Genomic DNA, 57,671 nt, shown 5'->3' with positions numbered 1-57,671 from the left:
GTGACGCCACAACAGCACCGCCCCGACGGCAAGCAGCAGCGCCATGCCTCCCAGGATCAGAGCGTCTTGCATCAGCGCCTCCGGCTCCAGAATCCGCCGCCGCCACCGCCATCGTTATCCCCTTGCGGGTTGTCGTTGGCGCGCGCTTCGTTGCGCATTTTGGCCAGCTTGGGCGTGTGCGGATGAATGCCCAGCCAGTTCCAGCGGTCTTTCTCTTCGCCTTCAGGCGTGGTGAAGGTTTCGTGGCGGTAAAGTTCCTGCGTTGAGATGACGTTGTCGCCCATGCCCGTGACTTCGGTCACCGACAGCACGCGCCGCTTGCCGTTGGACAAGCGGCCAATCTGCACAATGAAGTCCAGCGCGCTGGCGATCTGCCGGCGCAAGCTGTCTTCGCTGCCCTGAAAGCCCGCAAAGCCCGCCAGCATTTCGATCCGGTACAGACATTCGCGCGGCGAATTCGCGTGGATGGTGGCCATGGAGCCTTCGTGGCCGGTGTTCATGGCTTGCAGCATGTCCATGACTTCCGCGCCGCGCACTTCGCCCACCACCACGCGGTCAGGCCGCATCCGCAAGCTGTTGCGGATCAGTTCGCGGATGCTGACTGCGCCACTGCCGTCGAACCCGCCCTGGCGTGATTCCAGCCGCACCACGTGCGGATGGTTGAGCGACAGTTCGGCGGTATCTTCCACCGTCACCACGCGTTCCGTTTCGGGGATGAAAAAGGCCAGCGCGTTCAGCAGCGACGTCTTGCCCGAGCTGGTGCCGCCTGACACCAGCACGTTGCAACGGTTCTTCACGGCTTCATGCAGCAAGCGGTAGATCTCTTCGTCGAACGTGCCCAGCGTCAGCAGATCAGCGGGCTTGAGCGGGTCTTGGCGAAACTTCCGGATCGACACCATCGGGCCATCAACGGCCAGCGGTTCAATCACCACATTCAAGCGGCCGCCATCGGGCAAGCGCGCATCCACCATGGGGCTGGATTCATCCAGCCGACGACCGATGGGCGCCAGGATGCGGCGCACGATGCGCAACACGTGCTGGTTATCGGTAAAGCGCAGCGTCTCGCGGGCCAGCACGCCGCGCCGCGACACAAACACGTTGTCGTAGCCGTTGATCAGGATGTCTTCCACCGCCGGATCGGCCAGCAGATCTTCCAGCGGCCCCAGGCCCGCCAGTTCCTTGGTCAGCGCTTCGGCAATCTGCCGCATTTCGCCTTCGTTGATGGGCACGCGGCGCAATCGGACAAAGCTGGCGACTTCGATATCAACGAATTCCTGTATCGCCGAACGCGCCCAGCGTCCGAACTCCGCCCCCAGTTCCTCGATACGGGACAGCAGGTGCTCGTACGCCGCCGTTTTCACTTCCTGGAAGCGGTTTGACGACGAGAACCCTTTGTCGCCATCGCCGCCGAACTCTATGGTCGCTGTCATGATCATGTCGGATTCCGCCGCCGTCCCTGAATCTTGCCGTTAACCAACGATCATGCGGCGGTGCACGCCGGGCAGCCAGGTGGCCAGCCAGCTTGCCCGCCCGCCGGGGGTGTTCTCTTCCGCGCTGAGCTTTTCCGCCAGCGTCTGCACGGCGCGCACGTACACATCGCGCTCGGCCTCTTCGTGCAGCAGATGGCCCTGGTTCGTGCACACCATCAGCGCCAGCGTGCGGTCGGGCAAGGTGCCAATCAGATCCAGCTGGAACCGGTCGGCAATCTGTTGCGCCGTCATGCCATAGCGTTCGTCGTAACGGTTGACGATCAAGCCCAGGCTGCGGCGGTCGACATGCAGTTGTTCAAGCTCTTGCAGCAAGCCGGCCAGCGACACCAGCGCACCCACACTCTGGTCGGTCACGATCCAGTTCTGTTGAGACGACCGCGCAAGACCCGCCACGAATTCCGGATTCGTGAAGCCGCCTGCATCGGCCACGACCACGCCGAAATGCTGGCGCATGCGTTCAAACACCAAGAGCGAATCGGATTGCGAGACATCCCGCATCTGGTTCAGGTCGCGCGGCAAGGCCAGCACGCTGAGTCCGTTGGGGGTGTGCGCCATGGCCGATCCCAACAAGGTGGAATCCAGGCGGCGCAAGTTGCGGGCGGCTTCGGCGAAATCGAAGTCGCTGCCGATATTCAGATACAGCTGGCAATCGCCAACGGGCCAGCCCAGGTCCATCAGCGCCACGCGGCTGGACAGGGGCAGCATCGCGCCCGCCTGCTCCGGCGGTTTGGCGGGCTTGGCGCCCGCCGCCGTGGCGCGCGCCGCATGCATGTGTTTGAGGCGGTCTTGAACCATGCCGGCCAGATGCACGGCCAGCGTGCTGGTGCCGACACCGGGCCGCGCGCCCAGCAACAGGACGCTGCGGCGCGAGCCGTCCATGCGCCCGCCGCCCGCCGGCACATCCAGCAAGCGCAACACCACTTCCTTGACTTCCTCGGGCGCCACGGAAGGGTCGACGAAATCGCTGACGCCTGCACGCAATGCCGCGATCGCGCCTTCGGGCTGACTCAAGAGGCCCACCGCCACACGCGGAACAGTCGGCGCAATGCGCGCCAGCAACCGCGCCAACTCCGCGGACTTGAACAGCTTGCCCGGTTCGTCTTCGCTCAGGGTGAAATCCAGAAACACCACCTGGGGGGCAATTTCGGTCAAGCGCCGCGCCAGCTCTTCCACGCCAGGAGTCTCCTGGGTCAACATGCCCATATCACCCAGGGCATGTCCAAGCTGCGCGGCAACACCATCGCCTTTAGAGCAAAACAGGAACCGCTTCCCATTTTGCAGGCCCACCCACTCGCTGGCATGTGTCTTCATATTGCTCACCGTGAGAATCCCGGCATTTGTTCGCCGCCGACGGGGCCCATCAAGTAATAGCCCCAGGCATTGAATGTGGAATCGGCACGCTCCTGGCGGCCCCCGGGTAGTGGCAGCGTCACCCCGCGCGCAATCGGGCGCACGAGACGCGGCGTCACCACAATGACCAGCTCGGTATCCTCCTGGGAGTAATCGACGCTGCGGAAAAACGCGCCGATGATGGGCAGGTCGCCCAGCATCGGAACCTTGTTGACCAACGCTTTGGTCTGGCGCGACACCAGGCCGCTGATGACGAAGCTTTCCCCATCGCCCAGTTCAACCGTCGTATCTGCCCGGCGCGTACGCAGCGCGGGGATCATCGTAGGGGCTTCGGAGCCGTTGGGAATGGAGATGCCGTTGTTGTAGTCCAGCTCGCTGGCCTCCGGCGCGACCTTGAGCGCAATGCGTTCCCGCGACAGCACCGTCGGCGTCACCGTCAGGCCGATACCGAAGGGCTTGAAGGTGATGGTGGTGGTGCCCAGGCCGCCGGCTTCCGGAATCGGCAGCTCGCCTCCGGCCAGGAAGCTCGCGCTTTGGCCCGTCAACGCCACCAGCGTCGGTTCCGCCAACACGCGCGCCATGCCGTTGGTTTGCAACAGGCGCAGACGCGCCGCAAAGTCGTTTGAGTCGTAGAACAGTGAAAAGCCCGAGGCGATGGCGTCGCCCCGTACGAACCCCAAGGCCCCCGCCAAGGTGCCGCTGGTGCTGGCCCAAGGCCCGTTGCGGGCGGCGAAGTTGATGCCCGCCTGCTTCAACACGGACCGCGACACTTCCACGACCTTGACCTCAACCTGCACGACACCGCCCGTGCCCGCGGTGGACACGTCGACGACATTCTTGTCGCCTACCGCCGCGGCAGCCGCCTTGGCGGACGCGAGCTGGCCCAGCGGCGTTTCGGCATGCCCCGACACCACCGCCCGGTCGCCCGCGATATCCACGTTGGCGCCGCTTTCCAGGCCACGGCTGGCCAAGGCCGCCTGCACGCTGCCCGCCACGCGCACGTTCCAAATCTGAGGCGCGGCGTTGTTGCCGGTCCAGATTTGCAGCTGAGTGCTGCCGGCCTTCTTGCCGTAGAGCAATATCGACCCCGCCCGCTTGCCTGACGCCGGCAAGACCTTCACGTCCGCCACTTCCGGGTCGCCGATGGCGATGCGGCTGGGCGCCCCGCCATCCAGCATGAGCGACTGCTGGCCGCGCACGGCCACCGCGATGTCACGGACAGGCGCATTCGCACCTGCCGCAGGCGTGGCGGTTTGCGCCAGACTGGCGACACCGTAGGTCATCGCCGCTGCGGCCGACAGGACGCATATCAAGGTGGTGCGCTGATATTTCTTCATTGTGCTGGATCTACTTGTTTTGAAAGGTCCAGCCGCGGGCGGCACCTGGCCACGCGCAGCCTCGGTCAATAACGCACGCGCTCGGATTTATCTCCCCGCACGATTTCAACGGTTCTGCCGCCACCCCCGCCGCTGGAACCCGCCACGCGGTTGGGCGTCGTGCGGGCGGCTGGCGTCGTGCCATCAAGCTGCACCAGGCTGTCGCCGGCGAACGCGCGGTTCGGGCCGGTCAGCAAGGCCTCGCGTTGCGCAGGCGTCAGGTCGGCGCGCGTGGACAACACCGCGCCACGTTTGGCGAACAGCGTCACGTCGGGAACGGCGTCATCGCCCACGGGGCGCAGCGCCAATTGCAGGCGGCCCGCGCGGCTGGCCAATATCAAGTCATTGATCTGATCCACCGGCACCGCCAGCACGGCGGTCTTGGCAGGCTGGCCCGGACCTTGTTGCAGCACGGATTTTTCTTCCGGCCCATCCACGGATTGCCGGCCATAGGCCAGCACGCGGACTTGCGACTGAAGCAGACGCGCCTGGCCGCCCGGTACTTCGGGGCTTTTCTCGACCATGAAGAACACGTCGACCAGATCGCCCGGCGCAATACGGTTGCCGCCGCCGATGACCTCATCAACCGCCACCGCCACCGCGCGTTCGCCCGGCTTGAGCTGCTTGGCTAGCCCTTGCGCCAACAGGCTGGGAACGATGGGATCGCCCACGGCGATATCCACCCGCGTGACGGCGCCTTCCAGCGGCGTCACGGAATCAAAGCTGTTGGACAAGGCGACTTGCCACTGCGCCACCATCAGCATTTTTGAGGAATCGATGCGGGTGCCGGCCGGTATCGCTTCCCTGGCCACCACGACCGGATGAAAGGTGACTGGCGGCGCGGCCGGTTCCTGCGCAGCCGCCACCGGCGCGGGCGGCGCCGGCGGCGCGCTGGAATGCGACGCCAAGCGCCACGCCAGGAAGGCCAGCAGGATGCCCGCCACCAACAAAACGCCCGCGATGATCTTGCTAAGACTGCTCATGGTGTCCCTTGCGATATCTGCACGATGGCTTTCGATGACAACCGGGTGGGCACCCAGTTCTTGTTCGTGCCGGGCAGCATGACGATGAACGTCTGCAGCGTCGCCAGCAACGGCCAGGACTGGGTGTTGTAAGTCATGGCGACCGTGGCGCAGTTGGCCGTCTGCCCGCCCGAACCGGCCCATGCGCAGGGCGCGCGCGTTGTCGCGCACGCCACTGCGGAACCGGTAGAGAACACGCTCATGGCGGCGACGCAGGCATCGCCCTGCACGTTGTTGCTGCCACTGATCTGCGCATACACGGCGGCGCGAGCGCCTTCCGTCGCAGCCGACGCCAGCTGCTGCTGCATCCAGAACAGCACGCCATAGCCGACCACGGCGCAGACGAACATCAGCAGCATGGTCAGGGTCAGCGAAAGTTCGAGGGCGGCGATGCCACGCTGCCGCATCAAGCGGGGTGACAACGCAAGAGACCGGCGGGGCGATGTCGGCAGCGGCATATCAGCCCCCTACGCCCAAGGTATTGCCCAGGTGCACGGTGGCGCGCGCGCTCAGCACACTGGAGGCGGGCACCAACACCGCCTGCAACAACGGAACATTGGGAATCAGCGGATTCGCGCCGTAGGCGTAAGACACCGTCACTTCAATTTGATCGGGGGCCAGCGTCTGGCCACTGCACGTGCCGCCCGCGCTGCTGCTCAAGGTGCCGCCGTTGCCGCACACCGCCACCTTGATTGGCGCGGACGACATCGATGAGACCCACTGCGCGATGTCCAGCGCGGTGTCGCGTCCGGCATTGGCACGTGCGGTGAGCGACGTGGTTCCGGCCTGCCATTGGAGCACCTTGCGAGCCCCATCCTGGGCGGCGAGCGTCAGTGAATTCTGCGCAAGAAACGCGAGCCCGAACGTCAGGATCCCGTAGAGCACCAGGAAGAACACCAGGAATACCAAACCGAATTCAAGGGCGTAAGCGCCACGCTGAACGCGGCGAGCCCCAGGTACATGCCGTAGGGAATCTTGCGCGTCCGGTCGGACAGCGCCCAGTATTGCGACACCAACACGTAAACCAGCGCGTGCAGCCCCGCCAGCAGGCTTGCTCCCACCAGCACCAGAATCAGGGGAGCCAGCCCCAGCAGCAGTCCCAGTATGGCGATCGCCTTGACGTCGCCCGCGCCCATCACGCGTCGGCCCCAAAGCGGCAAGAAGAGAAATGCGCTCAGAAAGCCTGCCAGTGTCATGGGCCACCCCGTCCAGCGAGGGGGATACAGCCATCCAGGCAACAGGGCGGCGGCAACCAGCCAAAGCAGCTGCGCCGCAAACCCAGCCACGATCAACGTGTTGGGTACTCGGCGATAGCGCAGATCGTTGTAGATCAGCGCCAGATTCCAGCTTGCGAACAGCAGCCACCACAGCACTTCCCCTGGATACAAGGCAGGACCTTCTGATCAATCAGTTTCAACGGCAAGCATGTCCATCCAGACGAACATGCCACTCAGTCAAGCTTTGCGACGGCAAATCAGGCACGTACCGCAGCGGCGTCAGCCGTTGCGGTACGCGTCCTGGGGGTTACGTTCTTGCCGCGTTCAGCTTGGCGCCGAGATCCGTGAACATGGAGCTGAGCGCGTCGCTAAATGTGCCCACGGCAGCAATCAGGGCCACAGCAACCAACCCAGCGATCAGCCCGTATTCCAGGGCGGTGATGCCATCTTCGTCGTTCCAGAACTGCGCAAGTTTCGCTTTCATGTCGAGCTCCTAGTCTCGATTGATAATTGAGCTGCGCCGCAACGCGGTACCAGCCCCCTAAGCCCGGGACTGCTTGCTGACGGGTGTATTCCCCACCCGCGGCAAACCGGGGTCCTGCTAACCCGGCCCCAATGTCGAACCCGGCAACTTGCCCGGCTCGGCCACCGGCGCCGATTCAATGAACGAGTCGATCCGTTGCGCCATGCGCGCGCGGAAACGGCGGGACGCCCGCTGTAATTGCCAACGCATGATCAGCAGCGTGACGGCGGACAGCACGAAAGCGATGTAAGGCAGCATGAGCCCGCCAATTTGCAGGCTGGAATAGTCACGCGGGGTGCTGCAGATAACGGTGCCGGCGGCCGCGCCGGTGTAATGCATGCCGCACACGGCCACCGCCATCAAAATGGCGGCTCCGGCGCGCTGAAACTCATTCTGCGTATTGAAAGCAAGCCACAGCGCGGCTGACGCCGCAACAACTGCGATAAGCACTGATAAAACAACGATCGGAAAATTCCAAAGCAGCACTGCCGGCATGCGCATGGCGCCCATGCCCAGATAATGCATGGCCGCAACGCCCAGGCCTGCGGCCGTGCCACCGATGACGCAACGGGAAAATGTGAAGCGATCGCGCCCGACAAACCAGAATGCCCAGCCAGAGAAGCCGGCTGCGACGAAAAAGCTGAGTACCGTCAGGCCCACTTGATAGCCCACTTCAAACGGCAGGTTCTGCGCCTGCATGCCGATGAAATGCATGCTCCAGATACCGACGCCGCCCATCGCGACGGCGCCGATGATGATGTAACCAATACGGATTTCGCCGTCCTGCGTTTCGGTTCGGATACCGGCGGCGGCAAGCAAAGCAACGTACGAGCCCAGCACCGCCGTCAGGAACGACAACGCGACCAGGCCGCTGTTGAAAGAAAGGGGAACGATGTCACCCGGGTTCATGAATGGCCCCGGCGAAATAATCTGCCATTGCAGTGCGCGGCCGCTGCGCCGTCGCAAGAAGTATTACGGTCTAGCTCGTCCATTTGGTGGACCCCCGGTAGTCCGAATAGCCGATAGTATTGATACGTTTATATAGTCTTATCTATTAACATTTAATACACATCAGGGTTTATACCAATCTTATTGAGACTGCGACAACAGACATGTAACGAATACAGCAAAAATAGTAGAAATCCTATTAAAAACCGCTAGTTAACCCTCACTTGTCTTATATGTTTCCATTGCCGCTAGTTTCGCAATGTTGTTATCCTGCCGTTTCCACTTGGTCACAATGAAATAAATTGTCATTATCCCTAGCCGCTGGCACCATACCGCCAGCGGCGCAGGTAAATTTTTTCTTCTAACGTTATGTCCCTTTATATATTCAATATCTAGAGAATATTGAATACACAAGGGATAGCGCCTGCGGAAACGAGAGAAACACAAGGCATGAGACGTACCGTACCGGCAAGTCCGCTTACCCTCGCCCTGATTTGCCTGCTTGGCTTTAGCGCTGCGGCGCAAGCGGATGGCCCACTTCGCGGCAATCCCGTTGATGCCCTGCCCCAGCTGGAACGGCCGCCGGGCGCGACGCAGCCGCCCCCCGTCGTACAAACGGCCACCCCCGAACAATTGGCGTTGCAGGCGCGTCTGGCGCAGCGCATCGTGCCGCTGAATTTCGACGTCAGCGGTGTGCACGCGATTCCGTTTGAAGAAGTCTCGGCAATACTCAGCCCGCTGTCAGGAAAAGAAATCAGCTTGGGCGAACTGGTGCAGCAGGTCGATAAGATTACCCAGCTGTATCGCGATAAGGGCTATCCCCTGTCCTTTGCCTTGGTGCAAAACCAGACGTTCGCCAATGGACTGGTCGTCGTGACAGTGGTCGAGGGGTATATCGGAACGGTTCGAATCGAAGGCGATATCGGCAACGCGCAAGACCGTTTGGAAACCCTTGCCGGTCCGCTGAAAGCAGACCGCCCTCTGAAACAAGCCACGCTCGAACGGCAGCTGAATCTGATGCGCACCGTGCCCGGCGTGAAATTCACCCCCGCGCTGGACTTGCCGCGCCGCGCCGATGGCGAAACTGAATTGGTGTTGACCGCAACCCGCCATCCCGTCAGCCTGACCGGCGGCATTGCGGACCTGGGCACGGGCATGCAGCCCATCGTCAATATGGCGGCCAACAGCCTGACGCCTTTGGGTGAACAGGTAAAACTGACGACGGCCATCCCTTTCAATAGCGACGACGTGAAATACGTCATGGGCGAAATTAGCGTGCCCATCGGCGCCGATGGCCTGGCAATCAAAGTCGACGGCTACCATTACGACGCCAAACCCAAGGATGACGCCGTCGAATTCCTGGGTTTTGAACGCCGCGTGAAAAACGACCGTATCGGTATTGGCGTCAGTTACCCGTTCTTGCTGAACAACACGCGATCGCTGACGGGCACGCTGGGCATGTACGCCGCCAACTCAAAAGACCGTTACGACTCGCACACCACCGACCTCTGGCTGCAACAAGACGCCCGCGTGCGCGCCGCCAATGCGGAGCTGCGCTATGTGCAGGTAGGGGAAGCCGCTTCCACGGACGTGACAGTCAGCGTTTCCCAAGGGTTCGATGCGGCCGGCGCAAAGAAAGATATCTCGACCAACTACGGGTACTCGGCAACCCCGATCCTGGACCTGGACTTCACCCGCTATAACCTGAGCGCCAAGCAGATCTTTGCGCTGCCGGGACAGTTTGGCCTGACATTGTCGGGCGCTGGCCAGTACTCCAGCAATATCTTGCCGTCGTCGGAGCAAGTGTCTTATGGCAGCTGGCGTTATGCCATGGGGTATCCGCAAGGCGACCAAAGTGGCGACAAAGGCATTGGCGTATCCGCTGAAATCAACCGCCGTTTTGCCACGGGCTGGGAATACGTCGCGGGGGTTCAGCCTTACGTGTTAGTGGACTATGCACGCACTTGGTACAACAACAAGGGCCTGCAAGCCTTGAACAATCGGCACTTGTCTTCCGTGGCGCTGGGCCTGCGTTTCACAGACGACAAATACTATCTATTCGATTTCAACGTGGCGAAGCCTGTGGGTTCGGCCACCGTGAACGATGGCCGCGACGTTCGATTCAACGCCAACTATTCACTCTTCTACGACGCATTTTGATCTGACGCCACGCTGAGCCGAATAACAAACGCCTGCTTAAGCAGGCGTTTTTTATTGATGCATCAATTAATAAAGGCCACGCCGCTTGCCGCGTTACGGCAGTTCCGCACCCCGTTTTCCACATCACGTTACGTAACGTGCGCCGTAACGTAACGGGCAATCCCCCGTCATTCGTAACATTCGCAGCGTTTTCGTGGTCGCAAAAATGGGAATTTCCCATGCCTAGTGCAAACCCTTTATCTTTGTCGTATCACATTGATATATAAGGATTTTTTTAAACCACAACTGTCAAATTCATTCCTGAAAACGCACTTCTGAAAAAAATTGGCACGGTTTATGCATGGAGAGACGTATCGGGCAGTTTCAGCGCCTGCTTATCCCACTAGGAGCTCGCCATGTATTCCAAAGTCGAAGCAAACCGTATTCAACGCGTTCTGACCTCCACCCTGTTGGCTGCAGCTCTGATGAGCGCATTGGCTGCCTGCGGCGGTGGCGGCAGCGGTAAGAAGTCAGCCAGCCTGCCCGGCATCGATATCCCGACCAATCCGGGCGGCAACAATCCGACCAACCCCGGTGGCACCGATCCCACCAATCCCACGAATCCTACCAACCCGACTAACCCCACGAACCCCACCAATCCCACGAACCCGGTATCCGCCGGCTTGTTGGAAACCACGCTGGGCAATACCGGTACCGCGTTGGACAACACCCTGCCCTTGAATCTGGGCACGACGCTGAGTGGTGTGGGTAAGGCGCTGGACCCCACTGTGGAACCCATCGCCAACACCGTCGTCGGCCTGACCCAGCAAGTGGGCGCCACGACCGGCCTGGGTCAGCCCGTGGATGGCGTGACGAAACAAGTGGGCGGCCTGGTCAGCGACCTGGGCGGCTCGGTGAAAAACTCGGGTCTGCCCGGCGGTTTGGACAGTGGCGTCGGCGGCTTGGTCGATGGCTTGGGCAAAACGGTATCGGGCGTGGGTGGCCTGCTGAATGCAGACCCGAACAATCCGGCGCCGCTGAAGAACGTCCTGGGTAACGCGACGAACGCCGTGGGCGCTCTGACCGCGGGCCTGTCGGGCGAAGGGGGTTTGCTGAACCCGATTATGCAGGTCGCGGGCGGCGTGACGGGCGGCCTCGTATCTGGCCCGTCGACCCCGTTGCTGGAGCCTGCCCTGGGCAATGCCGGCAAGACCGTAGACAACGTCTTGCCGCTGGGGCTGCAAACGACCCTGACGGGTGTGGGCGCCGCGCTTGACCCCACCGCCAGCCCGCTGGCCGGCAAAGTGGTCGGCCTGACGCAACAAGTGGGTGATACGACCAAATTGGGCGCGCCGGTCGCCGGCCTGCTCACGAGCTTGGGTGGCACCGTTGCCAACGCCGGCAGCACGCTGCCGGGCAACACTGCCGGCTTGAACGGGGTCTTGCAAGGCCTGGGCGGCGCAGTGGCCAGTGCCGGCGGCCTGCTCACCGCCACGCCGGGCAACACGAATCCGTTGGGCGCGACGCTGGCCAACGCCACGGGCGCGGTCGCCTCGCTGACGGGTGGACTGGGCTTGAACAACGTCACCGGTGGCGTCACCGGAGGCGGCACGGGCGGCTTGCTCAGCCCCATCACCGGCATTCTCGGTGGCGTGGGCGGTTTGGGCGGTGCGGGCGGCACCCCGGCGAACGGTGGCGTAGCCGGCCTGCTGGCGCCGGTGACGGGCCTGCTGAGCGGCGTGACCGGCGCCGTGGGCGGCGCGACGGGCGGCGCCACCGGGGGCACCGCTGGCGGCACGGCCAACGGCGGCTTGCTGGGCGGCCTGCTGGGCGGTGTGACAGGCGGTGCTGCGGGCGGCACGACAGGCGGCGCTTCGGGCGGTACGGCCAGTGGCGGCTTGCTGGGCGGGGTGGTCGGTGGCTTGGTCGGCGGTGTGTCCGTCGGGGCAACCACCGGGACGGGCGCCAGTGCTGGGGTGAGCGCAGGCGGCGCGGCGGGCGCCGGTGCCGGCGGTGCGGCGGGTGCGGGCGCTGCCAACAACGGCGGCTTGTTGGGCGGCGTGCTGGGCGGCGTCACCGGCACCACCACGAATGGAACCACCAACGGCGGACTGTTGGGTGGCTTGCTGGGCGGCCTCTCGGCCAAGAAGTAATCGACTGACCAACGCTTGGGAGTAACACCATGCTTCAAGAAAACCTCGTACACCATGAGCATGTGACCGTGATGCCAGAATCTCGCACGAGTGAACTGCGCCCGGGAATGCTTGACGACATCGCCTTGATGCTGGGCCGTCAATTCTCGGTTTACAACGCTGCATGCCAGTCCGCGTTGGCGGAAAAGCTGGGTATCCCCCTGGCCGACCTGAAAGCGCTGGAACTGGTGATGGAGTTCGATGCCCTGCCCACCGGGCAGCTTGCCCAACTGATGGGCATCAGCTCAGGCGGCGCCACGGCCTTGATCAACCGGCTGGAGGCGGCGGGTTATGTGCAACGCGGCCGCCACCCGCTGGATCGCCGGATGATCGTGATCCGGCCGGTTGAGGAACGGTGCCAGCACCTGTCGCAGGAACGCCAGTGGGTTGCCGATGCGGTCATGTTGATGGCGCGCCGCTACGACACCGCCGAGATGGAAACGGTTCATGCCTTCCTGGCGCAATGCGTGCGCACCTTGCGGCATGACACGCTGGTCTGGCTGGAGACGCGCAGCGCGCATCACGACGATCTCTGAGCCAGCCCCGCGCAAGTTTTACCCCAAAGCGTTTTACGCGCCCTGATCCCACCGGATCAGGGCGCGTTTTTCATGACCCAAACTGCAAGCGCGGCACCGCATCAAGCAAGCGCCGCGTGACCGCATGGCGCGGCGCGTGCAGCACCGTGTCCGCCGGGCCCAGGTCGACGATCTGCCCGCCATCCATGACCGCGATGCGGTCGGCCAGGTATTCCACCACGCCAAAGTTGTGGGTGATGAACAGGTAGGCAATGCCCAGTTCGTCTTGCAGCTCGCGCAGCAGATCCAGAATCTGCGCCTGGACGGAAACGTCGAGCGCGGACGTGGGTTCATCGCAAATCAGCACGCGCGGCTCAACCGCCAGCGCCCGCGCAATGGCGATGCGCTGGCGCTGTCCACCCGAAAACTCATGCGGATAGCGTGTCAGCGTATTGGCGGGCAAACCGACGCGTTCAATCAACTGCGCGGCATGCGCGGCGCGCGCTTTCTGGCTCATGCCGCGGCGTAGAGACTCCAGGCCTTCGTCAAGAATATCGCCCACGCGCATGCGGGGATCGAGCGAGGCATAGGGGTCCTGAAAGACGATCTGAATGTCTTGGCGCAGGTCGCGCAAGGTGCGGCGGTCAGCCGTCAGCACATCCTTGCCTTGCAGCATGGCCCGGCCCGAAATCCGCGCGCCATCGATCAAGCGCAGCAAGGCCTTGCCCGTGGTCGTCTTGCCGCAACCGGATTCACCCAGCAGCGCCAGGGTTTCACCGGCACGCAGCGAAAACGTGACGCCATCCACGGCCTTGACCCACGACACAATCCGCCGCAACGGACCTTTGCGTATGGGGTAATGCACTTTCAGATCTTGCACGTCCAGCACCACCTCGCCCGCCTCGCGCGGCTTCGTGCGACGGTGGTCGTCACGCGCAATGGCTTGACGCCCGTGTTCGGTGAGCGGCACGCCGCGCTTTTCGAAGGTGGGAATGGCTTCGAACAATTGGCGCGCGTAGGGGTGTTTGGGCGCGCGGAAAAATTCCTCGGCGCTGGCGCTTTCAACGATTTCGCCGCCGCGCATCAGCGCCACATGGTGCGCCACATTTTTCACCACGGCCAGGTCGTGCGTGATGAGCAGCACGGCCATGCCCATTTCCCGCTGGATGTCAGCCAGCAAATCCAGCACCTGCGCCTGCACGGTGACGTCCAGCGCGGTGGTGGGTTCGTCCGCGATCAGCAGCAAGGGCTCCGCCGCCAGCGCAATGGCGATCATGACGCGCTGCTTTTGTCCGCCCGAGAACTGGAACGGGTAATCATCCACGCGCCGCTCGGGCTCCGGAATGCCCACGCGCCGCAGCCAGTCGATGGCGCGTGTGCGTGCGGCGGCGCCGCGCAAAGGCGTGTGCGCCGTCAGCGTTTCGATGATCTGGTCGCCCACCCGCATAACCGGGTTCAAGCTGGTGGACGGCTCTTGGAAGATGATGCCGATGCGGCCGCCGCGCACGCCACGCATGGCGCTTTCGGGCAACCGGTTCAGGTCTTCGCCGTCCAGATCGATCTGCCCGCCGACAATGCGGCCGGCATCGGGCAGCAAGCGCAGCAGCGCCAGCGCGGTAATGCTTTTGCCGCAGCCGGATTCGCCGACCAGCGCAAAGGTCTCGCGCTGTGAAATAGCGAGTTCCAGGCGTTTGACGGCATGCGTCATGCCGCTTTCGCCGGCAATGTCCACTTCCAGGCCGCGGACTTCAAGCAACGGAGTCGGGGCGTTCATGGTGCGTCTCCGGACTTCGAGGCGCGCGGTTCGGCGCCAAGCGCCGGCGCCGAACGACGGCCGATCAGGCCGCCCCACCCGCCCAACCGCGCCATCCGGCTGGGCTTGTAGCGGCGGGTGCGCGGATCAAAGGCGTCGCGCACGGCGTCCGCGAACAGGTTGGCCGCCAGCACCAGCGCCAGCATGAAAATGAAAGCCGTCATCAGGCTCCACCAGATCATCGGGTCGCGCGACATCTCAAGCCGGGCGCCATTGATCATCGAACCGAACGAATTCATGCTGGGGTCGACGCCAATGCCCAGGTACGACAGCACGGCTTCGTACAGCACCAGCCCCGAGAATTCCAGCACCACGGTAATCAGCACCAGGTGCGCCACGTTAGGCAACAGGTGGCGCGTCATGATGCGCCAATGCGACACGCCAAATGCGCGCGCCGCCTGCACGTATTCCAGTTCACGCAGCTTGAGCGTTTCCGCGCGCAGCAAGCGGCACAACCCCGCCCACCCTGTGAACCCCAGGATCATGCACAGCAGAAACAGACGCAAATCCGCGCGCGCCACCGAGGTGTCGAAAAGATCCGCGTGGTTGTCGATGTACACCTGCATCATCAGCGCGCAGGCGGCTACGAGCAGCACACCGGGAATAGACGTGATGGTCGTGTATAGATATTGAATGGCGTCGTCGACCTTACCCTTGAAGTAGCCCGCCGCGATGCCGAAGATGATGGCGGGCGGCAGCATGGCGATGGTGGTCAGGCTGCCGATGACCAGCGCCGTGCGGATGCTTTTGAGCGCCTGCCACAAGACGTCGTTGCCAATGCGGTCAGTGCCCAGCGCGTGATAGCCGCTGGACAAGCCCGCCAGCGCGCCTGCGAACAGGCACAGCCCGGTGAAGGTGATCACCATGGCGCGCCATGGGATGTCGGACTGGCCAAGCAGCAAGGCATCGGCCGCGGCCGCTGCCGATTTCTCGCGCCGCGCCAAGCCTGCGAACAGGATGGCCGCCCCCGCCACCGCCACGGCCAAGCCCCCCGCCAGCCCGAAGCCCAACCGCGTGAGCACATCGCTTGTGCGTTCCTGCTTGGGATCGGTCAGGTGCGTGGCGGCGCCGCGCAAGCGCGGGAAGTCGCGCACCGGCTGGTCATTGACCAGCATGGTTTCCTTCAGGAACAGATAGGCCGCCAGCGGCTGTGAATAGTTCTTTTCAGGTTGGGTCAGCACGGTGCCGGTCAAGAGCCCGTCCAGCGCCGACTTGACGGCGGGCGCATAGACGGGCGGCGCGTCAGCGGCGGCGCCCGGCGCGGGCGGCAACAGCGGCCGGTAGTGCACCGAGTCCAGCAGTCCCACCACCGAAAAGGCAACAAGGATGACAGCGGAGCACATCGCGGGCGTGTCGCGCGCCACGCGCGCCCAGGTGGCGCGCAGGTTGGGGCTGCGGCGCACATGCCACAGGTAGGCCAGCGCGCTCAGCACCATCAGCCACAGCGCGACATCGGTCCACAGGAAGACGATCTTGGGCATGGCGGCTACTCGAATCGGACGCGGGGGTCAGCCAGCGTGTAGGAAATATCGGCCAGGATCAGGCCCACGATATAGAGCGCCGCGCCCAGGAACACCATGGCGCGCACCACCGAAAAGTCCTGCGCGTTGATGGCGTCGATCGTGTAGCTGCCCAGTCCGGGTATGCCGAAGAAGGATTCCGCGATCAGGCTGCCCATGAACAGCAGCGGCAAGGCGGCAACCGTGCTGGTCAGGATGGGCAGCATGGCGTTACGCAGCACATGGCGGAACAGCACCACGCGTTCGGCCAGGCCCTTGGCGCGCGCGGTGCGCACGTAGTCCTTGCCGATTTCCTCCAGGAACAGCGTGCGGTAAAAGCGCGCTTCAGGCCCCAGCCGCGACACAATCGCCACCAGCACCGGCAGCGCCAGGAACTTGACGACGTCCAAACCGCCCGAAAACCCCGAGAACGGCACCAGCCGCATCAGCTTGGCGAAGACCCACTGGCCCGCGATGATGTAGAACAGGCCGGAGATCGATAGCAGCAGCACGCACACGACCACGCCCCAGAAGTCCAGCCGCGTCGCCCGGAAAAACACCAGCGTCAGCGAAAACACGATGCTGACGAACAGGCCCAGGATGAAGGTGGGCACCGCCAGCGCCAGGCTGGGACCCATGCGCGTCTTGATCTCGCGGCTGATGTCGCGCCCGTTGTCGGACGCCCCGAATTTCATGGCCAAGAGCGGCACCGAGCGCTGATAGAAGACGGTATCGGTCAGTTGCGACGCGCCCTCGGCTTTGGCATTGAAGAACAGCGGTTTGTCGTAGCCCCGTTCGGCCTTCCATTTTTCAACCGCGTCCTGGCTGGCGCGCTGGCCGCCAATGGCCAGCCGCGCCATGTCGTCCGGCGTGTTGACGGCGAAGAACAGGATGAAGGTGAAGAGGTTCACGCCGATCAGAATCAGCACGCCATACAGCAGCCGGCGGATCACATAGCCGATCATGATTGATGCTCCTTACGGACGGCGGGGCCAAACGCCGTCTGGCGTTCACGGCGCTTGAGCGCGATGTATGACGGCCAGATCGCCAGCGCCAACAGCAGTATCAGTACGCCGATCGGCCACCAGATCGGCGAGTTCCATTCGTCAATCTTCCGCTCGCGCAGCACGGGGTCCAGCTTCATGTACTGAAGCGTGTTGCGCACCATCTGCGTGGGCTTGGCATTGCCCACCCACTGCTGATACGCGCCCGCCGACATCGGGTAGTAGCCGAACATCCAGGGCGCGTCCCGTTGCACCACGGCCACCATTTTGGCGATCAGCTGTTCTTTTTCGGGGCCGTCGTCCAGGAATTTCATCTGCTCGAACAGCTTGTCGAATTCCGGGCTGGCGTAGTTGGCGGCATTTTCACCCCCCGTCTTGGCCTTGGCGTTGGGGCCATAGAGCAGGAACAGGAAATTCTCGGCGTCGGGGTAATCGGCCACCCAACCCCACAGGAAAATCTGCGCCGCGCCGCGCCGCATCTTGTCCTGGAAGCGGTTGTAGTCGGTAGAGCGCAAATCCAGTTGCACGCCCAGCTTGTTCAGTTGCCGGCGCATCCAGTCGAACTGCGGGTTGGAGCCGCCGCCTTGCATGGCGTCGTAGTACAGCACCAGCGGCGCGCCGGTCTTGGCGTTGCGGCCGTCGGGGTAGCCCGCTTCGGCCAGCAGGCGCTTGGCCACGTCCAGGGATTTGCGCACGGGCTTGCCATCGACCAGGTCGTAGACAACGGGGTTCACGCCTTCTGGCGGTTCGCGGTAGCCCAGCACGCCGGGCGGCACCGGCCCTTGCGCTACGGACGCCTGGCTGTTCTCAAACACGGCAACGTACTCTTCCCAGTCGAACACGATGCTGATGGCCTGACGCAGCTTGCGGTTCTTTTCTTCCTGCTCGGGCGTGTCGCCCTTGCCCACCACCGGGTCCTGCCAGTTGAAACCCATGTACCAGATCGAAGTTTCGACGGTGGTTGGCAGCCGGATGCCACGGTCGCGGTACAGGCGCGCCTTGTCCTCGCTGTCGCCCGCCGCCACCAGCATGGCCACGCCGTACTCGCCGCGTTCAATCTGCGGCACGTCGTAATAGCCCTGCATGAATTTGCCGCTGAGCGGGATGGCTTCCTTTTCCAGGCTGAACACCGCGCGGTCAATGAAGGGCGTGGGCTTGCCGCAGTCTTCCAAGAGGCCAGCCGCCTTGTCGCCGGGTTCGCCTTCGCAGGGATAGGGTTCGCCGCGGAAGTTGGGGTTGCGGACCAGCACGTGGCGGCGGTTCGTCAACGACTCCGCCATCATGTACGGCCCCGTGCCCACCGGCCACGTGTTCAAGGACAAATCATGTTCGGCCATGCCCGGCTGGTTGTAGAAGCGGTCGGCTTCCCACGGCACGGGCGCGGTGAAGGTCATGGCCAGCCAGTACTTGAACTGCGGGTACTTGCCCTTGACGCGCACGCGCAGCGTGTGGGGGTCCAGCGCCTGTACGCCGGTAAAGCCATCGGGTTCGCGCAAGTCGAGCCAGGGCGGCGTGCTGCCGCCGGGCATGTCACGCCGCAGGGCCTGGTCGCGTTTGCGCAGGCGGTCGCCGTATTCCTGCATGCCTTCGACGTGGTCAGCCATGACCGAATAAATGGGCGAAGCCACGCGCGGGCTGGCCAGGCGGCGGAAGGCGTAGACGTAATCGTCTGCGGTCAGTTCGCGCGTGCCGGTGCGCGGGAAATCGGGAATGTAGAACTTGTCGTCCAGCTCGCCGCTTGCCAGCGGGTAGTAGTCGTAGCTGCCGTCTGTCTTGCGGGCAAAGGCCGGATGCGGCTGAAAGCGCACGCCGGGCCGGATCTTGATGTCGTAAACGCTTTCGGCGATCTGGTCGCCCGGCGCATCAGCGGGCAGTTCCTTGCCCTGCGCATCCAGGTAGACCGGGGGATCAATGGATTGGGCCGCGCGCGGCACCAATTCGTACGGCCGCTTCAGATAGTGATAGCCGTACAGCGGTTCATAGATGTTGTAGGTATAAGGCGTTTCGTCGCCGGAATAAGAGTTGGCCGGGTCCAGGTACTTGGGCGAGCGCGACGCGAACGCTGAGAAAAACGTGTTCTGGCTTTCCGCGCCGGACGGATACGGGCTGTTGATGGGGCTTTCTTGCGAGCAGCCCGTCGTCGCCAGCAACAGCAGCATGGCTGTCGCCCAGAGCCGCTTCAGTGCACGCATGGAAACCTTCCCTTCAAATCGTTGCGACAGAGGATAGCAAACGCGGGACAGAGCCAGTACCCAGGCATCCCCCTACCGGCCGGGCTCATCCGCACTGGCGTTGGCGCCAGCAGTCGTAGCGCCATTTCCAGGGCTGCATGGCGTGTTGATCGACCCATAATCCGCGCTTGGCGTCCTTGGCCTGGCGTTGCAGGTCGGGCATGGCCTTGTCGCGCAGATAGTCGCCTTTTCTGGCCGTGTAGGCCCAGGCGTAGCCGGATTCCACTTGCAGGCGGTTGGCCGAACGGCCGTCGTCCAGGATCAGCGCGCACACGTCGCGGCCGTACTGGTCTTGTTCGTAGCATTGGGCGGTGAGCGTCTTGCCCGCCACCAGACTCGCCAGATTCTTGCGGGACGCCTCGGCATAGGGCTGGCCGGGCTGGTCAGCGCCATGGCCTTCTTCAGGGGCGTCGATGCTGTCCATGCGGATGCGGCGCTGGCCGTCGGGCGCGCGCAGCGTGACCGTGTCGCCATCGGACACGTTGACGATGGGGCCGGTCAGCGTATAGCTGCCTTGCGGAATGCCGCCCGCCAAGGCAGGGCCGGGGCGGGAGGGGGACGAGGTTGACGGCGGCCGTTGTTGATCCCGCCCGTCGGGTTGCAGCCAATTGACGATGGCGCCCGCCGCCGCAAGGATCACGGCGACGATCAGGGCGGTCAGCTTGCTGCCGCCGCGAAAAGGGGGTTTGCCACGCACCGGCCACACTCCACGTTAGAAACGCAGGAAGTTTGCCACAGCCGGCCCCGATTCCACCGGCGTAATGAGAGGAAAATGTCCCGCTTGCCGGGGTGCTCCCGGTCTCACCCTTTCCCGAGCCCGCGCCTACAGCCAGCCCGACTTGCGGAAGCGCCAGTACAGCACCGAACAGATGGATGCGATGACGCCCAGCGTAATCGGATATCCCCAGGGCGATTCCAGTTCGGGCATGAATTTGAAGTTCATGCCGTAGATGCCGGCAATAGCCGTCGGCACCGCCAGAATGGCGGCCCAGGACGCGAGCTTGCGGGTGGTGTCGTTCTGCGCCGCCTGCCCGATCATCAGGCTGGCTTCAAACGCGAAGGCCAGCGATTCCCGCAAGGCATTGAACAGTTCGTCCACGCGCAGCACCCGGTCGGCCACTTCGCCGAAGTATGGGCGTGCATGTTCATCCACCGCCGACATCTCGACGCGCGCCAGGCGGCGGCAGATCTCGGCCATCGGCGACACCACGGTGTGTATGCGCAGCAGGTCGCGGCGCTGCCGGTACAGCCTGCGGATATCAGTATCTTTGGCGCCGCGGATCAGGAGCTTCTGTTCCGCGCCCTCGACCACGCTTTCGATCTTGCCGGCCGCGGCCACATAGCGGTCGACCAGCCAGTCCAGCACTTCAGACGCCACGTAATCGCTGCCGCGCTTGAGCAAATCGGGCGAGGCTTCCAGCCGTTCACGCAAGGGGCTGTGCGCCGCCGTCGCACCCCGGCGCACGGTGACGAGAAAGCCGTCGCCAATCAGTAGCTGGGTCTCGCCAAAGATGGGCCGTTCGGCTTCGACCTCGACCGTGATGGTCACGATCAGGACCATGTTGCCGTAGTCGATGATCTTCGGCCGCCGGTGCGGCTCCAGCATTTCTTCCTGGTTCTTGCCGCAGGCGCCCAGTTCGCCGGTGATCCGGGCCAGCAATTCCGGCGTGGGGTTGCGCAGACCTATCCACAACATGCCGGGCGGTTGGCCCTGGGGCTGGCTGTTGTACCGGGTGATGTGCTGCCCCACCTCGTCGATGGGAACTTCGCGGTCGCGGCGCCCGTTCACGTAGGCAATCGACGCGACCACCTCGCCCTTGTGGGCGTCGGCAAAACTATCTTCGGCGGACATGGACTTCCTTTGGCAACGCGATCCCTACCGGACAACTTATAAACATCGGCCGATGATAGCCCAGGCTAGGAGAACAGGCTGCGCACCCGCTTGGTGACGTCGATGCTGGGCGCCTGGGGTTCCTTGGGCTGGCCGCCGCCGGGCAAATCAGACAGTGCGGGTGGCTTGGGCAGATGGTCAAACAGCGGCAGCATCGCATTCGTGATGTAGCGCGTGCGCGAGCCGTACACATGGCGGTCGCCCATGCCCGTTTGCTGATGCACATAAAAGCGCTGCGGCACGATGAGCTGCAAGCGTTCTTTCGCGCGCGTCATGGCCACGTACAGCAGGCGGCGTTCTTCCTCGATTTCTTCGGCGGTGCCGGTGCTCATGTCGGAAGGAATGCAGCCGTCGACCACGTTCAGCACGTATACGGCCTTCCATTCCTGGCCCTTGGCGGAATGGATGGTGGACAGGATCATGTAGTCCTCGTCGCGGGACGGCGCGCCGGACTCATCGCTGGTGGCATCGGGGGGGTCCAGCGTCAGTTCGGTCAGGAAGCGTTCGCGCGACGGATAGCCCGCCGCCAGGCGCACCAGTTGGTCAAGATCGGTCTTGCGCACGCGGGCATCGTCATACAGGCGTTCGAGCTGGCCGGCATACCAGCGCAGGGCAAGATCGACATCCGCGGGCCAGCGCAGGCCGGGGTCGCACAAGGCCGCGTAGGTATCGGCAAAGGCGCCCCACTCTTCCTGGGCGGCTGCGCCCGGCTTGAATTCGCGCAGGGCTTGCAGCGGTTCGGCGGACGCAGACATGGCGTCCATCAGTTTGCCGGCGGTGGCGGGGCCAATGCCCGGCATCAACTGCGCCACGCGAAAGCCCGCCATGCGGCCACGCGGGTTCTCGGCCCAGCGCAACAGCGACAGCAAGTCCTTCACGTGCGCGGCTTCCAGAAAGCGCAGACCGCCAAATTTCACGAAGGGGATGTTGCGGCGGGTCAGCTCAAGTTCCAGCGCGGCGCTGTGGCTGGCCGTGCGGAACAGCGCCGCCTGCGATTTCAGCGTGGCGCCGCCCTCGCGCTGCGCCAACACCTGATCGGCCACCCAACGCGCCTGACCGGCTTCATCGCTGACAGTCACCAGTTCAGGCAATTGCGACGACGCGCGATCCGTCCAGAGGTCTTTGGCGAAGCGCTCCGTCGCCAGCCCGATCACCGCATTCGATGCGTTCAGGATGGGCTGGGTGGAGCGGTAGTTGCGGTCCAGCGTGATGACGCGGGCGGGCTTGGGGAATTGCGTCGGGAAGTCCAGGATGTTGCGCACCGTGGCCGCGCGGAAGGAATAGATGGATTGGGCGTCGTCGCCCACCACCGTCAGCCCGCGCCCATCGGGCTTCATCGCCAGCAGAATGGCCGATTGCAAGCGGTTGGTGTCCTGGTATTCGTCCACCAGCACGTGGTCGAACCGCGCCCCCACGTCGGCCGCGATGCCGGGGTCGGACATCATCTCGGCCCAGTAGAGCAGCAGGTCGTCGTAGTCCAGCACCTGCTGATCCTGCTTGGCGGCCACATAGCCGCGAAACAGATTCTTCAGTTCGTCTTCCCATTGGGCGCACCAAGGGAATGACGTTTTCAGCACGTCGGCCACCGGCGTCTGGCTGTTGACCACGCGCGAATAAATGGCCAGGCATGTGCCTTTCAAGGGAAAACGGGATTTGGTGGACGACAGGCCCTGCTCGTGCCGCACCATCCCCATCAGGTCTTCGGCGTCGCCGCGGTCATGGATGGTGAAGGCTTCCGACAGGCCGATGCGCAGCGCGCAGTCGCGCAGCAGGCGCGCGCCGATGGCGTGGAACGTGCCCGCCCACGGCAGCGACGGCGCCTGTTGCGAGCCGCGCAGGTTCATCACCCGCTGCAATACCGAACCCACGCGGCGATCCATTTCCTGCGCGGCGCGGCGTGAAAAGGTCAGCAGCAACATGCGTTGGGGATCGGCGCCGTTCAGGATCAGGTGCGCGACACGATGCGCCAGCGTGTTGGTCTTGCCTGAACCCGCCCCGGCAATCACCAGCAAGGGGCCGTCATCGCCGGCAGCGCCCGCCACGCCGAATTCGGCAGCTTCGCGCTGCGCGGGATTCAAGTCGGCCAGAGGGTCGGGACGGGCGGGAGTAGAAGCGGGATTCTGATCGGGCATGACGCGTTGTGACGGCGCTGGGCACGGCTGGGCGGCAAAACCTGACCGGCGGGCTGGGCTGAATTGGCGGCCAATGACTGGCTATTTATCCAGCTATCATAGCAGCGTAGCCGGCCCCGCCGCCGGCACGATACGAACCCGATTCCCCCCATGCGCCTTCTGACCGGCACCGCCTCCTGGACCGATCCCACCCTGCTTGCCTGCGGCCGCTTTTATCCGCCCGAGGCCCGCAGCGCCGAATCGCGGCTGCGCTTTTACGCCTCGCGCTACCGGCTGGCCGAGGTCGATTCCAGCTACTACGCCCTGCCCTCGGCCGACAACGCCTATCTTTGGGACCAACGCACGCCGGACGATTTTGTCTTCAACATCAAGGCCTTCCGGCTATTCACTGGCCACCAGACGCCGCTTGCCGCCCTGCCCCGCGACATCCAGCGCGAACTGGACGATTGGCCGGAGCCCATCATCTATCACGGCCAGATGCCGGAAGACTTGCGCGATGCGCTGTGGCGCCGCTATCAGCTGGCGCTGGAACCGCTGCGCATGCCGGGCAAACTAGGCGCGGTGCATTTCCAGTTTCCGCCCTGGGTCCGGCGCGATGCGCGGGGCCGCGCGCATGTGGCCGATTGCGCGCGGCGCATGGAAGAGCATCTGATTTCCGTGGAGTTCCGGCATCGCAGCTGGTTTGACAGCCCGGCCGCCATCGCGGACACGCTGGCGTTTGAACGCGACCTGGGCGTGGTGCACACGGTGGTCGACGCGCCGCAAGGCTTTGAGAACACGGTGCCCGCCATATGGGAATGCACACATCCCGATCTAACCTTGCTGCGCCTGCACGGCCGCAACACCGACGCGTGGAATGTGTCGGGCACGGCCTCGTCGGGGCGCTTTCAATACGAGTACACCGAACAGGAACTGGCAGAGCTGGCGGAACGCTTTTCGCGGCTGGCCACGCAAAGCGCGCAGGCCCACGCCGTGTTCAATACCAACTTTGAAGACCAAGGCATGCGCAACGCCGCCGCCTTCGCGTCGGCGCTGTTGCCGTTTTAGTTCCGTTCTGACGCCGTGCGGATGCTTGTGATGCCGCCTTGGTACCGTTTTAAGCCTGACGGGCACCGCTCAAGCCGCGGCCGGCTTGCGCGCCACTTCCGCCAGGCTTTCCAGCAACACCTCGAACTTGCGGGCAATGTCGTGCTCGGGCACACAGGCGTACCCCAACAGCAGCCCCGGCCGCCGCCCTGCTTCATTCACGTAATAACGCGACAGCGCACGCGTCAGCACGCCCTTGCTGCGCGCCACGTCCACCACGCGCAGGTCATCCATGTCCGGCGGCAGCGTCAGCACCAGATGCAAGCCCGCCATGCTGGCGTCGCGATGCAGCCAATCCGGCCCCAGGCGGCGTTCGATCAGGTTGACGAGCATTGCGCGCCGCCGGCCATACAGCATGCGCATGCGGCGGATGTGGGCGGCGTAATGGCCTTCTGAAATAAAGGTCGCCAGCGCCGCGTGCGTCATCAAGTGGCCTTCGCGGTACAGCTCGGCGTGCGCCGCCTGGAACGCGGCCGTCAGCGGCTTGGGCAGCACCAGATAGCCCACGCGCAGCCCCGGGTACAGCGTCTTGCTGAACGTACCCATATAGATGACGGGCGCGTCCGGCTCCAGCCCCAGCAGCGATGCAATGGGCCGGCCCGAGAAGCGGAACTCGCTGTCGTAATCGTCTTCGATGATCCAGCTGCCGCATTGCCGCGCCACGGCCAGCAACTGGCGGCGCCGGGTCAACGACATGACAGGGCCAAGCGGATATTGATGCGACGGCGTGACGAAGATGAAGCGCGGCGGCGTGCCCACTGTTTCAGGCAGGCGCATGCCTTCTTCGTCGACAGGCAGGTGCACGGTGTGCAGGCCATTGGCTTGCAGGATGGTGCGGGCGCCCCAGTAGCCCGGGTCTTCGACCCACGCCGTTTCTCCGGCTTCGCCCAGGATGCGGGTGGTAAGGTCGATGGCTTGGTGCGAGCCTTCGGTGATGATGATCTGTTCCGGGTCGCAATCGATGGAACGCGTCAGCGCCAGATGCTGGGCCAGGGCCTCGCGCAGCGCAGGCAGGCCGCCGCCGTAGGCGTAAGTCAGCAAGTCAGGCGACGGGTTGCGCCACAGCGCGCTGAAAATGCGGCCAAACTTCTTGTGCGGGAATTCGGTCAGGTCGGGCACGCCCGGCATGAACGCCCCCCATTGATAAGGCGAGGCCGACACGCCATCGACGATGGCCGCGCCACGCGGCGACAGCGCCGGCCCCGGCTGGGCTTGCGGCGGCTGGCGCAGGCGGCGGCCGCTGGCCAGATACGAGTCCGGCACTGACGCGTTGACGAAGGTGCCGTTGCCCTGGCGGCTGCGCGTATAGCCTTCGGCCAGCAGCTGGCTGTAGACGTGAACGACGGTGTTGCGGGCGATGCCGAGCTCGGCGGCCAGGTCGCGTGAGGCGGGCAGCCGCGAGTCCGCCGCGATGGCGCCGTCGAGGATCGCTTCACGGATTCCGCGATACAGGCGCTTGTTCATCGGCTCAGTAGAGCCATCTGCCAAGCGCAGCAGAAGCAAGTCACCAACAATGGACCGCAATTGGTTCTACCTGTTTTATCAAAGTGGTTCCCACAAATGGGGCCATCGTAGCATTAAATAAGGTTTTTCCCGCCCATCACGTTCCCCGAGGCAGAGATGAAGAATCAGGACCTGAATACCCGCCGTTCCCTGGCCACGCCGCGCGGCGTTGGCGTCATGTGCGACTTCTACGCCGTGCGCGCTGAAAACGCCACGCTGTGGGACGCCAACGGCAAGGAATACATCGATTTCGCAGGCGGCATCGCCGTGCTGAACACCGGCCACTTGCACCCCAAGGTCAAGGCCGCCGTGTCCGCCCAGCTGGACAACTTCACGCACACCGCCTACCAGATCGTGCCGTATGAAGGCTACATCTCGCTGGCAGAGCGCATCAACCGCCTGGCCCCCATCGACGGCCTGAAAAAGACCGCCTTCTTCACGACCGGCGTCGAAGCCGTAGAAAACGCCATCAAGATTGCGCGTTCGTCGACGGGCCGCTCGGGCGTCATCGCCTTCTCGGGTTCGTTCCACGGCCGCACCATGCTGGGCATGGCGCTGACCGGCAAGGTCGCCCCGTACAAGCTGTCGTTCGGCCCGATGCCCGGCGACATCTATCACGTGCCGTTCCCCAACGCCACGCAAGCCATCAGCGTGGCTGACTCGCTCAAGGCGCTGGACTTGCTGTTCAAGTGCGACATCGATCCGAAGCGCGTGGCCGCCATCATCATCGAACCGGTGCAAGGCGAAGGCGGCTTCAACATCACCCCGCCTGAACTGATGACCGCGCTGCGCAAGCTCTGCGACGAGCACGGCATCCTGCTGATCGCTGACGAAGTGCAAACGGGCTTTGGCCGCACCGGCAAGCTGTACGCGATGGAACACCACTCGGTGCAAGCCGACCTGATCACCATGGCCAAGAGCCTGGGCGGCGGCTTCCCGATTTCGGGCGTCGTCGGCCGCGCCGATGTCATGGACGGCCCGGCCGCTGGCGGCCTGGGTGGCACGTACGCCGGCAACCCGCTGGCAGTTGCCGCCGCGCACGCCGTGCTGGACGTCATCGCTGAAGAAAAGCTGTGCGACCGCGCCAACGTGCTGGGCGAGAAGCTGCGCGCCCATCTGGAAGGCCTGCGCGCCAAGGTCCCGGGTATCGCCGATGTGCGCGGCCTGGGCTCGATGGTGGCGCTGGAACTGAACGACGCCGATGGCAAGCCGGACGCCGAAGCCGTCAAGCGTGTGCAAGCGCGCGCGCTGGAACAAGGCCTGATCCTGCTGAGCTGCGGCGTGTACGGCAACGTGCTGCGCTTCCTGTACCCGCTGACGATTCCCGACGCGCAATTCGACCGCGCGCTGGTTATCCTGTCGGAAGCGCTGGCCGCTTGACGTTCAGGGCCTGAACCCCGATAGCCGGTGGGCAGGCATGGCAATTGCGGGCGTGCAGCGGTTTACCGCCACGCCCGCAGCCGTTTCCTGACCCCGCTGCATTTCATTCAAGGAGACTCCGATAATGACCGCTTTGACTCACCCCCTGTCGCGCCCTGAACTGCTGCGCGACGCCTGCTACATCGACGGCAAGTGGGTTGGCGCCGGCAATGGCGCGTCGATCCCGGTGGACAACCCCTCCACCGGCAAGACCATCGTGTCCGTGCCCAAGCTGGGCCGCAAGGAAACCGAACAGGCCATCGCCAGCGCTCAAGCCGCGCTGCCGGCCTGGAGCGCCAAGACCGGCAAGGAACGCGCCGCGATCCTGCTGAAGTGGGCGCAACTGATGATGCAGAACCAGCAAGACCTGGCCGCCATCATGACGTCCGAGCAGGGCAAGCCCGTGACCGAAGCCGCCGGCGAAATCGCCTACGCCGCGTCGTTCCTGGAATGGTTTGCAGAAGAAGCCAAGCGCATCGACGGCGACGTGCTGCAAAGCCCCAAGGCTGGCCAGCGCCTGCTGGCATTGAAGCAGCCCATCGGCGTAACCGCCGCCATCACGCCGTGGAACTTCCCGGCCGCCATGATCACCCGCAAGGTCGGCCCCGCGCTGGCTGCCGGTTGCACCATGGTCGTCAAGCCCGCTCAGCAAACCCCGCTGACCGCGCTGGCGCTGGCCGTGCTGGCCGAAGAAGCCGGCGTGCCGGCTGGCGTGTTCCACGTCATCACCGGCAGCTCGCGCGACATCGGCGCCGCCCTGTGCGAAAGCGACGTGGTGCGCAAGCTGAGCTTCACGGGTTCCACCGAAGTCGGCCGCACGCTGATGGAGCAATGCGCCCCGACCATCAAGAAGCTGTCGCTGGAACTTGGCGGCAACGCGCCCTTCATCGTGTTCGACGACGCCGATCTGGACCGCGCGGTCGACGGCATCCTGGCCTCCAAGTACCGCAACGCAGGCCAGACGTGCGTATGCGCGAACCGCATCTACGTGCAGGCCGGCGTGTACGAAGAAATCGCCAAGCGCCTGGTCGCCAAGGTCAACGCCATGAAGGTGGGCGACGGCTTTGGTGATGGCGTGACGCAAGGTCCGCTGATCGACGCCAACGCCGTTGAAAAGGTGCAGGAACACATCGCTGACGCGACGTCCCACGGCGCCAAGGTCATCGCTGGCGGCAAGCCGCATGCGCTGGGCGGCACGTTCTTCGAACCCACCGTCGTGCGCGACGTGACGCAGTCGATGCGCTTTGCCACCGAAGAAACCTTCGGCCCGGTCGCACCGCTGTTCCGCTTCGAAACGGAAGAAGAAGTCATTGGCATGGCCAACGACACCATCTTCGGTCTGGCCGCTTATTTCTTCACGCGCGACTACGCCCGCATCTGGCGCGTGTCCGAAGCGCTGGAATACGGCATCGTCGGCATCAACACGGGTTTGATCTCGAACGAAGTCGGCCCGTTTGGCGGCGTGAAGCAATCCGGCCTGGGCCGTGAAGGCTCGAAGTACGGCATCGAGGAATACCTCGAAATCAAGTACCTCTGCGTGGATCTGGGCGCCTGACGCCCAACCGGTGCGCGGCGCCCTGCCGCGCACCGGGGATAAGGCGGGATGTCATCAGACATGCCCGGCTTATCCCCAGCAACTGTGGACAACCCGGCAGATAACTCCTGCATAGCCGGAAAATGTCCTTTCAATCCAGTGACTTATAAATCACGATCAATTGCCGCTCAGGCGTGATAGATTTGCGCGTTCCCTGGATGACACCGAATGAGCAGAACTTTTACCCTTGAGGACACCCGCAAGCTTGCCGCCGTGCTGGCCGAAACCGCCCTGACGGAAGTCATGCCGCGCTTTCGCAACCTGCCGGAAGGCTCGGTGCGAGGCAAGAGTTCGCCGCGCGATCTGGTCACCGACGCAGACGAAGCCGCCGAACGCATGATCGGCGCGCGGCTGGCCAAGCTGCACCCGGGTGCCGTGCTCATTGGTGAAGAAGCGTCCGCGCGCAACCCGGCCTTGCTGAACATGCTGGTCGACGCTGACCTGGCCTTTCTGATTGATCCCATCGACGGCACCCGCAACTACGTCGCGGGCCTGCCGCTGTTCGGCATGATGATCGCGGCCTGCCATCGCGGCGACGTCATCGCGGGCGTCATCTACGACCCGGTCAACCGCGACAGCGCGCTGGCCGTGCGCGGCGAAGGCGCCTGGATGGAATACGAGAACGGCCGGCGCGTGCCGCTGACCGTGGCGCCGCCTGCGCCCCTGGAAGACATGGATGGCCTGATCGCCACGGGCGCCCTGCCCGAGCCGCTGCGCACCACCGTCAACGGCCATCTGTCGCGCTTGGCCAGTACCGCGTCGCTGCGTTGCGCCGCGCATGAATACCGCATGCTGGCCGCCGGGCATTGCCACATTGCGCTGTACAACCAGCTGACGGCGTGGGACCACGCGGCGGGCTGGCTGCTGCACCGCGAGGCCGGCGGCTATGCCGCGCGCTTTGACGGATCGCCCTACAAGCCCACGCACCGCACAGGCGGGCTCCTGTACGCACCCGACGCCGGCAGCTGGCACGCCGCCCGCAAGGCCCTGCTGGGCGAGGCCGTAGAGATGGCAGACGCGGGTAATCCCTAGGAATTATCCACAGTTCCTGTGGACAACCCTTTGGAAAGGTCTGTAACAGCGGGAAAAATCCCTTACGGGGCAAGCACTTGCTTAAACCGGTCAAAAACCGGCCGGTTACAAGGCGTCCAGCGCCACCGCGCAAGGCTGTTCCACCTTCAGGGTCAACAGGCTGTCGGCGCGGGTGCGGCCCAGGTTGATGGCGGCAATCGGCACGCCGTTACGCGCCGCCGCCGTCACGAAGCGGTAGCCCGAATACACCATCAATGATGAGCCCACGACCAGCACCGCGTCGGCGCTCATCAAGCCCGCGTTGGCGCGGTCCACACGGTCGCGCGGAACGGTTTCGCCGAAGAACACCACATCCGGTTTGACGATGCCGCCACAGCGCGGACACGGCGGCACGGTGAATTGCGAGAAATCTTCGCCGTCCAGATCGGCGTCGCCGTCGGGCGCATCGGTGGCGTCCAGCGACGTCCAATACGGGTTGCCCTGCTGCAAGGCCTCTTGCCAGGGCTGGCGGCCACCGCGCCAATCGCAGTTCATGCAGCGCACTTCATCCAACCGGCCGTGCAGGTCCACGACCTCGCGGCTGCCTGCGGCTTCATGCAGGCCGTCTACGTTTTGCGTGACCAGCACGCTGATGTGGCCTTGCGACTCCAGCCGCGCCAGCGCCCGGTGCGAATCGTTGGGTTTGACGTGGCCAAAGCGGCGCCAGCCAACCATGCTGCGCGCCCAGTAGCGGGCGCGCGCCAGGTCGTCGCCCATGAACGTCTGCAACGTCATGGGCGGCTTGCGCTTCCATTCGCCTTCGGTGTCGCGGTAGTCGGGAATGCCGGAGTCAGTGCTGACGCCCGCCCCCGTCAGCACGAACAGCCGCGGGTGGCGGTCGATGAAGCCGCGCAAGGCGGCCAGGTCCGAGACTCGTGTGTCCATCCTGACTCCTGTGTGCCGGTCTGGGCGCCGCCCGCAGGGGCAGCGCCCGCGTGGACGGCGCTTAGCCGCCCAGCCCGCAGTCGGGCATGTCGCTGACCAGGCTGGCCTGCGTGACGTTGCTGCCCGGCGGCACGCTGCGCGTGAGCCAGACGTTACCGCCAATGGTCGAGCCCTTGCCGATCGTGACGCGGCCCAGGATGGTGGCGCCCGCGTAGATCACGACGTCATCTTCAATCAGCGGGTGACGCGGCAGGCCCTTCTTGAGCTCGCCGTTTTCACCGGGCGGGAAGCGCTTGGCGCCAAGCGTCACCATCTGATAGAGCCGCACGCGGTCGCCGATGATGGCGGTTTCACCAATGACGACACCCGTGCCGTGATCAATGAAGAAGCTGCGGCCGATGGTGGCGCCCGGGTGGATGTCGATGCCGGTGTCGGCGTGTGCGATCTCGGCCACGATACGGGCCAGCATCGGCACGTTCAGCCGATACAGCACGTTGGCCAGGCGGTGATGAATCATCGCCGCCACGCCGGGATAGCAGAGCAGCACTTCGTCAACGCTGTGCGCGGCCGGGTCGCCTTGATAGGCGGCGGTGACGTCCAGGTCGAGGGCGGCGCGCACGCGCGGAAGCTCGGCGCCGAACTGGCGCACGATTTCGATGGCGCGTTGCTGGGTTTGGGCAGGGTCCGCGTGTTCGTGACGGCCCACGTATTGCAGTTCAAGACAGACCTGATGCAACAGCGCGTCCAAGGCCGCGCCGATGGTGTGCCCCACATAGAAGTCTTCGACCTCTTCGCGCAGGTCGATGGGGCCCAGGCGCATCGGGAACAAGGCGCCACAGAGGTCTTTGATGATCTGACGCAGGCTTTCCTGCGACGGGAATTCACGCAGGCCCGAGTCTTCACGCAGGCGGCCACGCGGGCCGCGCCACGCCACGCGCGCGTCGCGCAGGCCGGACACGATGCTGTCCAGGTTCCAGTGGGCGGGCGGGATGTAGGTGGGGCCGCTCATTGCGACTGCCCCTGGCGGGCGCGGTGTTGTCCGCGGCGTCCGGCATACGGATGGAATTCAAACATGGGAGAGCCTCACTGACGGGTGCATGGCGTGGGCGGATGCGCCGCCTGCGCCATGCTGCTACGCAATAATGCCGTCAACTGTAACCGCAGGCGCCCCGTTTCCGGAATCCCTCCGACACGCCATTGGGGTTATGCCGCGGCCCGACCCGCCGGATCGCGCACGGCCTGCCCCGCAGATTCGTCCGTATGGGCCTCGGCGTCATACCCCTGCGGATTCCCCTGCTGCCAGCGCCAGCCGTCCGCGCACATCGCCGCCACGTCATGCGTGCTGCGCCAGCCCAGCAGCGATGCCGCCAGCGCCGGGTCGGCCCAGGTCCGCGCCACGTCTCCCGCGCGCCGTCCCTGCCGGTTCAGCGGAATCCGGCAGCCGCTGGCCGCCTCGAACGCGCGCACCAGCTGCAAGACGCTGGTGCCCTGCCCCGTGCCCAGGTTCACCGCGGCAAAGCCCGTGTGCGTCATGGCGTGCGCCAACCCCAGCACATGCCCGCGCGCCAGATCCATCACGTGCAGATAGTCGCGTTCGCCCGTGCCATCGGCGGTGTCGTAGTCGTCGCCGAACACGCGCAGATACGGCTGCCGGCCCACCGCCACCTGGGTAATGAAGGGGAACAGATTATTGGGCAGGTCGCGCGGGCTTTCGCCGATGCGGCCGCTCGCGTGCGCGCCGATAGGATTGAAGTAGCGCAAAGTCAGCGCGCTGAAGGCCGGGTCCGCCACGCAGACGTCGCGCAGCATCTCTTCCACCATCAGCTTGGTGCGCCCGTAAGGATTGGTGGGCGCCAAAGGATGCGACTCATCGAACGGCAGATACTGCGGTTCGCCATAGACCGTGGCCGACGAACTGAACACCAGCCGCGTGACCCCCGTGTCACGCATGGCGCGCAACAGCACCATCGACCCTGTGACGTTGTTGTCGTAATACTTGAGCGGGTCCGCCACCGATTCGCCCACCGCCTTGCAGCCGGCCAGATGCAGCACTGCTTCTACCGGCGTACCGCTGGCCGCCGCGCCGGCCAGCACGGATTCAATCAACCCGGGCGTGCGGATATCGCCTTCGATAAGCGGTATCGGCACGCCGCACAGTTGTTCGACCCGGCGCACGGCCTCGCGGCTGCCGTTGCTGAAGTTATCCAGCACCAGCGGCCGCTGGCCCGCCTCCACCATCGCCACCAGCGTGTGCGTGCCGATGTAGCCCGCCCCGCCCGTCACCAGCACATGCAGGTCCGGCATGCCCGTCTCCGTCAAAGGTGTGCGGCCATGCCGGGCACCCATGCATGGCGCGGGCGCGGCGCCTGTGCGTGGCCGCGATAACGGTCGATCCAGTACGAGGTGGACGCGTCATGCCCCCAGTCCACCACGCCGGCCGACACCGGCACGGCCAGTTCACGTTCAATGCCCGTGGCCAGCCGTTTGCCCAGTTCCACACCCCATTGGTCAAACGGGTTGATGCCCCAGACCACGCTTTGCACAAACACTTTGTGTTCGTACAGCGCCAGCAGCGCGCCCAGACCGCGCGGGTCCAGTTGACGCAGCACGATCAGCGTTGACGGCCGTCCGCCCGGATGCACCATGTGCTGCGCGAGGCTTAGCGCGCGCTCCTGGTCGTCGATATGCGCCACGTCTTGCAGCGCTTGCTCCAGGCACTTGCCGCGCAACAGCGCTTGCCGCTGCGCGAGGCAATTGGCCAGCAACAGGCGATGCGCGTCCGGGCTGTCGGTATGCCCTTGCAGGCTGGCGATGAAGTCCACCGGCGCGCCGTCTTCGCTTTGATGCAGCCATTGGAAGAAGGTGTGCTGGCCATCGGTGCCCGGCATGCCCCAGATGATGGGCGCCGTGGGCACCCCCACCGCCGTGCCATCGCCCGCCACGCGCTTGCCCAGCGATTCCATTTCCAACTGCTGAAGATAAGTCACCAGGTGCAGCAGACGCGCGCTGTACGCGGCAATGTTCAACGAGTTGTGGCCGAGCACGCTGCAATTGACCAGCCCGGCCAGCGCCAGTTGAATCGGCGCATTGGCAGCGAATGGTGCTTGTTGGAAGTGCTGGTCCATCGCTTCGGCGCCCGCGCGCATGCCAATCAGCACATCGGCGCCCACGGTCAACGCAATCGACAGGCCCGCCACCGACCACACGGAATAGCGTCCGCCCACCCAGTCGCACATCTTGAACACCTGGCTGGCCGGCACGCCCAGCGCGCGCGCCGCCGGCGCATTGGCGGTCACCGCCGCCAGATGTTCAGACACGTCGGCTACACCGCCTTGCTTGAGCCAGGCAATGGCCGCGCGTGCGTTGTGCAGGGTTTCAGACGTGGTGAAAGATTTGGACGACACCACCACCAGGCAACGCCGCGGGTCCAGGCCGGCGATGGCGTCGTGAAACGCATGGCCGTCGATGTTGGACACGAAGCGGATCTGGCGGCGTTGCGACGGGCCGCCAAACGCCTGGATGGCCAGGCGCGGGCCCCAGTCGCTGCCGCCGATACCAATATGCAGCACGGTGGAAAAATCTGCCGTCTGATCCACGCGGCGCACGAAGTCCGTCATGCGCGAATATTCGCAAACGGAATCGGCGTCCTGGCCGTCAGGTTGCTCGCGCGTGCGGCCGGCTCGCAGCGCCGTATGCCACGCGGGCTTGCCTTCCGTCCAGTTGACCGGATCGCCGGCGAACAGCGCGTGGCGGGCATCCGCCAGCGCGCGCGCCTGCAACAGATTCAGCGCCGCGGCCTCCAGCGCCGGAGACTGGCGCTGCATGGTCAGGTCCACGCACAACCCGGCCGCTTCGATCACTTTCAGCGTGCTGGCATCCAATTCGGCAGTTTGCGCCGCCTGCGCAAACGCCTGCCACTCGGGGCTCTGCGCCAGGCCGGAATTCGCCCTTAACGCCTCAATCGCATAATTGGCCTTACCCATCGCGTGATGCTCCTTAGAACGGTAAACGAACATGAGGTGCAATGCGCCGGAACGCGTTGCGGAAGTCCTCCTCAATACGGGCCAACGCGGCCACGGTGTCTCCTTCAAAACGCAAAACCACCGTCGGCGTCGTGTTGGATGGACGCGCCAGGCCGAAGCCGTCGGCATAGTCCACCCGCACGCCGTCCAGATCGTTGATGGACACGGCGCCCGGGAATTCCCCTTGTGCGCGCAATGTCTCCACCAGTTCGAACTGCTCGCCTTCGGCGGTGTCCAGCTTGATTTCGGGGGTCGCGCAAGACTGAGGCAGGCTTTCGAGCAAGCCTGACGGGTCCGGAGCAGACGACAGAATTTCCAGCAGCCGTGCAGCGGCGTAGATGCCATCGTCAAAGCCGTACCAGCGCTCTTTGAAAAACATGTGGCCGCTCATCTCTCCAGCAAGTAGCGCTCCCGTCTCGCGCATCTTGGCTTTGATCAGGGAATGCCCTGATTTCCACATGGTGGCCCGCCCCCCCGCTTCGACGACGGCGCGCGCCACGTGGCGGCTGCACTTGACGTCGTAGATGATCTCGGCGCCCGGGTTGCGCGCCAGCACGTCGCGCGCAAACAGAATCAGTTGCCGGTCTGGCCAGATGATCTGTCCCGATTTAGTGACAACGCCCAGCCGGTCGCCATCGCCGTCAAACGCCAGGCCGACTTCGCAATCGGAATAGCGCAGGCAATAGATCAGGTCTTGCAGGTTTTGGGGGTCGGCAGGATCAGGGTGATGGCCGGGGAACGAGCCATCCACCTCGCAGAACAGTTCCGTCACTTCGCACCCCAAGGCGCGAAACAAGGCGGGCGCCACCGCGCCTGCCACGCCGCTGCCGCAGTCGATGGCGATCTTCATCGGGCGCGCCATGCGGATGTCGCCCACCAGCCGTGCCGCGTAGCAGGGCTGAAGCTGCATCTGCGTGCGCCCGCCCGGCACGTCGGCCGATTCAATCGGCAAGCGCATCGCATCGCGCAGCGCGGTGATGCCCTCGCCGTACAGCGACGCGCCGTCCAGCACAATCTTGAAGCCGTTGTGCGCGGGCGGGTTGTGGCTGCCCGTCACCGCAATGCCCGCGCCCGTGTCCATCAGGCGCGTGGCGAAGTACACCATCGGCGTGGTCGCCATGCCCAGGTCGATGACGTGCATGCCTGCCGAACGCAAACCGGCTTGCAGCGCCGCCGCCAGCTCCACGCTGCTCAGCCGGCCATCGCGTCCCACCACAATCGAACGCGCGCCCAGGTCCCGTGCCTTGCTGCCCACCGCCATGCCCAGGCTGTGCGCGAAGCGCGCATCGATTTCGTCCGGCACCGTGCCGCGTATGTCATAAGCCTTGAAAACCGCATCCAGAATTTGCGGGGTATCCCAGCCAAAAGTTCCGTGCATGCCAGTTTCTCCGGGTGGCGTTATTTGGGGCCGCTCTGTTTGAAATCGCCGTAATACGCCGCACGGGAGTATCGATAGCTCCCATACTTGGACCGGAAGCCAAAGCGTTCCGGCATGAGTTTCAAGCCGTTGAACAACACGCCGTCCACGGGCGCACCTGCCTGGATGAGCCGCTTGGCGGTCTCGCGGATTTCACCCACGGTGTTTTGGCCGGAGCGCACCACCACCATGACTGCCGCGGCATGCGTGCCCACCACCGCCGCATCGGGCGACGACAGCACGGGCGCGGTGTCCAGAATCACCATGTCATATTGGGAAGACAGTTCGCGCAGCGTGGCGCCAAACACCGGCGAGGCCAGCAGTTCAGACGGGTCGAACGTCACCGCACCCGTGGCGATGAAGTCCACGCCTTCAGACACACTGTGCTTTTTGACGCGTGCCAGCGGGATCGTGCCCGACAGCACTTCGAACAAACCGTCTTCCTTCGGCACGCCGAAATAACGGTTCAGTTGGCCCTTGCGGAAGTCGGCGTCGATCAGCAGCACGCGCTTGCCCACGCCGCCCTGAATGAACGCGAAGTTGGCCGACAGGAACGACTTGCCCACGCCCGCCACCGGGCCGGTAAACATGACCATGTTGTTGGCCGATTGGCGCAGCGACGCTTGCAGCACATTGCGGAACGATCGCAGGCTTTCGATGGGTGGCGAGTTGCCCTGGCTTTGCGCCAACAGCGCAGGCACCGTCGCGTTCTTGCGGCGGCTGCGGCGCCACAGCTTGTCCTGCATGTCGCTGTAGGGAATGGCGGCCAGCACCGGCAGGCCCGTGTAGCGTTCGACGTCTTCGGGTTCGGACAGGCCGCCGAACAACGCGTTGCGGACAAAGGCGCACAGCATGCCGAAGATCAGGCCGATGGCGGTGGCCACGCCCAGAATGATCGCGGCCTTGGGGCGCACGGGGCGGTCAGGCTGCACGGCGGCATCCAGGATGCGCACGTTGCCCACCTTGCCGGCGCGGATCAAACGCAGTTGCTGCGCGTTGTTCAACAGCCCCGTGTAGAGCTCGGTGTTCACGCGCACATCACGCACCAGGCGCACCACGTCTTGCTCCAGATCCGGCAGCTGCTTGATGTTGTTGCCAATGCGGCTGACGTCCCCCGACAGCGATGCAATCTGGCGGTCGATGGCGACGATGCTCGGGTGCGTGGGCGCAAAGCGCGTGATCAGTTCCTGACGCTTCGAACGCAGCTCCATCACCTTCGTTTGCGCATCCACCGATTGCGCCAGAATCAGCTTGGCTTCTTCGCTCAGGTCGATCGTGCCGCGCTTGTTGCGCAAGGCGTTGTACTTGGTTTCGGCCGCGTCCAGCTCGCCCTTCAGGATAGGCAGTTGCTGCTCCAGGAAGCCCAGCGATTTTTCCGCTTGCGCCGACTTCCGGTTCACGTTCTGCTGCACGTATTCCTGGCCGATCTGGTTCAGCACGGCGGTGGTCAACGCCGGGTCATTGCCTTCCAGCGTGACGCCGATCACGCCCGATGTGCGGCCGCGCTCGAAGATGCCCAGGTGCGATTGCACGTCTTCAATGGCCGCCAGGCGCGAGCTGCGCGACACGGTGAATTCGGTGCCGGGCCGGCCTGCCAACGCATCGATGTGCACGTCCATGGCGCCACCGCCAGGCAACAGGAAATGCTCGGCCTTGCCCACCGTGCCGTTGAACGTGGCGCCGGTGAATTTGTCGGTCAGCGTGTAGCGGCCTTCGCCAAGCGTGGTCACGCGAAACGGCTTGCCCAGCCATTCGTTGGGCACATCCAGCTGCGAGATCGCAATGGATTCTCCGCCCCATGCATAACCGCCACGCGGCAGGCTGGACGGATACGGCAGCGCTTCATAACGCTGTGCAAGCCATTCGCCCACCACCGGGAAGTAGCGAGGCTTGGCGTGGATGTAGAGCAGGAATTTATCGACGGCGGGTCCCACCACCATGCGCGAACGCAGCACTTCCATTTCGCCGGAGGTTTCGGCCTTGGTGTCGAACATGGCGGACACATCGCCCAACAGGCTGCGCGCCTGGCCGTTCGGCATTTCCTCTTCAACCTGCACGATGATGTCGGCCGAATAGACCGATGGGGTCACCATCACGTAGGCCAAGGCGCCCAGGAAGGCGAGCAAGGTGATCGCGAAGATCATCCACCGGTTCGACACGATTGCATCCACATGGGACGACAACGGGGTTTCCTGCTGGCGAGCCGGGACGTTCGGCTCGAATGATTCGATGGGCAACGACATGCAGCTCTCCAGACGTGGGCGCCGCCGCGGACGCGGCGCCCCCAAAGGCGTGGTTTTGGAGCCTTGCGGCCCCGAAAGGCGGACTTAGTTGATCGACTTCACGGTCTGTACCGTTTGCGCGCTCGGGAACAGGTTGCTGATGAAGCGGTTCCACCGCACCAGCGCAGCCGTATCCACGAACACGACGTCTTTGGGCTCCAGCTCGAACTTCGCTCCTACCGCCAAGGCCTGCGGCGACTTGGAGTTCAGATGGAACACCAGCGGCATCGCTTCCTCGGTACTGCGGACTACAAAAATTTGCGACGCGTCAGCCGTGAGCTGGTTAGGTCCTCCCGCCATGCCCAGCGCCTCGGTCAACGACATCCGTCCGTCGCGCATCACCACCGTGGTGGGCAGGAACACCTCGCCCATCACGAACACTTTGCTGTCGTCTCGCGGCGTGACACGCACGATGTCGCCCGACTTCAGCATCACTTGATTCAAGTCTTGGCCACGCTCGATCAGCGCAGGCAGATTCACGCGAGTCCGGCGTCCATCACGAATCACATAGACGGCGCTGCGATCAGCGGTAGGCAACAAACCTCCCGCGCGGTTGACCGCTTCAAGCAGAGTCATCGGAATGTCGTTGATGGCAACCGTGCCCGGCAACTTCACTTCGCCTTCGACGTAGACACGCTTGCTTCGATAGCCCAGCACGCGTACCGTGATCTGCGGATCCTGGATGTACTTGCCGGAACTATTCACTATGAGATTGCGCGCCTGAAGTTCCGTCAACCCCGCCACTTTCAGCAATCCTGCATACGGAAATTGGATGTATCCAGTGGATGAGACCGTATAGCCCGGAATGCCCGAGGCGGTATCTCCCATGATTAGTTCGGTCACCCCAGTTCCGATGGCGTAGGTTTGCGTCGGAAGGACGAGCTCGGGGTGATCCCACACGACAATGGAGAGGATGTCTCCGGGTCCAATGCGGTAGGGTTCAACGGTACCAACCAGGCGTTCGACGCCGTCGTTATTGATCAATGCCTGGCGGGCGCGCAAGTCGTCCACCACGAGCGAAGGCGTAATTTCCTTGATCGGCGCCACGGAGTTCGGGTCCAGCGGATCAACGAGATGGCCGGCGCTGAAGGTCATACCGGGTGACAGGGCGCAAGCGCCTAGCGAGGACACGAGCGCGATAGCGGCGATGGCCCGGCTCAACGTTCCGAAAAATGTCGTCATGGCAAATCCACTGTGAATGACTTCGTTGCTTGGAAAGGAGCCCGATGCGTAACGGGTTGCGACATTCCACTCTCTTTTTGAAGCCCCGCACATTCGACGGATGCCCTAAGCCTTCTCCTACATCGTTTGGAGGTTTCGGGTACGCCTTGCACTCAATAAGATTTCGTCGGTAGCCACAAGTTTTGCGGCACTGCACCGTTGTTGTTGTCGCCGCAAGAAAGACTCCCCCCGAACAGGAGTGCGCGATGGACCCGTCCCAATCGGACACGTCGGCAAGATTCAGTGGAGCAAGCTATCTATACCGCCTGCTCGACGCCGCGATCGTCATCACCTGCGGCCTGACTGCCACCGGCTTGAAATTCTCGGACGATGCATTGGCGGAACCGCCGCAAATTCATCTGTTCCTGGTGTATTTGTGCGGGCTGGGCGTGATTGCCCTGTTCCCCGCCTTCCGCCTGTATGTGTCTTGGCGGGGCCGGCTGCTGACGGATCTCGTCGTGCGCAGCCTGGCGGCGTGGGCAACCGTGTTCGCACTTGGCATTCTTGTCAGTTTTCTCATGCATCAGACCGCCGCGATATCGCGCATATGGGCGGCCACCTGGTTTGGCATGGCGGCGCTGACGCTGGCCGGCGTGCGCATCGCCGTCTATGCCGCGTTGGGCGCGGCGCGTGATCGCGGGCTGAATAAAAAGCACGTGCTGCTGGTGGGCTTTGGCGCACTGGGCCATGACCTGTGGCGCCGCGTTGAACAGTACCGGGGCGCGGGCTATGAAGTGGCGGGCATCTACGCCGAGCCGCATGAAAGCCTGCCGCCGCAAGTCCGCCGCCTGCATGATCTGGACAATCTGCACAGCTTCGTCCATGAAAACAATGTGCGTGAGATCTGGATCGTGCTTCCGATGGAGGCGGGCCAGGAGCTGCGCGAAGTGCTCTATCACTTGCGTAACGACTTGGTGGATATCCGCTGGATTCCAGATGTGATGTCGATTCAGCTGCTGGGCCATCGCATCGGTGAATTCCTGGGGCTGCCCGCCATTCAACTCAATAGCCTGCCGGCGGCTGGCGTGCGCGGTTGGGCCAAGGAAGTGTTTGATCGCAGCTTCGCTTTTTGCGCGCTGATCGGGTTATCGCCCGTGATGTTGTCCATCGCGCTGATGGTGAAGCTGACTTCCCGCGGGCCGGTGTTCTTTACCCAGCCGCGCCTGGGCGTGGATGGCAAGGTCTTTCACGTCTACAAATTCCGCACGATGACGGTGCATGAGGAGCATGGCACCGTCACCCAGGCCACGCGTAACGACACGCGCATCACCCGTATCGGCGGCTTCCTGCGCCGTACCAGCCTGGATGAGCTGCCGCAGTTTCTGAACGTGCTGATGGGCGATATGTCCGTCGTGGGGCCGCGCCCGCACGCGCTGGAACATAACGAGATGTACAAGGACCTGGTGCAGCGCTACATGATGCGCCACCGCGTCAAACCGGGCATCACGGGCTGGGCGCAGGTGAATGGCTTTCGGGGTCAGACGGACACGCTGCGCAAGATGAGCGACCGCGTCGAGCACGACATCTATTACATCCAGCACTGGACGTTCAGGATGGACCTGCTGATCATCGCCCGCACGGCCGTGTCGGGATGGACGGGCCGCAATGTCTACTAAACCCTTGGGATGGCCCGCCCACAGCACTGGGCCGCACAACACGTGCGCCGGCGTCCTGCCGCAGGCGGACTTCCGCCAGGCGGTGGAGATGCTGCCGCTGGTGTCCATTGACCTGCTGCTGCGCGACGCCGACGGCCGCTACCTGACCGGCTTGCGCACCAACCCGCCCGCGCGCGGCGCCTGGTTTGTGCCGGGCGGACGCATCCGCAAAAACGAATCCTTGCGCGACGCGCTCGCCCGCATCGCCCGCGAAGAACTCGGCCTGCCCATCGAGGCAGACGCGTGGACGCCGCGCGGCGTGTACGAGCACTTCTACGGCACCAATTTCGCGGGTGAAGCCGGCCGCTCCACCCATTACGTCGTCCTCGCCTACGAGGCCGAGCTGTCGCTGGACACCGCAAGCCTTCCCCAACGCCAGCACCAGGGCTACCGCTGGCTGCCCGCACAAGAGATCGCCGCCGACCCCGGCGTACATCCGTACACCCAGGCCTACTTCAAGGAGTGAGCGCCATGACGAATCCCCCTCCCCCCTACCGGGCAGTCATTCTTTGCGGCGGTTCCGGCTCGCGCCTGTGGCCGCTGTCGCGCGAACTGCTGCCGAAGCAGTTCATCCGTTTGACCGATGCCCGCAGCCTGTTGCAGAACACGCTGTTGCGCTTGGGGTCGGCCGGCGCCGAGGCCAAGCCGATGCTGGTGTGCAATGACGCCCACCAATACATTGCGGCCGAGCAGGCGCTGGAGCTGGGCATCAAGGACGCCGAGGTGATTCTTGAACCCTTTGCCCGCAACACGGCGCCCGCCATTGCGGCCGCCACGCTGCGCGCCATGCGTGATGGCGAAGACCCCATCATGCTGATCATGCCGTCGGACCATGTGCTGGAAGACGGCGAGGTGCTCAGCGCCGCGTTCGCCCAGGCCTATGAGGCCGCGCGCCAGGGCGCCTTGGTCACGTTCGGCATCACCCCGACCGCGCCGCTCAGCGGCTATGGCTACATCCAGTCGGAAGAGCCGGGCGTGATGGCGCCCGCGCGCCGCGTGCGCCGCTTCGTGGAAAAGCCGTCGCCGGAAGTGGCGCAGCGTTTCATCGAGGATGGCGGCTACTACTGGAACAGCGGCATGTTCGCGTTCCAGGCGTCTGTCTTCCTGTCTGAAATGGCCCGGCTGGCCCCGAAGATGCTTGAGCAGGTGCAGGCAGCGGTTGCCACCGGCCACGGAGACAACGGGCTGTTCCACCTGGACGGGCCGTCGTTCGAAGCCTGCCCCAGCGACTCGATGGACTACGCCATCATGGAACGCACGGACAGCGCCGTCGTCATCCCGCTGGCCGCCTCGTGGAGCGACGTGGGCGCCTGGGACGCCGTCTGGGGCATCGCCCAGAAGACGGTGGAAGGCAACTCCACCACCGGCGACGTCATGGTGGAGGATTCGCGCAATTGTTTGATCCACTCCACCAGCCGTCTCGTCGCATCGGTGGGTCTGGACGACATTGTGGTGATTGAAACGGCCGACGCCGTGCTGGTGGCGCACAAATCGCGTTCGCAGGACGTCAAGCGACTGGTCGAGATCTTCAAGACGCAGCATCGCTCCGAGCTGAACCATCACCGCGAAGTGCAGCGCCCGTGGGGGTCGTATGACTCGGTGGGCCAAGGCCCGCGCTACCAGGTCAAGCGCATCACGGTGAAGCCGGGCGCACGCCTGTCGTCGCAGATGCATCACCACCGGGCGGAACACTGGATCGTGGTGTCAGGCACGGCGCGCATCTACAACGGCGACAAGCAGTACCTGCTGACGGAGAACCAGTCGACCTACATCCCGCTCGGGGAAACCCACAGCCTGGAAAACCCGGGAAAGATTCCGCTGGAAATCATCGAAGTCCAATCGGGCGCGTACCTGGGCGAGGACGACATCGTCAGATTCCAGGACATGTATGGCCGCGTCTGAAAATGGAGAGCCCCCACGCCGCACGCCCGATGGGCGCTTGCTGCCCCCCGAGGGGGCTGCCTTCGCCTTGGGGCGGCCCGGCGGCGAAGGGCCGTTCTGGCGTCCCGGCGTGGCTCGCATCTGCCTGCCTTTGGCGGGTGTGTTCTTCGCGGTGCTGATCACCGTGGGGAACCTGCCTGGCCTGGCGGCCGACATGTCAGACGCGTTTGGCGACAAGCGCCTGCATCTTCTGGCTTACGCCTTCCTGACCGGTTTGATTTACCTGTCGGTCAACCGGCGCCCGGCGCTGGTGGCCATGCTGACCATCACGGCTTTGGGCGCATTGGATGAATCAATCCAATCCTTTTTTCCCTATCGACAGGCTGAACTCTTAGACCTTTTGGCCGATATCTTGGCGGCTGGTGCAACAGTAATCTCATTGCACATTGGTACCGCAGCCTTCGGCTCCTTTCGTGCAGTTACTAAGTCTTAAGGATACAACCATGCCAAAACGGGCACTGATTACCGGCGTTACCGGACAAGACGGCGCCTATCTGGCGGAGTTCCTGCTGGCCAAGGGCTATGAAGTCCATGGCATCAAGCGGCGCGCTTCGCTGTTCAATACCGCGCGTATCGACCATCTGTACCAAGATCCGCACGATAAGCCCCGCAATTTCGTGCTGCATCACGGCGACATGACTGACTCGTGCAGCCTGATTCGGATCGTGCAGTCGGTGCAGCCCGACGAGATCTATAACCTGGCCGCCCAAAGCCATGTGGGGGTCTCGTTCGAAGAGCCGGAGTACACCGCCAACGCCGATGGGCTAGGCACGCTGCGTTTGCTGGAAGCCATCCGCATCCTCAAGCTGGAGGAGAAGGCGCGTTTCTATCAGGCGTCTACGTCCGAACTGTACGGCCTGGTGCAGGAAACGCCGCAGAAGGAAACCACCCCCTTCTACCCGCGCAGCCCCTACGCCGCCGCCAAGCTCTACGCCTACTGGATCAGCGTGAACTACCGCGAAGCGTATGGCATGTACGCCTGCAACGGCATCTTGTTCAACCACGAATCGCCCAAGCGCGGCGAAACCTTCGTGACGCGCAAGATCACCCGCGGCCTGGCGCGCATTGTGCTCGGCCTGCAGGAATGCCTGTACCTGGGCAACCTGTCTGCGCTGCGTGACTGGGGCCATGCCCGCGACTACGTCGAAATGCAGTGGCTGATGCTGCAACAGGACACGCCGGAGGACTACGTCATCGCCACCGGCATGCAATACAGCGTGCGCGAATTCATCAATACGGCGGCGCGCGAGCTGGGCATTCTGCTGGCGTGGGAAGGCGAAGGCCTGGAAGAAACGGCCACCGTGCTGTTCTCGCCGGTGCACGACGTCAAGCCGGGCCAGGTCATCGTGCGCGTCGACCCGCGCTACTTCCGTCCGACCGAAGTGGAAACCCTGTTGGGCGACCCCACCAAGGCGCGCGAAAAGCTGGGCTGGTCGCCGCGCACCACCTTCCAGGAGCTGGTCAAGGAAATGGTGGAGAGCGACCTGAAGGATGCGCGCCGCGACGCGCTGGTCGAGCAGAACGGCTACGAAATCTACGCCTACAAGGAGTAGCGCGCCATGACGAACCTGGACCAACGCGTGTTTGTCGCCGGCCACCGTGGCATGGTGGGCGCCGCGATCACGCGCGAACTGCGCCGCCGCGGGTACGAGCAGGTGCTGACCCGCAGCCACGCCGAGCTGGACCTGGAAAACCAGAACCAGGTGCACCGCTTCTTTTCGACCACGCCGGTCGATGTGGTGTACCTGGCCGCCGCCAAGGTGGGCGGCATTCTGGCCAACCAGAATCATCCGGTGGACTTTCTGTACAAGAACCTGATGATCCAGTGCAACGTGATCCGCGCCGCCTATGCGGCCGGCGTGCGCAAGCTGCTGTTTCTGGGTTCGTCATGCATCTACCCCCGCGAAGCCCCGCAGCCGATTCATGAAGACGCCTTGCTGACCGGCCCGCTGGAAGCCACCAACGAGCCCTACGCCATTGCCAAGATCGCGGGCTTGAAGTTGTGCGAGGCCTACCAGCGCGAGTATGGCGCGCGCTTCATCTGCGCCATGCCCACGAACCTGTATGGGCCGCACGACAACTACGACCTGCATAGCAGCCATGTGCTGCCCGCGCTGATCCGCAAGTTCCATGAAGGCCGCGAAGCCGGTCAGGAGAGCGTGACGATCTGGGGCACGGGCACGCCGCTGCGCGAATTCCTGTACGTGGACGATCTGGCCCAAGCCTGCGTGATGCTGATGGAACATCCGGATGCCACCGGCATGTACAACATCGGCGCCGGCAAAGACATCTCGATTGCGGATCTGGCGGCGCTGGTGGCGCGCGTGGTGGGCTATCAAGGCCGCATCGTCTACGACACCAGCAAGCCCGACGGCACGCCGCGCAAGCTGATGGATTCGTCGCGCGTGCAGGCGCTGGGGTGGCAACCCGGCATCTCGCTGGTAGACGGCATCACGCTGGCCTACGGACATTTTCTGCGTGAACGCGCAGACCAATCCCAACAGGCGCTGCCCGTGGCCTGAGGGCCGCGCCAGCAGCTTCAACCACAGGCTTCCCGATGCTTGGATTCGTCAGAAAACACATCGCCGGCAATGCTTCCTTCTGGGGGCTGGTGGAGTACGGCATCGGCCCCGTTGCGGCGCTGGTGGCCTTGCCCATTCTGTTCCGCCAGTTGGGTACGGTGGGCTTTGGCCAGTACTCGATGATCATCGCGCTGGCCGGGTTCGGCAACGCGGCCAACCTGGGCGCGGCGGTCACCGCGACCAAGCTTGTGTCCGAACGCCTGCACGAACCTGGCGGCGCTTACCGTGCCGCCGGGGTCAGCATGTCGTTGATTGGCTGCGCGCTGGGCGTGGTGACGCTGGCCGCGGTGTTGCTGTGGGCGGTGGTGGGCCTGGGTTGGCCCGCCGCGACCTTTGGCGGCGTGGCCGTGACGCTCCTGGCCATGCCCGCACTGGCCATCTACCTGACTCAACAATATGACCAGCTTTTCTCCGGCTGCCTGAAAGGCCGGGAAGATTTTCGTGCGACCGCCTTGTGCGAACTGTTCAGCCGCACCGGCACGATGGCGCTGGCCTGCGCCACGGCCGCGCTGACGGCATCGCCCACGTGGACCGGGGTCGCACAAGCGTTCGGGCTGCTGGTGGCCGGCACGGTGAAGATGCGCGTGTTCTCGCGCGCCTACGGCCGGGTGTTGGTGCGCCCGGTGCGTGATCGCGCGGCCATGTCTGACGCATTCAAGTTTTCGCGCTGGTCGTGGCTGAACAGTCTGAGCGCGCTGGCCTTCGGCTCGGTGGACCGCGTGCTGGTTGGCAGCATGATGGGCCCGGCCGCGCTAGCCATCTACACGGTGGGCGTGCAAGTGGGCCAGATCATCCACACAGCATCCGTCGCCATCTTCCAGAAAGCGATGCCGCGCGTCAGCCGCCTGACGGTGTCGCCGCCTTATGTGGGCGCAGCCGAACGCGAGATCCGCCGCATGATGATGTGGAACCTGGTGCTGTCAGCCAGCGCCACACTGGCCGTGCTGGCGGTGAGCCATCCGCTTTTGAATCTGCTGTTGGGCGACAACGTGGCCACCGGCCACCTGGGCACCTTTCAGTTGCTGATCGTGGCGTCGGGCTTGTTGTCGCTCAACGCCGCCGCGCACTTCTCGCTGCTTGGCCTGGGGAATTCCCGCGCCGTCGCCATTTTGAATGGTCTTGGCGGGCTGGCGATGCTGTGCGTCATGGCTGGACTCGTACACGCGGCCGGTGAACACGCCGCGGCTTGGGGCCGCATGGCCTACGCGGCGATCACGCTGGCCGGCGTGGCCCTCGCCATCCGTCAATCCCGCCCCGACTTCCCGGGCGCATTGCCTGCGGCCACCCGATAACACCCACATGCTGAGGTCTTACATGCGCAAGCGTCATAACGAGTATTCACGTCAGCTCATCGACTTCGTTCGCGAGCTTCGCCCGCCCGCGCCGATCGCCGGCGGCCTGTTGCCCAAAGTGACCATCGTGACCCCCTCGTTCAACCAGGCGAAGTTCCTGGAACGCACCATTCTGTCGGTGTTGAACCAGGGCTATCCGCGTCTGGAATACATCATCATCGACGGCGGTTCCACCGATGGCAGCGTGGACATCATCCGCAAGTACGAGCGCTACCTGACCTATTGGGAAAGCACCCCCGACCGCGGCCAGTCGCACGCCATCAACAAGGGATTCGAACGCGCCACGGGCGATTACGTGGGCTGGCAGAATTCCGACGACCTGTACTTCCCGGGCGCGTTGCGCAAGCTGGGCGCGGCCGCGGCAAAAGGCCGCGCGCCAATCGTCAGCGGCAACCTGTTCGTGGCGGATGCCGACAACAAGATCTTCCGCAAGATCCACTACACGCCCGTCAACCGCGGCACGTTGACGGTGGTGAAGGCGTCGATTCCCAACCAATCGGCCATCTTCCGCCGCGACCTGCTGCGCAAGTACGGGCTGCTTCAGGAAAGCATGCGCTACTGCATGGACCTGGAGCTGTGGAGCCGGCTGCTGCGCGAAGGCAAGAACCTGATCGTGCCTGATGCGCTGGGCGTCTACACCGCGCATGACGAAACCAAGACGGCGCTGATGCAGGACGTGCTGCTGGAAGAGCGCGAACAGATCGTCACCCGCATCCGGCGCACGGAGCCGGGGCTGGGCCGGCTGTTCGAACTGTCTTGCCGCGCGTCCAAGGTGGCGGCGCACGCCCGTCAGGGCGACCTGTCGTACCTGTTCGAAAAGCTGACCACGAAAATTTTCGGACGCGACGACTGGGCCGCGCACTAGGACGACACCGACATGAGCCCGCATCGCCGCTTTACCACCCTGCATCTCCTGGGCCTGTTCGCGTTCACCGCGCTGGCCCTGAACGATGACCGCTTCATCCTGGGCGTGGGCAGCTTCAAGCTATCGCCCTTTGATGTGCTGTTCGTCGCCATGCTGGCCGTCAAGGCGCTGCGGCTGGCGGAACCCAGCGCCTACGCCTTGCCGCGCGGGCTGCTGGGCGCCCTGCTGGGCCTGCAGGCCATGTCGGTGATTTATCTGCTGCTGGTGTCCATGCATCACCCCGGCATTGAAACGGGCGACGTGGCGCGCGACCTGCGCATCGTCTTCTATTTTCTGTGCACGCCGTTCCTTTGCTACAAGGACATCGACAGCCCCGCCGCCTATGCCGTGCTGCAAAAGTACATTGTGGCGGCCTGCCTGGCGGTGGCCACGCTGATGCTGCTGGAACAGTTGCAGGGGTTCAGCGTGTCCAACCCGCTGCGCAATGTGCGGCTGGGGGTGTGGGCGATTCCGTTTGGCGTCGTGTCGCTGCTGTACTTCCGGCGCACGTTGAACGTGTCCGGGCCCAAGGCTTACGCGTTGACGGTGTATATGCTGCTGGCGCTGGTTTTCTCGCTGAACCGCAGCCAGTACTTGCAGCTGGCCGTGTCCGTGCTGATTGCGGTGCTGCTGGGTTCCAGCGCCGAAATCCGGCGGCGCGCCATCATCATCTTTGCGCCGGCGGCGCTGGCGGGCGTGCTGGTGTTTGCCAGCATCGGCTACCTGGATGTGCTGACCAACCGCATTTTCAGCGTGGAAAAGCTGGACGAAGATTCCAGCTACGGCGCGCGCATTCAAGAAATGCAGGGGCAGATGGACTTCTTCGCCGAAAGCCCCGTGTTCGGCAAGGGTGCGGGCTTTCGCAGCTGGGTGATGGGCGAGAACGGATTCGAACTCAGCACCTTCGCGCACAATTCCTGGGCCTTCTATCTGATGAAGTTCGGCGTGGTCGGCACCATCATGATCATGCTGCCGCCCTTGCTGATTCTGCTGCTGACGCTGCTCAGGCGCTACGCGCATCCCGGGCTGGAGATGCACCGGCGCTACCTGCTCGCCACCGCCCCGATCTACATCTTCATCGATTCGTTATCCGGCGGGCTGGCCTATGCGCCCAAGACCGCATTCACCGGATTCCTGCTTTGCTACTGCCTGTCGCTGATGCGCAATGCGCAGATCATGCCCGTGCCCCAGGCAAAGGCCGCCACTACGCCGCTTACCCCCAGCCACCGTCCGAGCGCTGCGCGCCGGGCGCCACCGCGAGTAATCCCCCATGCCTGATGTCCTGTTTGTCGCGCCGGACCTGCACGGCGGCGTCGGAAGATGCGTCGCCTTCATCGTGGATGCCTTGCCGGAACAGGGAGTCGACTCGGCCCTGTTCCTGCTGCGTTCGCGCAACCGTGAGTACCCCGTCGCCAACCCGAAGGTGACGCGCGCCTTGCCCATTATTGAATCGCCCACAAAGCTGCGGCTCATGCTGCCCGTGGCATTTTTCCGGCTGATGGCGCAAATCCGCCGCGAGAAGCCGGCCATCGTGTGTTCGCATGGCTTGCTGTGCAACATGCTGGTGGTGCTGGCCAGAAAACTTCTGGGCGGCAGCTTCAAGACCGTGGCGTTCGAGCACAGCAGCCCGGCCATCCACTACGGTGCATCGCGGATGCGGCGCCTGAAGTGCTGGCTGGTCAGCCAGACGTATCGGCGGCACGACGCCGTGGTGGGCGTGTCGCGCGGCGTGAAGGAAGACCTGGTCAGCATGTTCCCGCCGCTGCGCGGCAAAGTGCAAACCATCTACAACGGCGTGCCGCTGGACAAGGTGCGCCGGCAAGGCGCTCAGCGCCCCAATGACGATGGCAATGCGCCGTACCAGGTGGTGGCGGTGGGCCGGCTGGAAGCGGTGAAGGACTATGCCACGCTGATCGACGCGGCGGCGATCCTGGACGACCCCGGCATCGCCTTCACGATTCTGGGCGAAGGTTCGGAACACGACGCCTTGCAAAAGCGCATCGACGAGCGCGCCTCGCGCACGCCCGTCACGCTGGCCGGCCATATCGACAACCCCTTCCCGGTCATTGCCGGCGCCGGTGCGTTTGCGCTGACGTCCATCCGCGAGAGCTTTGGCAACGTGCTGGTGGAGGCGCTGTGCCTAGGCGTGCCGGTGATCTCCACCGACTGTCCGCATGGCCCCGCCGAAATTCTGGACGCCGGCCGCTACGGCCTGCTGGTGCCGGTGGGCGACGCCCATGCGCTGGCCGCGGCGGTACGCCGCCTGGCCTACGACGGCGAAATACGCGAACAACTGGCCGCCCAAGGCCCCGAACGCGCCGACGCCTTTTCCCTAGAGCGGCATTGCCGCAACGTCATCGCGCTATTCCAGCCGCTGATGCAACGCGGCACGCCCTGAACAGGACAGCATCATGCAGAAAATTCCGGTTTCCGTGGTCGTCATGACGAAGAATGAAGAACGCAATATCGCCAAGTGTTTGAAGGCGCTGGTTGAGTTCGACGAAGTCTTCGTGGTGGACTCCAACAGCACCGACGCCACCTGCGCGATGGCGACGGCGCTGGGCGCCCGCGTCTCCAACTTCCAGTGGAATGGCAAGTATCCGAAGAAGAAGCAGTGGTGCCTGGAGCAGTTGCCGTTCTCGCACCCGGTCGTGCTGTATGTGGACGCCGATGAAGAAATGACACCCGCCCTTGCTGCCGAAATTCGCGACGTGCTGCCGCGCTTTGCCGCGGGGGCAGGCGGCGCGTTCGTGCCGTTTGACTACGTGTTCTGCGGCAAGAAGCTGGAGCACGGCCACCGCGTCTACAAGCTGGCGCTGCTGGCGCGCGACCAGTCCCGCTTCCTGGATTACGACGACCTGGACGTGGCGCACATGTGGGAAGTGGAAGGCCACTATCAGCCGCAAGTTCAAGGCGAAACGTTCGCGTTGCGCCAGCGCATGGTGCACAACGATCACGATTCGCTGTTCCATTATTTCGACAAGCACAACCGCTATTCGGACTGGGAAGCGAACCTGCGCACGAAGGGGCTGATGAACGATCCGCGCGAAGCCAACGTCGGCGCACGCGCCTTGCTCAAGCGCATTTTCCAGGCCCTGCCCTTCAAGGCGCCGATCTCGTTTCTGCATTCCTACGTCTTCAAGCTGGGCTTTCTGGATGGCAAGGCCGGCTATGACTACGCCGTTGCGCGCGCCATGTACTACTGGCAGATCCGCATCAAGACCGAAGAATTGCAGAAGGCGCGGCTGGCGCAGGATGACACGCAGGCCGACACCGTAGCGGGGGCCGCCAAATGAGCACCCTTCAGCAACTGGATCGCTTTGCGCTGGCCCCGGGCCAGCGTGGCCGCTCCGCGCTGACGGTGCAGCTGTGGTGGACGGTGCAAAGCACATTGTTTCGCTGGTCGCCCCAAGTGGCGTATGGATTTCGCCGTTGGCTGCTGCGTTGCTTTGGCGCGCAGGTGGGCCGCAAGGTGCTGATCCGCCCGACCGCCACGGTGACCTATCCGTGGAAGGTCGAGATTGGCGACTACGCCTGGATCGGCGACGACGCCGTGATCTACAGCCTGGGTCCCATCCACATCGGCGCACACGCCGTGGTGTCGCAACGCAGCTATTTGTGCGCGGCCGACCACGACGCAGGCCAGCCGGATTTTCCGTTGCGCGAACGCGCGGTGCGGATTGAGGATGGCGCCTGGGTTGCAACAGACGTCTTCGTGGGGCCGGGCGTGACGATCGGCCGTGAAGCCGTGGTGGGTGCGCGCAGTTCGGTGTTTCGCAACATGCCGCCCGCGATGGTGTGCCACGGCAACCCCTGCCGCCCCGTGCGCCCCCGCATGGCGACATCGCCATGAAAATACTGATCTACGGCATCAACTACGCGCCCGAACTCACCGGCATCGGCAAGTACAGCGCCGAGCTGGCCGAATGGCTGGCCGCGCATGGGCATGAAGTCAGCGTCGTCACCGCGCCGCCCTATTACCCGCAATGGAAAGTGCACGACGGCTATCGCGCGGGCCGCTACCAAAAGGAAGACCGGCGCGGCGTCACCGTGCGCCGCGCGCCGCTGTGGGTGCCGAGCAAGCCGGGCGGGCTGAAACGCCTGATTCACCTGGCCAGCTTTGCCGTATCCAGCTTGCCGTCATTGCTGCGCGCGGCAGCCGGCCGGCCGGACTTGATTCTGGTGGTGGAGCCCGCGCTGTTCTGTGCGCCCGCCGCGTGGATCACCGCACGCTTGTGCGGCGCGCGCGCCTGGCTGCACATTCAAGACTACGAGGTCGACGCCGCGTTTGAGCTGGGGTTGCTCAAGGGCGCCGGCTTGCGGTCACTGGTCAAGCGTGCCGAACGCTGGCTGATGCGCCGCTTTGACCGCGTGTCGACGATATCGAACCGCATGCTAGACCTGGCGCTGGCCAAGGGCGTGGTTCCCGATCGCGCAGTGCTGTTGCCCAACTGGATCGACGTCAACGCCATCACGCCGCGCGCTGACAGTGGCGACTACCGCGCCGAACTCGGCATTCCTGCCGATGCAGTGGTGGCGCTGTATTCGGGCAACATGGGCGGCAAGCAAGGCTTGCAGACGCTGGCCGATGTGGCGCGGCGGTTAAGCCACGACAAGCGGCTGTGGTTCGTGTTCTGCGGCCAAGGCCCCGAACGCGCACCGCTTCAGGCCGCCTGCGAAGGCTTGTCGCAAGTCATCTTCCTGGACTTGCAACCGGCCAACCGCCTGGGCGCGCTGCTGAACACCGCCGACATACACCTGCTGCCGCAACGCGCCGGCGCGGCCGACCTGGTCATGCCGTCCAAGCTGACTGGCATGCTGGCCAGCGGGCGCCCGGTCGTCTGCGGCGCAGCGCCGGGCACCGAGCTTGCCGGCGTGGTGGCGCATTGCGGCCTGCTGACGCCGCCTGAAGACGCCGACGCCATGGCCGAAGCCGTGCGCAAGCTGAGCTGCAACGCGCAGATCCGCGAAACGCTGGGCGCCGCAGCGCGCCAGTACGCGTTGAATCATTTGCATGTGGACGCCGTGCTGGCCGCGGCCGAGCGTGAATTCGAAGCCGTGGTGCAAGGCCGCGCGAAACCGCTGGACTCGCGTACGCGCGAAGGCGATATCTAAAGCCTGTGTTGCGTCTGTTGCGCACGCCGCGGCCCTCGCGGCATTGGCATTGGGCAGCGAAAACTCAGGCCCTTATCGCGCGTAACCCATCACTGCGCCATCGCTGCACCATCACCCCACCATTCGAACGACACCCGAACGATGCCTGACGCGCGCGCGCGTGGCCACTTCGTTCTTGCGAACGTCGTGGCGCGCTTCATTTCTCTTACGGATCATTCCTTTCCGGGCGGCACATTGTTGCCGCTGCGCACCAACCCCATCTGCACAGCGATATAAGCCGCCTCAGCCTGGTTCCGCGCATTGAGCTTCCAGTACAGCGTGCGCGCATGACTCTTTACCGTCGCCACCGAAATGCCGACCTGCTGGCCGATCTCGCGCATTGTCTTTCCCTGCACCAGCAGTTGCAGGATTTCTTCTTGCCGTTGCGTCAGCTCCCGCAGTTCTTGCGTGGGCGCATGCGTTGCGCCTTGGGGCCGGCCGGCAGGCTGCGGATAGCATTCACCGCCCGCCATCACCAGGCTCACGGCCGCCGCCAGCGCGTCCGGGTTGGACGCTTTAGGCAGATAGCCCGCCACGCCCGCCCGCGCGCATGTTCCCATCACGGCGGGGTCCAGTATCGAGTACAGCACCAGCACCAGCCGGGGCATGAAAAAAGCCATCGCCTGCGAGATAAGCCCAATATCCTGCTCGGCCACGCCACTACAACCAACGACCAGTAATTCCACTGGGCGGTTGATCGAACTGGACATGTTGAGCAGGTGAGCTGGCGAGATGGCCAGGATGTCGTCGGCGTTCCGTACACGTTCCAGGACATGCTGGATTGCGACGCGAAGCAGAGCGTAGTCTTCGATCAGTACGGTTGTCATCCCGGGAAGAACCTTGTGACACATGGCCCATACACGGTTCCCACGGTGTTGGCGCATCACGCTGCAATGGCAGGTTCTTGTGCGGCGACGACCCCTTGGGAATCTCGTCCGCGCTATTGGATCGTGATGGCGAGGCGTTGTGATTCGCGCTCTCAACCCATGCTTGCGGACACAACCCATGCTATCAGCGGCTACGTTCGCTGAATCTCGTTCAGGAGGATGAATGGTGGTTGAAAGGTGCGCCAGCAAAGGCGCTGCGAACTGCGATGTATGTATTAGGCGGGATGGTGGGGCGAACCCGGCAGCAACAGAACAGAACCTGTTCCTGGGCTGCCGGGCAGGCGGCGCGGCCTGTTAACTACCCAAGCTTGCGCCCATAGAGCTGCCCGGCGTCCGAATCCCTGTTATTGGGTTCATGCCACTCCAAGGTTGCGCCGCGTTGCAGCGCTGCATACACGGCTTCGCCCTTGTTCTTGACATGCAGGCGCTGGTAAAGCGTGCACGCGTGCGTCTTGGCGGTTGCAACCGAGATGTTGAGCATGCGGCTGACCGTCTTGATCGGATAGCCTCGGGCCAGCAACACCAACACTTCATATTGACGGGGCGTGATCTGCAGCAATTGCGCACCCGCACTGACCGGCATCGTGCCCTTGCTGGACACGTCATCGGCATCACGGGACGGCAAGGCGCAGACCGCAGCTGCGGGCGCTTGCATCGCCTGCTCGCTGGGAAAGCACTGTCCACCCGCCATCACCAGGCGTATCGCAGCTTCAAGAATCTCGACCGAGGCGGTCTTCATCAGGCAGCCATACACGCTTGCGCCAGGCAGGCCCTGCACCGGCATGGGCAGGGGCATCACATCCGTCAGAAGCAGAATCCGCTTCGGCGTGAGCACGCGCTGAATTTCGTGCAGCGCGCTCCATGCTTCATCGGTATCTACCGGCAACCCATAGATCAGGAGATCGGCGCCCGCGTGCGCGCCATCGGCCTTGGACAAATCTGCCAGGCCCATCCCCTCGATTTCCCACACATCATCCAACTTGCTAAGTATCTGCCACAACCCCAACCGCAGTAGCGGATGGGCTTCAATCAGGACCATCTTGGCCATGGTGTCCTCCCGGTTTTTCGACGGGCCTAGAAGGGATCTTCGCTGTGCTGAAGACTATTTTTTTTCCAGCCCCACGGGGGTGGTCCGCAATATCCCGGAATATCTAATGAAGCTGGACCGGGACATTTGGGCTGGGCAACTTTGGTAGCCAACATAACGGATGGCATGAACCCATCTTATGGTTCGAAACCTTCAAAATCAAGACGTTTCAGGGCGATATAATCCGATAAAAACAGAAATCATTCGTTAGCCTTAATCACCATCCTAAATAGGGATGAGATGACGTCCTCAACCTTTTAACCGCTAGGGTTTTTACTAGCTGTCGCCTTGTGCCCTGGGGATTCCCTCTATGAGGACCTGCCCCCAGCGCCAACATCAACGGGGTTTTGACCCCGTTACCTGCCGAAAAAAAGCCGCGACCCGGCACATGCCGGGCGCGGCAAGAAAGAGGCTTTTTCGACGAAAAGACTGTCGATATGTTTCCGCCGACACAACCTGCCCGTGCCGGGGATGCGCAATCGAAATATAGGTAACATTTTTATTTTTGTGCCGGACCTTCCATTTACTCCATATAGGCGAAGTCAAATACCGTATGACCCCCCTGATGGTGCCAATGGTGCATTGAAGCATGGCGCTTCCTCAGGAAGCTTGCGTAGTGGATTTCGCCGTCTGTTTCAACGTAAGTGGACGGCGTGAGCTCTTCGATGCGGTTGAGCGACACGCCCTTTCCGTAGTGGCAAAAGCCCTGGTACTGGGCGCAGCGGATCACCTCTCCGCTAGGCGAGACAACGATTCCCGCGTTGCGGGCCCGCATGGGGTTGCGAACGATGGGGTTGCAGGCGTGAGGCGTCCACTCGGTCGAGCGCGGCGAATCCGAGAAAAATGCGAAAAGCTCGTCGCAATGGCTTTGGCCATCTGTTCGATCAATATTCGTTAATAACCACCAGTATTCGCCGTGTTTAAAAATAATGGTATCCACGGCGGATATATTGGTCATTAACGTGACATCTAATTCCCATTTAAGCGGAAATTCAGTGCACTTCCACAGCTCTATACTGCGATTTCCGCACGTCTCCGGCACCATGTACGTGACGCCTTCGTGCTCAAAAATATACGGAAAAGATAAATGATAGGGCAGGTTCAGCGCCGTGCCCAACAGCCGGAAAGCCCCGTCAGAGTATGTCGCAACGGAAATTGTGCCCTTGCGGGAAGTGAAGTCGTAATCTTCAAAAAATATATAAGGTTTTTTATCGTGGGTATAAACAAACGGATCAGCGAAGAATCTGCCTTTTGGAGGTTGCAGCACCATGGCTTCGGATACCACCGCCTGTTGGCGGGATGACGGGAACATACCAATCCGCCATCGCACATTGCGTTTCATGATGCGCCGCACAATCAAATCCGAAATTAACCAGGCTTGCCGCGCAATATACGAAGCGCTGTCCCACTCCGCCGGGTCGCCCCGCCGAGGCCCGCTCATGATCTGCATCTCAGGCGTGGCAACGGCTTGCCTGGCTCGCGCCAGCGCCTGCAACGCGTCGTAGACCATGAAATTTCCCAGGCTGAATGCGCGGGCCTGATTTTTCAGCCAGAACACTTCCGTGTTGAAACTGCGCTGGTCCAGCAGTTCGTCCTGATCGGCTTCCGGCCCGACGCGCCAGAGTTTCACCGTGGTGTGATCCTCGCGCTGATAGACCTCCCAAAATCCGGCGTAGCGGCTGGTCGACACGGCAATGTCGGAATAACTCAGCTGCCAGACCCCCAAACGCGCCCACCCCGTCATTTGCGCGCGTGTGGCCAGCGACGCGCCCAAGGTGATCACCAGGTCCAACCCCAACGCCTCCACCGCCTCTTGCGCCCCCGCATCGGGCTCGCCCGGTTCAAGCGGCAACACCGGCGTACTGGCCGGCAGGCTCTGGCGCAGATCACGGCAGTCCGCCAGCATCTGCCGCTGCTTGAGTGGCAGCATGCGGGCCTCAAGGCGCGACAAGGTGCCAAACAACGCCCTCATCCCCAGCCTTGGCCCTTTGGTGACGCCCGCCGCCGTCATCACCAGCACCGCGGACATGACGAAGTCCTGACTATGGATCAGCCAGTCAACCATCTCATGCATCCAGCCGGGTTGCTCATACCCGTCAACCAGCAGTCCCACTCGGTAGGTCTTCATTTTGTCCTGCTCCTGTGTCAGGGCGTGCGGTTCGCCGGGGCTACGCATAGGTCTTCGCGCTGATACTGATGCGTTTTCGCCCTGCCTTCCAGACCACATTCATCCTAGGGCGGCCGTCCGAGGACAAACGATTCACCTA

At 63.7% G+C, this 57,671-nt stretch carries 48 protein-coding genes (1 of these 48 cut by a window edge); 20 read left to right on the top strand and 28 right to left on the bottom strand.

Going from position 1 to position 57,671, the window contains the following annotated elements; genetic code table 11:
- The 10 genes from AC1DSJ_RS05270 to AC1DSJ_RS05225 form a co-directional block, all read right to left on the bottom strand.
- Positions 1–72: the 5' portion of a type II secretion system F family protein gene (locus AC1DSJ_RS05270; RefSeq protein ID WP_175171359.1), read on the bottom strand. 858 nt of this gene lie to the left of the window's left edge; only the first 72 of its 930 coding nucleotides appear in the window; its start codon is at positions 70–72; its stop codon lies off the left edge, out of view.
- A complete protein-coding gene (locus AC1DSJ_RS05265; protein ID WP_054426496.1) occupies positions 72–1,436 on the bottom strand; it encodes a TadA family conjugal transfer-associated ATPase in 1,365 nt (454 codons plus the stop codon). Before AC1DSJ_RS05265 ends, AC1DSJ_RS05270 begins: the two co-directional genes overlap by 1 nt.
- Positions 1,437–1,469: 33 nt before the next feature.
- Positions 1,470–2,810 (bottom strand): MinD/ParA family protein, encoded by a 1,341-nt coding sequence (locus tag AC1DSJ_RS05260; protein WP_054426497.1) that lies wholly within the window; start codon positions 2,808–2,810, stop codon positions 1,470–1,472.
- The gene (locus tag AC1DSJ_RS05255) at positions 2,807–4,177 is read right to left on the bottom strand and encodes a type II and III secretion system protein family protein (RefSeq protein WP_082387193.1); all 1,371 of its coding nucleotides are present in this window, start codon (positions 4,175–4,177) and stop codon (positions 2,807–2,809) included. Before AC1DSJ_RS05255 ends, AC1DSJ_RS05260 begins: the two co-directional genes overlap by 4 nt.
- Positions 4,178–4,242: 65 nt before the next feature.
- The gene (gene cpaB / locus AC1DSJ_RS05250) at positions 4,243–5,199 is read right to left on the bottom strand and encodes a Flp pilus assembly protein CpaB (protein WP_054426498.1); all 957 of its coding nucleotides are present in this window, start codon (positions 5,197–5,199) and stop codon (positions 4,243–4,245) included.
- Positions 5,196–5,696 carry a TadE/TadG family type IV pilus assembly protein gene (locus tag AC1DSJ_RS05245; RefSeq protein ID WP_427948752.1) on the bottom strand — a complete coding sequence of 167 codons (501 nt, stop codon included), beginning with the start codon at positions 5,694–5,696 and terminating at the stop codon, positions 5,196–5,198. The genes cpaB and AC1DSJ_RS05245 overlap by 4 nt, the downstream gene beginning before the upstream one ends.
- 1 nt (position 5,697) lies before the next feature.
- Complete coding sequence (locus AC1DSJ_RS05240) at positions 5,698–6,123, bottom strand: TadE family protein (protein WP_420840155.1); 426 nt, start codon at positions 6,121–6,123, stop codon at positions 5,698–5,700.
- Positions 6,105–6,626: an A24 family peptidase gene (locus AC1DSJ_RS05235; RefSeq protein ID WP_245636424.1), complete on the bottom strand. Its 522-nt coding sequence runs from the start codon at positions 6,624–6,626 to the stop codon at positions 6,105–6,107. Before AC1DSJ_RS05235 ends, AC1DSJ_RS05240 begins: the two co-directional genes overlap by 19 nt.
- 136 nt (positions 6,627–6,762) lie before the next feature.
- Positions 6,763–6,939, bottom strand: a complete 177-nt coding sequence (locus AC1DSJ_RS05230) for a Flp family type IVb pilin (protein WP_391569352.1) — start codon at positions 6,937–6,939, stop codon at positions 6,763–6,765.
- A gap of 117 nt (positions 6,940–7,056) precedes the next feature.
- On the bottom strand, positions 7,057–7,887 hold the full coding sequence (locus AC1DSJ_RS05225) for an MHYT domain-containing protein (RefSeq protein ID WP_175171362.1): 831 nt from the start codon (positions 7,885–7,887) through the stop codon (positions 7,057–7,059).
- A 489-nt stretch (positions 7,888–8,376) separates the two neighbouring features.
- Here AC1DSJ_RS05225 and AC1DSJ_RS05220 point away from each other — a divergent pair, with 489 nt between their 5' ends.
- The 3 genes from AC1DSJ_RS05220 to AC1DSJ_RS05210 all read left to right on the top strand — a co-directional run bounded on the left by AC1DSJ_RS05220 (position 8,377) and on the right by AC1DSJ_RS05210 (position 12,793).
- Positions 8,377–10,086, top strand: a complete 1,710-nt coding sequence (locus AC1DSJ_RS05220) for a ShlB/FhaC/HecB family hemolysin secretion/activation protein (protein WP_441371513.1) — start codon at positions 8,377–8,379, stop codon at positions 10,084–10,086.
- Positions 10,087–10,481: 395 nt separating this feature from the next.
- Positions 10,482–12,218 carry a collagen-like triple helix repeat-containing protein gene (locus tag AC1DSJ_RS05215; RefSeq protein ID WP_441371512.1) on the top strand — a complete coding sequence of 579 codons (1,737 nt, stop codon included), beginning with the start codon at positions 10,482–10,484 and terminating at the stop codon, positions 12,216–12,218.
- A 71-nt stretch (positions 12,219–12,289) separates the two neighbouring features.
- Complete coding sequence (locus AC1DSJ_RS05210) at positions 12,290–12,793, top strand: MarR family winged helix-turn-helix transcriptional regulator (protein WP_245636434.1); 504 nt, start codon at positions 12,290–12,292, stop codon at positions 12,791–12,793.
- Between the two features lie 70 nt (positions 12,794–12,863).
- On the opposite strand, the gene AC1DSJ_RS05205 is transcribed toward AC1DSJ_RS05210, so the two are convergent.
- From AC1DSJ_RS05205 to AC1DSJ_RS05175, 7 genes are all read right to left on the bottom strand, one after another.
- A complete protein-coding gene (locus AC1DSJ_RS05205) occupies positions 12,864–14,546 on the bottom strand; it encodes an ABC transporter ATP-binding protein (RefSeq protein ID WP_054426505.1) in 1,683 nt (560 codons plus the stop codon).
- Positions 14,543–16,066, bottom strand: coding sequence for an ABC transporter permease (locus AC1DSJ_RS05200; RefSeq protein WP_054426506.1), 1,524 nt, complete (start codon positions 16,064–16,066; stop codon positions 14,543–14,545). Before AC1DSJ_RS05200 ends, AC1DSJ_RS05205 begins: the two co-directional genes overlap by 4 nt.
- Before the next feature lie 5 nt (positions 16,067–16,071).
- Positions 16,072–17,049, bottom strand: coding sequence for an ABC transporter permease (locus AC1DSJ_RS05195; protein WP_054426507.1), 978 nt, complete (start codon positions 17,047–17,049; stop codon positions 16,072–16,074).
- Positions 17,046–19,280 (bottom strand): ABC transporter substrate-binding protein, encoded by a 2,235-nt coding sequence (locus tag AC1DSJ_RS05190; RefSeq protein ID WP_346550666.1) that lies wholly within the window; start codon positions 19,278–19,280, stop codon positions 17,046–17,048. Before AC1DSJ_RS05190 ends, AC1DSJ_RS05195 begins: the two co-directional genes overlap by 4 nt.
- Positions 19,281–19,365: 85 nt before the next feature.
- Positions 19,366–20,016, bottom strand: a complete 651-nt coding sequence (locus AC1DSJ_RS05185; protein WP_175171366.1) for a thermonuclease family protein — start codon at positions 20,014–20,016, stop codon at positions 19,366–19,368.
- Between the two features lie 126 nt (positions 20,017–20,142).
- Positions 20,143–21,171 (bottom strand): magnesium and cobalt transport protein CorA, encoded by a 1,029-nt coding sequence (locus tag AC1DSJ_RS05180; RefSeq protein ID WP_054426510.1) that lies wholly within the window; start codon positions 21,169–21,171, stop codon positions 20,143–20,145.
- A 65-nt stretch (positions 21,172–21,236) separates the two neighbouring features.
- A complete protein-coding gene (locus AC1DSJ_RS05175; protein ID WP_175171367.1) occupies positions 21,237–23,342 on the bottom strand; it encodes an ATP-dependent helicase in 2,106 nt (701 codons plus the stop codon).
- A 150-nt stretch (positions 23,343–23,492) separates the two neighbouring features.
- Here AC1DSJ_RS05175 and AC1DSJ_RS05170 point away from each other — a divergent pair, with 150 nt between their 5' ends.
- The gene (locus AC1DSJ_RS05170; RefSeq protein WP_441371511.1) at positions 23,493–24,389 is read left to right on the top strand and encodes a DUF72 domain-containing protein; all 897 of its coding nucleotides are present in this window, start codon (positions 23,493–23,495) and stop codon (positions 24,387–24,389) included.
- Positions 24,390–24,458: 69 nt separating this feature from the next.
- On the opposite strand, the gene pdxR is transcribed toward AC1DSJ_RS05170, so the two are convergent.
- Complete coding sequence (gene pdxR / locus AC1DSJ_RS05165; protein WP_441371510.1) at positions 24,459–25,952, bottom strand: MocR-like pyridoxine biosynthesis transcription factor PdxR; 1,494 nt, start codon at positions 25,950–25,952, stop codon at positions 24,459–24,461.
- Positions 25,953–26,048: 96 nt separating this feature from the next.
- On the opposite strand from pdxR, the gene AC1DSJ_RS05160 reads away from it, so the two are divergent.
- From AC1DSJ_RS05160 to AC1DSJ_RS05150, 3 genes are all read left to right on the top strand, one after another.
- A complete protein-coding gene (locus AC1DSJ_RS05160; protein ID WP_441371509.1) occupies positions 26,049–27,311 on the top strand; it encodes a 4-aminobutyrate--2-oxoglutarate transaminase in 1,263 nt (420 codons plus the stop codon).
- A gap of 124 nt (positions 27,312–27,435) precedes the next feature.
- Positions 27,436–28,905, top strand: coding sequence for an NAD-dependent succinate-semialdehyde dehydrogenase (locus AC1DSJ_RS05155; protein ID WP_054426515.1), 1,470 nt, complete (start codon positions 27,436–27,438; stop codon positions 28,903–28,905).
- A 207-nt stretch (positions 28,906–29,112) separates the two neighbouring features.
- The gene (locus AC1DSJ_RS05150) at positions 29,113–29,976 is read left to right on the top strand and encodes an inositol monophosphatase family protein (protein ID WP_346550674.1); all 864 of its coding nucleotides are present in this window, start codon (positions 29,113–29,115) and stop codon (positions 29,974–29,976) included.
- A 105-nt stretch (positions 29,977–30,081) separates the two neighbouring features.
- Here the strand turns inward: AC1DSJ_RS05150 and AC1DSJ_RS05145 are convergent, their stop codons facing one another.
- The 7 genes from AC1DSJ_RS05145 to AC1DSJ_RS05115 all read right to left on the bottom strand — a co-directional run bounded on the left by AC1DSJ_RS05145 (position 30,082) and on the right by AC1DSJ_RS05115 (position 39,803).
- The gene (locus tag AC1DSJ_RS05145; RefSeq protein WP_054426517.1) at positions 30,082–30,900 is read right to left on the bottom strand and encodes an NAD-dependent protein deacetylase; all 819 of its coding nucleotides are present in this window, start codon (positions 30,898–30,900) and stop codon (positions 30,082–30,084) included.
- 61 nt (positions 30,901–30,961) lie between these two features.
- Positions 30,962–31,909, bottom strand: coding sequence for a serine O-acetyltransferase EpsC (gene epsC / locus AC1DSJ_RS05140; protein ID WP_054426518.1), 948 nt, complete (start codon positions 31,907–31,909; stop codon positions 30,962–30,964).
- 194 nt (positions 31,910–32,103) lie between these two features.
- Complete coding sequence (gene galE, locus AC1DSJ_RS05135) at positions 32,104–33,204, bottom strand: UDP-glucose 4-epimerase GalE (protein ID WP_342066723.1); 1,101 nt, start codon at positions 33,202–33,204, stop codon at positions 32,104–32,106.
- A gap of 11 nt (positions 33,205–33,215) precedes the next feature.
- Positions 33,216–34,883 (bottom strand): glucose-6-phosphate isomerase, encoded by a 1,668-nt coding sequence (gene pgi / locus AC1DSJ_RS05130; RefSeq protein ID WP_175171372.1) that lies wholly within the window; start codon positions 34,881–34,883, stop codon positions 33,216–33,218.
- Between the two features lie 13 nt (positions 34,884–34,896).
- Positions 34,897–36,300 (bottom strand): phosphomannomutase/phosphoglucomutase, encoded by a 1,404-nt coding sequence (locus AC1DSJ_RS05125; RefSeq protein ID WP_054426521.1) that lies wholly within the window; start codon positions 36,298–36,300, stop codon positions 34,897–34,899.
- 20 nt (positions 36,301–36,320) lie between these two features.
- Positions 36,321–38,582: a GNVR domain-containing protein gene (locus tag AC1DSJ_RS05120; protein ID WP_441371508.1), complete on the bottom strand. Its 2,262-nt coding sequence runs from the start codon at positions 38,580–38,582 to the stop codon at positions 36,321–36,323.
- A gap of 84 nt (positions 38,583–38,666) precedes the next feature.
- A complete protein-coding gene (locus AC1DSJ_RS05115; RefSeq protein WP_054426523.1) occupies positions 38,667–39,803 on the bottom strand; it encodes a polysaccharide biosynthesis/export family protein in 1,137 nt (378 codons plus the stop codon).
- A gap of 245 nt (positions 39,804–40,048) precedes the next feature.
- Here AC1DSJ_RS05115 and AC1DSJ_RS05110 point away from each other — a divergent pair, with 245 nt between their 5' ends.
- The 13 genes from AC1DSJ_RS05110 to AC1DSJ_RS05050 all read left to right on the top strand — a co-directional run bounded on the left by AC1DSJ_RS05110 (position 40,049) and on the right by AC1DSJ_RS05050 (position 53,391).
- Positions 40,049–41,458, top strand: coding sequence for an undecaprenyl-phosphate glucose phosphotransferase (locus AC1DSJ_RS05110; protein ID WP_054426524.1), 1,410 nt, complete (start codon positions 40,049–40,051; stop codon positions 41,456–41,458).
- A gap of 88 nt (positions 41,459–41,546) precedes the next feature.
- Positions 41,547–41,963 (top strand): GDP-mannose mannosyl hydrolase, encoded by a 417-nt coding sequence (locus tag AC1DSJ_RS05105; protein ID WP_054426743.1) that lies wholly within the window; start codon positions 41,547–41,549, stop codon positions 41,961–41,963.
- A 5-nt stretch (positions 41,964–41,968) separates the two neighbouring features.
- Positions 41,969–43,399, top strand: coding sequence for a mannose-1-phosphate guanylyltransferase/mannose-6-phosphate isomerase (locus AC1DSJ_RS05100; protein WP_054426525.1), 1,431 nt, complete (start codon positions 41,969–41,971; stop codon positions 43,397–43,399).
- Positions 43,386–43,871 carry a VanZ family protein gene (locus AC1DSJ_RS05095; RefSeq protein WP_441371507.1) on the top strand — a complete coding sequence of 162 codons (486 nt, stop codon included), beginning with the start codon at positions 43,386–43,388 and terminating at the stop codon, positions 43,869–43,871. The genes AC1DSJ_RS05100 and AC1DSJ_RS05095 overlap by 14 nt, the downstream gene beginning before the upstream one ends.
- A gap of 10 nt (positions 43,872–43,881) precedes the next feature.
- On the top strand, positions 43,882–44,991 hold the full coding sequence (gene gmd, locus AC1DSJ_RS05090) for a GDP-mannose 4,6-dehydratase (RefSeq protein ID WP_054426526.1): 1,110 nt from the start codon (positions 43,882–43,884) through the stop codon (positions 44,989–44,991).
- A gap of 6 nt (positions 44,992–44,997) precedes the next feature.
- Positions 44,998–45,960 (top strand): GDP-L-fucose synthase family protein, encoded by a 963-nt coding sequence (locus AC1DSJ_RS05085; protein ID WP_054426527.1) that lies wholly within the window; start codon positions 44,998–45,000, stop codon positions 45,958–45,960.
- A 35-nt stretch (positions 45,961–45,995) separates the two neighbouring features.
- The gene (locus AC1DSJ_RS05080; protein WP_054426528.1) at positions 45,996–47,312 is read left to right on the top strand and encodes an oligosaccharide flippase family protein; all 1,317 of its coding nucleotides are present in this window, start codon (positions 45,996–45,998) and stop codon (positions 47,310–47,312) included.
- Positions 47,313–47,334: 22 nt separating this feature from the next.
- Positions 47,335–48,237 carry a glycosyltransferase family 2 protein gene (locus AC1DSJ_RS05075; RefSeq protein ID WP_054426529.1) on the top strand — a complete coding sequence of 301 codons (903 nt, stop codon included), beginning with the start codon at positions 47,335–47,337 and terminating at the stop codon, positions 48,235–48,237.
- Between the two features lie 12 nt (positions 48,238–48,249).
- A complete protein-coding gene (locus tag AC1DSJ_RS05070; RefSeq protein WP_441371506.1) occupies positions 48,250–49,554 on the top strand; it encodes an O-antigen ligase family protein in 1,305 nt (434 codons plus the stop codon).
- The gene (locus AC1DSJ_RS05065; protein WP_054426531.1) at positions 49,547–50,674 is read left to right on the top strand and encodes a glycosyltransferase; all 1,128 of its coding nucleotides are present in this window, start codon (positions 49,547–49,549) and stop codon (positions 50,672–50,674) included. The genes AC1DSJ_RS05070 and AC1DSJ_RS05065 overlap by 8 nt, the downstream gene beginning before the upstream one ends.
- A 13-nt stretch (positions 50,675–50,687) precedes the next feature.
- Positions 50,688–51,572: a glycosyltransferase family 2 protein gene (locus tag AC1DSJ_RS05060; RefSeq protein WP_054426532.1), complete on the top strand. Its 885-nt coding sequence runs from the start codon at positions 50,688–50,690 to the stop codon at positions 51,570–51,572.
- On the top strand, positions 51,569–52,129 hold the full coding sequence (locus AC1DSJ_RS05055) for a putative colanic acid biosynthesis acetyltransferase (protein WP_054426533.1): 561 nt from the start codon (positions 51,569–51,571) through the stop codon (positions 52,127–52,129). The genes AC1DSJ_RS05060 and AC1DSJ_RS05055 overlap by 4 nt, the downstream gene beginning before the upstream one ends.
- Positions 52,126–53,391 (top strand): glycosyltransferase WbuB, encoded by a 1,266-nt coding sequence (locus AC1DSJ_RS05050; RefSeq protein ID WP_441371505.1) that lies wholly within the window; start codon positions 52,126–52,128, stop codon positions 53,389–53,391. The genes AC1DSJ_RS05055 and AC1DSJ_RS05050 overlap by 4 nt, the downstream gene beginning before the upstream one ends.
- Before the next feature lie 212 nt (positions 53,392–53,603).
- On the opposite strand, the gene AC1DSJ_RS05045 is transcribed toward AC1DSJ_RS05050, so the two are convergent.
- The 3 genes from AC1DSJ_RS05045 to AC1DSJ_RS05035 all read right to left on the bottom strand — a co-directional run bounded on the left by AC1DSJ_RS05045 (position 53,604) and on the right by AC1DSJ_RS05035 (position 57,532).
- Entirely contained in the window at positions 53,604–54,257 is a 654-nt protein-coding gene (locus AC1DSJ_RS05045) for a helix-turn-helix transcriptional regulator (RefSeq protein WP_054426535.1), read from the bottom strand.
- 358 nt (positions 54,258–54,615) lie between these two features.
- The gene (locus AC1DSJ_RS05040) at positions 54,616–55,365 is read right to left on the bottom strand and encodes a response regulator transcription factor (protein WP_054426536.1); all 750 of its coding nucleotides are present in this window, start codon (positions 55,363–55,365) and stop codon (positions 54,616–54,618) included.
- A 562-nt stretch (positions 55,366–55,927) separates the two neighbouring features.
- Positions 55,928–57,532: a glucosamine inositolphosphorylceramide transferase family protein gene (locus AC1DSJ_RS05035; RefSeq protein WP_054426745.1), complete on the bottom strand. Its 1,605-nt coding sequence runs from the start codon at positions 57,530–57,532 to the stop codon at positions 55,928–55,930.
- Positions 57,533–57,671 lie beyond the last annotated feature (139 nt).

The organism is Achromobacter sp. 01N37 (genome assembly GCF_056399725.1).
Note: the sequence above shows the minus strand (reverse complement) of the source record. Positions and strands in the feature narration are given on the sequence as shown.

What these genes read in the sequence shown, in the direction of transcription:
- AC1DSJ_RS05265 (WP_054426496.1), bottom strand. Translation starts at nt 1,436, where the DNA reads ATGATCATGACAGCGACCATAGAGTTCGGCGGCGATGGCGACAAAGGG.
- AC1DSJ_RS05255 (WP_082387193.1), bottom strand. Translation starts at nt 4,177, where the DNA reads ATGAAGAAATATCAGCGCACCACCTTGATATGCGTCCTGTCGGCCGCA.
- cpaB (WP_054426498.1), bottom strand. Translation starts at nt 5,199, where the DNA reads ATGAGCAGTCTTAGCAAGATCATCGCGGGCGTTTTGTTGGTGGCGGGC.
- AC1DSJ_RS05245 (WP_427948752.1), bottom strand. Translation starts at nt 5,696, where the DNA reads ATGCCGCTGCCGACATCGCCCCGCCGGTCTCTTGCGTTGTCACCCCGC.
- AC1DSJ_RS05230 (WP_391569352.1), bottom strand. Translation starts at nt 6,939, where the DNA reads ATGAAAGCGAAACTTGCGCAGTTCTGGAACGACGAAGATGGCATCACC.
- AC1DSJ_RS05225 (WP_175171362.1), bottom strand. Translation starts at nt 7,887, where the DNA reads ATGAACCCGGGTGACATCGTTCCCCTTTCTTTCAACAGCGGCCTGGTC.
- AC1DSJ_RS05220 (WP_441371513.1), top strand. Translation starts at nt 8,377, where the DNA reads ATGAGACGTACCGTACCGGCAAGTCCGCTTACCCTCGCCCTGATTTGC.
- AC1DSJ_RS05215 (WP_441371512.1), top strand. Translation starts at nt 10,482, where the DNA reads ATGTATTCCAAAGTCGAAGCAAACCGTATTCAACGCGTTCTGACCTCC.
- AC1DSJ_RS05210 (WP_245636434.1), top strand. Translation starts at nt 12,290, where the DNA reads ATGCCAGAATCTCGCACGAGTGAACTGCGCCCGGGAATGCTTGACGAC.
- AC1DSJ_RS05205 (WP_054426505.1), bottom strand. Translation starts at nt 14,546, where the DNA reads ATGAACGCCCCGACTCCGTTGCTTGAAGTCCGCGGCCTGGAAGTGGAC.
- AC1DSJ_RS05200 (WP_054426506.1), bottom strand. Translation starts at nt 16,066, where the DNA reads ATGCCCAAGATCGTCTTCCTGTGGACCGATGTCGCGCTGTGGCTGATG.
- AC1DSJ_RS05195 (WP_054426507.1), bottom strand. Translation starts at nt 17,049, where the DNA reads ATGATCGGCTATGTGATCCGCCGGCTGCTGTATGGCGTGCTGATTCTG.
- AC1DSJ_RS05190 (WP_346550666.1), bottom strand. Translation starts at nt 19,280, where the DNA reads ATGCGTGCACTGAAGCGGCTCTGGGCGACAGCCATGCTGCTGTTGCTG.
- AC1DSJ_RS05180 (WP_054426510.1), bottom strand. Translation starts at nt 21,171, where the DNA reads ATGTCCGCCGAAGATAGTTTTGCCGACGCCCACAAGGGCGAGGTGGTC.
- AC1DSJ_RS05175 (WP_175171367.1), bottom strand. Translation starts at nt 23,342, where the DNA reads ATGCCCGATCAGAATCCCGCTTCTACTCCCGCCCGTCCCGACCCTCTG.
- AC1DSJ_RS05170 (WP_441371511.1), top strand. Translation starts at nt 23,493, where the DNA reads ATGCGCCTTCTGACCGGCACCGCCTCCTGGACCGATCCCACCCTGCTT.
- AC1DSJ_RS05160 (WP_441371509.1), top strand. Translation starts at nt 26,049, where the DNA reads ATGAAGAATCAGGACCTGAATACCCGCCGTTCCCTGGCCACGCCGCGC.
- AC1DSJ_RS05155 (WP_054426515.1), top strand. Translation starts at nt 27,436, where the DNA reads ATGACCGCTTTGACTCACCCCCTGTCGCGCCCTGAACTGCTGCGCGAC.
- AC1DSJ_RS05150 (WP_346550674.1), top strand. Translation starts at nt 29,113, where the DNA reads ATGAGCAGAACTTTTACCCTTGAGGACACCCGCAAGCTTGCCGCCGTG.
- AC1DSJ_RS05145 (WP_054426517.1), bottom strand. Translation starts at nt 30,900, where the DNA reads ATGGACACACGAGTCTCGGACCTGGCCGCCTTGCGCGGCTTCATCGAC.
- epsC (WP_054426518.1), bottom strand. Translation starts at nt 31,909, where the DNA reads ATGAGCGGCCCCACCTACATCCCGCCCGCCCACTGGAACCTGGACAGC.
- galE (WP_342066723.1), bottom strand. Translation starts at nt 33,204, where the DNA reads ATGCCGGACCTGCATGTGCTGGTGACGGGCGGGGCGGGCTACATCGGC.
- pgi (WP_175171372.1), bottom strand. Translation starts at nt 34,883, where the DNA reads ATGGGTAAGGCCAATTATGCGATTGAGGCGTTAAGGGCGAATTCCGGC.
- AC1DSJ_RS05125 (WP_054426521.1), bottom strand. Translation starts at nt 36,300, where the DNA reads ATGCACGGAACTTTTGGCTGGGATACCCCGCAAATTCTGGATGCGGTT.
- AC1DSJ_RS05120 (WP_441371508.1), bottom strand. Translation starts at nt 38,582, where the DNA reads ATGTCGTTGCCCATCGAATCATTCGAGCCGAACGTCCCGGCTCGCCAG.
- AC1DSJ_RS05115 (WP_054426523.1), bottom strand. Translation starts at nt 39,803, where the DNA reads ATGACGACATTTTTCGGAACGTTGAGCCGGGCCATCGCCGCTATCGCG.
- AC1DSJ_RS05110 (WP_054426524.1), top strand. Translation starts at nt 40,049, where the DNA reads ATGGACCCGTCCCAATCGGACACGTCGGCAAGATTCAGTGGAGCAAGC.
- AC1DSJ_RS05105 (WP_054426743.1), top strand. Translation starts at nt 41,547, where the DNA reads ATGCTGCCGCTGGTGTCCATTGACCTGCTGCTGCGCGACGCCGACGGC.
- AC1DSJ_RS05100 (WP_054426525.1), top strand. Translation starts at nt 41,969, where the DNA reads ATGACGAATCCCCCTCCCCCCTACCGGGCAGTCATTCTTTGCGGCGGT.
- AC1DSJ_RS05095 (WP_441371507.1), top strand. Translation starts at nt 43,386, where the DNA reads ATGGCCGCGTCTGAAAATGGAGAGCCCCCACGCCGCACGCCCGATGGG.
- gmd (WP_054426526.1), top strand. Translation starts at nt 43,882, where the DNA reads ATGCCAAAACGGGCACTGATTACCGGCGTTACCGGACAAGACGGCGCC.
- AC1DSJ_RS05085 (WP_054426527.1), top strand. Translation starts at nt 44,998, where the DNA reads ATGACGAACCTGGACCAACGCGTGTTTGTCGCCGGCCACCGTGGCATG.
- AC1DSJ_RS05080 (WP_054426528.1), top strand. Translation starts at nt 45,996, where the DNA reads ATGCTTGGATTCGTCAGAAAACACATCGCCGGCAATGCTTCCTTCTGG.
- AC1DSJ_RS05075 (WP_054426529.1), top strand. Translation starts at nt 47,335, where the DNA reads ATGCGCAAGCGTCATAACGAGTATTCACGTCAGCTCATCGACTTCGTT.
- AC1DSJ_RS05070 (WP_441371506.1), top strand. Translation starts at nt 48,250, where the DNA reads ATGAGCCCGCATCGCCGCTTTACCACCCTGCATCTCCTGGGCCTGTTC.
- AC1DSJ_RS05065 (WP_054426531.1), top strand. Translation starts at nt 49,547, where the DNA reads ATGCCTGATGTCCTGTTTGTCGCGCCGGACCTGCACGGCGGCGTCGGA.
- AC1DSJ_RS05060 (WP_054426532.1), top strand. Translation starts at nt 50,688, where the DNA reads ATGCAGAAAATTCCGGTTTCCGTGGTCGTCATGACGAAGAATGAAGAA.
- AC1DSJ_RS05055 (WP_054426533.1), top strand. Translation starts at nt 51,569, where the DNA reads ATGAGCACCCTTCAGCAACTGGATCGCTTTGCGCTGGCCCCGGGCCAG.
- AC1DSJ_RS05050 (WP_441371505.1), top strand. Translation starts at nt 52,126, where the DNA reads ATGAAAATACTGATCTACGGCATCAACTACGCGCCCGAACTCACCGGC.
- AC1DSJ_RS05045 (WP_054426535.1), bottom strand. Translation starts at nt 54,257, where the DNA reads ATGACAACCGTACTGATCGAAGACTACGCTCTGCTTCGCGTCGCAATC.
- AC1DSJ_RS05040 (WP_054426536.1), bottom strand. Translation starts at nt 55,365, where the DNA reads ATGGCCAAGATGGTCCTGATTGAAGCCCATCCGCTACTGCGGTTGGGG.
- AC1DSJ_RS05035 (WP_054426745.1), bottom strand. Translation starts at nt 57,532, where the DNA reads ATGAAGACCTACCGAGTGGGACTGCTGGTTGACGGGTATGAGCAACCC.